We start from the raw sequence: 53,936 nt of genomic DNA on the forward strand, positions 1-53,936 counted from the left end.
CCGGTGCTGGGCAAGATTCTGGCGGCCGGACCCGAGCGGATCCTCGGCAGGCTGCGCGCCCCGAAGAGCCCGCGCCACGGGCTGCCCGGCGGCTGGACCGCCCCGCGCTGAGCCCCCTGCCCCACCCGCAAGACAGCAAGACAGGACCACGAATGACCAAGACCATGCGCGCCGTCGAGATCTCGCAGCCCGGCGGCCCCGAGGTGCTGCGCCTGACCGAGCGCCCCGTTCCCGAGCCTCGCCACGGCCAGGTGGTGATCCGCGTGGCCTATGCCGGGGTGAACCGCCCCGACGCGCTGCAGCGCGCCGGCAGCTACGCCCCGCCGCCCGGCGCCTCGGACCTGCCCGGGCTCGAATGCTCGGGCGAGGTGGTCGCGACCGGACCGGGCGTCGACTGGCCCGCCGTCGGCGATCAGGTCTGCGCCCTGCTGCCCGGCGGCGGCTATGCCGAGTATGTCGCCACCCCCGCCGCCCATTGCCTGCCCGTGCCCGCGGGCATGGGTCTGCGCGAGGCCGCCTGCCTGCCCGAGACCTTCTACACCGTCTGGAGCAACGTCTTCCAGCGCGGCGGGCTGCAGGCGGGCGAGCGCTTCCTCGTGCACGGCGGCTCGTCGGGCATCGGCACCACCGCGATCCAGCTCGCCGCCGCCTTCGGCGCGCGGGTCTTCGCCACGGCCGGCTCGGCAGACAAGTGCGCCGCCTGCGAGCGCCTCGGCACCGAGCGCGCGATCAACTACCGGGACGAGGATTTCGTCGAGGCGATGCAGGCGGTCGGCGGCGCCAACCTGATCCTCGACATGGTCGGCGGCGACTACATCCCGCGCAACGTGCGCGCGCTGGCGGACGAGGGGCGGCTGGTGCAGATCGCCTTCCTGCAGGGCCCCAAGGCCGAGCTCAACTTCGCGCAGGTGATGATGCGCAGGCTGACCATCACCGGCTCCACCCTGCGCCCGCAGAGCGATCTGGCCAAGGCGCGCATCGCCGAGGCGCTGCGCAGCCATGTCTGGCCGCTGCTCGCCGCGGGCCGCGTCGCGCCGGTGATGGATTCCGATTTCGCCCTCGACGAGGCCGCGCAGGCGCACGCGCGCATGGAGGGCTCGACCCATATCGGCAAGATCGTCCTCAGGGTCGCCTGACCCGGATTTCAGGCTCGGCAGCCCGGCTGCCGAGCCTTTCGCTCACGCCACCGCGCGGCGGTAGAAGTGCCAGCTCGCGTGGCCGAGCAGCGGCAACACCACCATCAGCCCCAGGAGCAGCGGCAGCGATCCCAGCACCAGCAGCACGGCGATCACCGCGCCCCAGGCCAGCACCACCCGCGGGTTCTTCTTCAGCACCTGCACCGAGGTCATCACCGCCATCGGGGCGCCCACGTGCCGGTGCAGCAGCAGCGGGAACGAGACCACCGAGACCGCCAGCGCCACCAGCGCGAAGACGAAGCCCACGCCGCAGCCCAGCACGATCATCCACCAGCCGCCCGCGGTGTGGAACACCTGGTCGAGGAAGGCGCCAAGGCTCTCGTGCCGCGCCGGTCCCATGGTCACGAGGTGGATGAAATGCGCCGTCAGCATCCAGGCGCAGAAGAGCGCGATGAGGTAGAAGCCCATCACCAGCATCGCCCCGAAGGCCGGCGAGCTCAGCACCGAGAAGGCGTCGCGCCACGTCGCCTCGAGCCCCAGCTCGCGCTTGCGGCTCATCTCGTAGAGCCCGACCGCGGCCATCGGCCCGATGATGGCAAAGCCCGCCGCCATGGGAAAGAGCAGCGGAAGCAGCGCCTCGTGGAAGGCCATGCCCATCAGCAAGAGCCCCATCACGGGGTAGATGAGCACGATGAAGAGCACGTCGCTCCGGCAGGCCTTGAAGTCCTCCCAGCCGGCGCGCAGCGAGTCCGAGATGTCCGACATCGCCATGGTCCGCACCCGCCGCGGCGTGTGGGCGTGGTCCGTCCCCAGCTCGCGCGTCGCGGCCGAGACATGTGAGCCCGCGGCCGAAAGCTGCTGCGCGGCCCACGAGAGCGGGTTTCCGATCGTATGAGGTGTCTGTGCCATGAGCCTCCTCCCTTGGCGTCGCGCGCAGCGCCAATGCGGGTCTGGTCCTGGCACGCGCCGAAGACCAGACAGGCCGGCCGCGCGTATGTCCCCAGCCTAGCACGAAACATCCTCGCAGTGAATCACGTCGGTGCGACGCGCCGCCGCTGCCGACAAGCCCCTTGCCCCCGCCCCCGCCGCGTCGCAGGGTCTGCGCCAAACGCCAGACAGGAGGACACGACATGGCCGAGACAGCCCGCACCGTCATCATCGAGGAAACCGGGGGGCCCGAGGCGCTCAAGCTGGCCGACTGGCCGGTGGGCGAGCCCGGCCCGGGCCAGATCCGCATCCGTCACAAGGCCTGCGGCCTCAACTTCATCGACTGCTACCAGCGCTCGGGGCTCTACCCGCTGCAGCTGCCGCACGCGCTCGGCATGGAAGCCTCCGGGGTGATCGAGGCGGTGGGCGAAGGCGTCACCCATCTTGCTCCCGGCGACCGCGCCGCCTATGCCGCCATGCCCCCGGGCGCCTATACCGAGGCGCGGGTGATGCCCGCCGCGCAGGTCTGCAAGCTGCCCGATGCGATCTCCTTCGACGAGGGCGCGGCGATGATGCTCAAGGGCATGACCGTGCAGTACCTCTTCCACCGCACCACCCCGCTGAAGCGCGGCGACACCGTGCTCTTCCACGCCGCGGCGGGCGGCGTCGGCCTCATCGCCTGCCAATGGGCGAAGTCCGAGGGCATCCGCCTGATCGGCACCGCCGGCTCGGACGACAAGTGCAAGCTCGCGCTCGACCACGGCGCCGATGCCTGCATCAACTACAACACCGAGGACTTCACCAAGCGCACCCGCGAGCTGACCGATGGCAAGGGCGTGGACGTGGTGATGGATTCGATCGGCAAGTCCACCTTCATGGGCTCGCTCGACTGCCTCAAGCCGCTCGGCATGATGATCTCCTTCGGCAATGCCTCGGGCCCGGTCGAGGCGTTCAACCTCGGCATCCTCGCGCAGAAGGGCTCGCTGAAGGTCACCCGCCCGACGCTCTTTGCCCATATCGCCGACCCGGTCGCCTGCCAGGAGATGGCGGCGATGCTCTTCGACAAGGTCGCTTCGGGCGCGGTGAAGATCCGCATCGACCAGCGATTCCCGCTGGCCGAGGTCGCCGAGGCGCACCGCGCGCTGGAATCGCGCAAGACCACCGGCCAGACCATCCTGACGCTGGACTGAGCCAAGCGCGGACTGCGGACATGCAAAGCGGCGCGGGACATCCCCGCGCCGCTCTCGTTTCAAGCCGGGGCCGCAGCCCCGGAAGACCTGCCGATCAGGCGATCTCGACCAGCTCGATGGCAAAGGTCAGGTCCTTGCCCGCCAGCGGGTGGTTGGCGTCGAGCGTGACCTCGGTCTCGGTCACCTCGACCACGGTCACCTGCACCACCTGCCCGGTCGGGGTCTGCATCTGCAGCGGCGTGCCGAGGTCGAGCGGGATGTTGTCGGGGATCTCGGCGCGCGGCACGGCCTGCCGCGCCTCGGGGTGGACCGGGCCATAGGCCTCGTCCGCCGGAACCTCGACGGTCTTCTTCTCGCCGACCACCATGCCGGGGATCGCCTTGTCGAGGCCGGGGATGATCTGGCCCGAGCCGACCTGGAACTCCAGCGGGTCGCGGCCGGCGCTGGAATCGAAGGTGGTGCCGTCATTCAGCGTGCCCGTGTAGTGAATGCGCACGGTGTCGCCGGTCTTGACCTGCGTCATGGGAATCTCCGTTCTGTGGGAATTGGGGAAGTTGCGTGGATGGGACGAGGCCACCTGTCGCGGCGGGTGCTCGTTTGCGCTCTGCCCCCAACCTAAGCATCCCGGTCCCGGATTGCAAAGAGGATGTCCCGGCGCCCGGCGGAGCCGTGCCGCGCCGGCCCGTCCAAACCTTTGCAAATTCACCCTTCCGACGCGCCGCCGCCCGTGCCACCCTGCGCCCGATCGCGAGGAGGACGCACGACCCCATGACGCAGAGCAAGGCCGCAGCCCGCATCACCACCTGCGTCTTCGACGCCTATGGCACGCTCTTCGACGTCTCCGCCGCCGCCCGCCGCGCCGCCGAGGCGCCGGGACAGGAGGCGCTCGCCGGTGTCTGGCCCGCGCTCTCGGCCGACTGGCGGCGCAAGCAGCTCGAATACAGCTGGCTGCGCGCCGTCACCGGCGATCACACCGATTTCTGGCAGGTGACGCAGGACGGGCTCGACTGGGCGATGGAGCGCCACGGCTTTGAGGACCCCGAACTGCGCGAGACCCTGCTCGGCCTCTACTGGCGCCTCTCGGCCTACCCCGAGGTGCCGAAGCTGCTCGCCACGCTCAAGGCCCGCGGCCTTGCCTGCGCGATCCTGTCGAACGGCAGCCCCGACATGCTCGGCGCCGCGGTCTCCAGCGCCGGGCTCGAGCCCTGGCTCGACGCCCTGCTCTCGGTCGAGGAGGTCGGCGTCTTCAAGCCCGCCCGCGCGGTCTACGACCTCGTCGGCGCGCGCTTCGGCACCGACCCGGGCGAGGTGCTCTTCGTCTCCTCCAACGGCTGGGACGCGGGCAGCGCCGCGGCCTACGGCTTCACCACCGCATGGGTCAACCGCGCCGCCGAGCCGGTGGACCGCCTCCCCGGCCGCCCGCAGCACGTGCTGACCGACCTTTCCACCATCCCGGAGCTGCTCTGATGCCCGAGTTCACCACCTCCGACGGCGTGTCGATCCACTACACCGACGAGGGCCACGGCCTGCCGCTGCTCTGCCTCGCCGGCCTCACCCGCGACGGGCGCGACTTCGACTACCTCGCGCCGCATCTCGACCTCGGCAAGCTGCGGATGATCCGCATGGACTACCGCGGCCGCGGTCAGTCCGACTGGACCGATTTCGCCACCTACACCATCCCCATCGAGGGGCGCGACGCGGTCGAGCTGCTGGATCATCTCGGGCTGAAACAGGCCGCGGTGCTCGGCACCTCGCGCGGCGGGCTCATCGCCATGGTGCTGGCGGCGACGGTGAAGGACCGGCTGCTCGGCGTCGCGCTGAACGACATCGGCCCCGAGATCGGCGGCGAGGGGCTCGCCGTCATCAAGGACTACATCGGCCGCAACCCGGCGTGGAAGACCCATGCCGAGGCCGCCGAGAAGATGGCGCTCGGCATGACCGCCTTCGGCGAGGTGCCGCCCGGGCGCTGGATGGAGGAGGTGACGAAGTTCTACCGCGAGACGCCGGAGGGGCTGCGCATCCAGTACGACCCGCGGCTGCGCGACGCGGTGCTCGAGGGCGGCGCCCAGCCCGCGCCCGACCTCTGGCCGCTCTTCGACGCGCTGAAGGGCCTGCCGCTCTGCGCCCTGCGCGGCAGCGGCTCGACCCTGCTCACCGCCGCGACCTTCGCCGAGATGATGCGCCGCCGTCCCGACATGATCGCGGCCGAGATCCCCGGCCGCGGCCACGTGCCCTTCCTCGACGAGCCCGAGTCGCTGGACGCGCTGCGCCGCTGGCTGAAGATGCTGGGCTAGCGCTCAGTCGAGGTTGAACACCCGGCTCGGGTGCAGCTCACCCGCCTTGAAGATGCCCACCGCGACCGGCTTGCCCTCGAACGAGGCCCAGGCCTCGTCGCCGTACTCGGCGTCACCGGGGATCACCATGCCCGCGTTGCCGTTGCGCAGCCGGGCCGCGCCCTCGGGGGTGCAGCGCAGCTCGGGCAGGTCGGCAAGACCCACCTCGACCGGCAGCAGCTTGGCGTCGAGCTCGGGCGTCTTCGCCAGCGCGTCGATCTCCTCGAGGCTGATCCCGTCCGAGGCCTCGAAAGGCCCGGACCAGACCCGGCGCAGGCGCAGCACGTGGCCATGGCAGCCAAGCGCCTCGCCAAGGTCGCGCGCGATCGAGCGCACGTAGCCGCCCTTGCCGCAGACCATCTCGAGCTCGACGTGATCGGCGTCGAGCCGGTCGAGCATGATGAGCGATTCCACGAAGAGCGGGCGGGCCGAAAGCTCCATCTCCTCGCCGTCACGGGCGCGCTTGTAGGCGCGCTCGCCATCCACCTTCACCGCCGAGAACTGCGGCGGCACCTGCTGGATGTCGCCGACGAACTGGTGCAGCGCTTCCTTGATCTCCTCGTCCGAGGGGCGCATCGCGCTCTCGCGCAGGATCTCGCCCTCGGCATCGTCGGTGTTGGTCGCCTGCCCCAGCCGCACGACGAAGCGGTAGGCCTTCATCGCGTCGGTGATGTAGGGCACGGTCTTGGTCGCCTCGCCGAGCGCCACGGCCAGAACGCCGGTCGCCTCGGGATCGAGCGTGCCCGCGTGCCCGGCCTTCTTCGCCGCCAGCGCCCAGCGCACCTTGTTGACCACCGAGGTCGAGGTGATGCCCGCGGGCTTGTCCACGATCAGCCAGCCGGAAATGTCGCGACCCTTCTTGCGTGCCATGTGTGCCCCCGCGCCTCTTCGAGTTTCATCAAGGCGCGCCTGCTAGCAGGCGAAAGCCTCGGGAGTCAATCTGCGCCTGTGCCGCGCGATATGCATCATCCGTGCATGGGCGGTGCATCCGATGTGCCCCGCCCCGATCGCCTTTCCTCCGGCCGCCGTGCCCGCTAGGGTCCCCGCCAAGGTTCAAGGGAGACACCCGCCATGCAGATGGCCGATCTCGGCGACGTCCGACTTCACTACCGCATCGACGGCCCCGAAGAGGGTGCGCCGCTGGTGCTCGCCAATGCGCTCGGCACCGATTTCCGGCTCTGGGACAAGCTGATGCCGCACCTGCCCGCGAACCTGCGCGTGCTGCGCTACGACATGCGCGGCCACGGCCTTTCGGACTGTCCGGAGCCGCCCTTTTCCATGGGCGCGCTGGTGCGCGACGCCGAGCGGCTGATGGACAGGACCGGCTTTCGCGACGCCATTTTCGTCGGCCTCTCGCTCGGCGGCATGGTGGCGCAGGGGCTCTGCGCCAAGCGCCACGACCTCGTGCGCGCCGCCGTGCTGTCGAACACCGCCGCCAAGATCGGCACCCGGCAAATCTGGGACAAGCGCATCGCCGAGGTCGAAGCGGGCGGCGTCGAGGCCATCGCCGACGCGGTGCTCGAACGCTGGTTCACCCCGCGCTTCCGCACCACCAACGAGTTCCGCGGCTGGCGTAACATGCTGATCCGCACACCGAAATCCGGCTACATGGGCTGCGCCGCGGCGATTGCCGGCACCGATTTCATGACCCCCACCTCGGGCCTGCGCCTGCCGCTCCTCGGCATCGCCGCCTCCGAGGATGGCTCGACCCCCGCCGACCTCGTGCGCGAGACCACCGACCTCGTGCCCGGCTCGCAATTCGCGCTGATCCGCAGCGCGGGACATCTTCCCTTTATCGAGAAACCCGGAGAATACGCCCGCGTCCTCGTCGATTTCCTGAACTCCCAGGGGCATATCTGATGGCGAAATTCCTGCTGATCCACGGCGCCTCGCATGGCGCATGGTGCTGGCGCGACGTGGTTCCGGCGCTGGAAGAGCGCGGCCACGAGGCCATCGCCCTCGACCTGCCCGGCCACGGCGCCGACCCCACCCCGCGCGACACCGTCACGCTGCGCCACTACGTCGACGCGATCCTCGCGGCACTCGACGAGCCCGCCATCGTGGTCGCCCATTCCATGTCGGGCGTGCCCGCGACGCAGGCCGCCGACCTGCACCCGGAGAAATTCTCCCGGCTCGTCTACCTCTGCGCCTTCCTGCCCGGCGACGGCGACAGCGTCACCAGCCTCAGCCGCGACTGGCCCGACCAGCCGCTGAACGAGGCGATCCGCCGCGACGAGGGCGGCGCGACCTTCCATTTCGATCCTTCCCTGATCCGGGAAAAATTCTACCACGACTGCCCCTCCGCGCTGGTCGACCGCGCCGCGCGCCACCTGACGCCGCAGCCGATCGCCACCCAGAAGGAGCGCGTCTCGCTCACCGGCCGGGTCGAGCAGCTGCCGCGCAGCTACATCCTCTGCTCGCAGGACATGGCGGTGCCGCCCGACCACCAGCGTGCCATGGCGTCGGTCTTGCCAAGCGACGAGGTCTACGACATGAGCAGCGCGCATTCCCCCTTCCTGTCGGATCCCGACGGGCTCGCCGCCCTGTTGGACCGCATCGCCCGGAGCTGACCCATGTCCGCCACGCCCTTCGACAGCGCCCACCTGCACCGCGTCTTCCCCGCCGGGGACCTGGCCAGGCTGTTCTCGGACAGCGCCGAGGTCCGGGCGATCATGATCGTGGCGGGCACGCTGGCCAAGGTGCAGGGCGAGGTGGGGCTGATCCCCGAGACCGCCGCCAAGGCGATCCACCGCGCCTCTCTCGAGCTGCAGATCGACCCCGGCGCGCTGGCGAAGGGCACCGCCGAGGCAGGCAGCGTGGTGCCGCCGCTGCTCGCCGCCTTCGAGACGCTGATGCAGGCGCCGGACTACGCGCGCTACCTCGGAGAGGGCGCGCTCCCGGGCGACCTGCAGGACTGCGCTCTGGCGCTGCGCCTGCGGCAGGTGCTGGCGCAGTTCGAGGCGGGGCTGTCCGGTCTCGCGGCCGAGGGGGAACTGGCGAGCCTCGCGGCGGAGCTTCCGGCGCTGCGCGCGGCGCTGCTCTGCGTGAGCTACGATGGCGCCGGGGCCGAGACGCTGCGCCCGGCGCTTGCGGCGGCGCTGAACCTCGGCGCGGAGGGCTGGGGTGCGGATAGGTCCCCGATCGACGCGCTGGCGGGCTGGGCGGCGCGTCTTGTCACTGCGCTCTCCGAGCGCGCAGAGGCCAACGCCCCGCTTGCCGCGCTGGCCATCCATGCCCGGGCGCTGAGCGCCACCCTGCGCAGCGTGCCCGGCAGCCAGCACGCCCGGCGCGATCTCGAGAGCCTGACCCTGCCGCAGCTGCTGCTTGCCACCGGCGCGGCGCTCTCCCTCGCGACAGCGCGCTGATTAGGGCGGCACCACGCAATTCCAGCGACAGGCCGCCCCGCGCGGAACTCTTGCCCCGCGGCCCGAGTTCGGGCTACGAGCAGTCAGCCATCCGGGCGGCACAAGATCGTCGATAGCCAGGCGCCTAACCCGCTGTGATCTCGAAAATCGCAGTTTGCGCCCTATATCTTGACCGACAGAATGCAGAGGCTTTGACTTGTGAAGGAAGAGACGCTCATCCCCCCGCCAGAGGAAATGGCCGAGAACGCCCGCAACGCCGCGGGCTTTCTCAAGACACTTGCCCACGAGGGCCGACTGATGATCCTGTGCCATCTCGGCTCGGGCGAACGCTCCGTGGGCGAGCTCGAGGGGCTGCTCGGGATGCGCCAGGCGGCGGTGAGCCAGATGCTTGCCCGCCTGCGCGAGGAGGGCCTGGTGAACACCCGCCGCGACGGCAAGACCATCTTCTACAGCCTTGCCACCGAGGACACGGCGCGGGTGATCGGCCTGCTCTACGAGATCTTCTGCGCCAAGGACCCCTGCTGACCGCAGGGGCGCCGCCCTAGCCTTATCCGTTCCAGTCCCACGGCCGCGTATAGGCGCCGAGGCACGTGGCGACGGCAGCCTCGTCATCTCCGCCGCGCTCGATGCGCGCGACCAACCCGCGCTTGCGGTCGTCGATCACCGAGGCCACGCGCGCGTGCAGCCCCTGCGCTTCGAGGGCGGCATCGTAAACCCGCGCGATGGCCAGCTTGCGCAGGTCGGGCTTGAACACCTTGCCGATCCCGGTCTTGGGCAGCTCGGGCAGAATTTCCAGGTATTTCGGCCAGGCGGCGCGCTCGTGGATGTGCACCTGTGCGTGCTTCAGAAGCTCGTCCTCGGTCACGGTCGCGCCAGAGACAAGCTCGACATAGGCGCAGGGCAACTCGCCCGCATGGGCGTCGGGCTGGCCGATCGCCGCGGCCACGGCGACCGCCGGATGGGTCATCAGAGCGTCCTCGATCTCGGCCGGGTCGATGTTGTGCCCGCCGCGGATGATCACGTCCTTGGCGCGGCCGGTGATCCAGAGATACCCATCCGCGTCGATCCGCCCCAGGTCGCCGGTCCGCAGGTACCGGCCCTCGTAATAGAGGCCCTGGTTGCGCGCCGCGTCCGTGTAGGTGCCGCCGGGGATCACCCCGGGGTTCGACACGCAGATCTCGCCGATCTCGTCGATCGCACAGTCATGCGGCCCCTGCGCGCCCTGCCCGACGATCTTCACGTCGCTGTAGGGCAGCGGGAAGCCGACCGAGCCGATCTTCTTCACCCCGTCGGGCGGGTTCACCGAGACGAGGCAGGTCGCCTCGGTCAGCCCGTAGCCCTCGCAGATCGACAGGCCCGCGACCTCCTCGAAGCGCCGGAACAGCTCGACCGGCATCGGCGCCGAGCCCGAGAAGGCGTAGCGCATGGTCGAGATGTCGGCGTCCACCTTGCGCTGCATCAGCGCCGAGACGGCGGTGGGCACGGTGATCATGAAGGTGACCTTCCAGCGCTCGCAGAGCTTCCAGAAATTGTCGAACACCCCCTCGCCGCGATAGCCCGCCGGGGTCGGCAGGATCACGTGCGCCCCCGAGGCGAGCGCCGACATGATCACCACCTCGGTGGCGAAGACGTGGAAGAGCGGCAGCGGGCACATGACGTTGTCGGTCTCGCGGAACAGCAGGCGCGAGCCGAGCCAGCCGTTGTAGAGCATCCCCGACACCCGGTGCTGCGCCACCTTGGGCATCCCGGTGGTGCCACCGGTGTGGAAATAGGCCGCCGTCCGGTCCCCGGTCGAGGGGGTGAAGGTCAGCTTCGTCGGCTGGCGCGTCATCTCGGCATTGAAGCACTTGATGTCGGCATGATGGGTGCGCGGCAGCTTGGGGCGCAGCAGCGGCACCAGCCAACGCTTCGGCGGCGTCAGGTAGCGGTTGAGATCGACCTCGAGCACCGTCACCACGTTCGGCGCATGACGGCAGGCCTCGGCCAGCTTCTGCGCGATGTCGGTCTTGGGGAAGGACTTCAGCGTGACCACCACCCGCGCACCGGTCTCGCGCAGCAGCGCGGCGATCTGCTCGGGCTCGAGCAGCGGGTTGATCGGCGCGACCGTGCCCGCGACGGCACCGCCAAGGAAGGTCACCAGCGCCTCGGTGCAGTTGGGCAGCACCATGGCGACCACGTCGCCCTCGTTCACGCCGAGGGTGCGGAAGAGGTTCGCGGCCTGGTTGGTGCGCGCCAGCAGCTGCGACCAGCTCAGCGTCTCGGCCGGGTCCTTCGGGCCCGACAGCAGCTGGAAACTCATCGCGGCATGGTCGGGGAAGCGTTGGGCCGTCTGCGACAGGCAGGCGTGCAGGCTCTCGGGCAATGCCCGCTCGACCCATGGTTTCTCGGACTCGATCGCGTCACGATCGGCCTGCGTCACGAATTGCATCGCTGCTGTGCTCCTCCCGAGCGGTCCCGGCGCGATGCGCGCCGAAACACCTTTTCCAAGTGTGGGAGGCAGCACCGCCTCCCGCAAGGGCTGTGCCTTTAGCACGCCGTTCCGCTACGGCAAAGCCCGCATGCGCGGTGATGACGTCAGGGCGATGACGCCGGGGCGGTCACTCGGCGGCAAGCCCGTCGGTGAACTGCAGCCGCGCCAGCCGGGCGTAGAGCCCGCCCTCGGCCACCAGAGCGTCATGCGCCCCCTGCGCGACGATGCGCCCGTGGTCCATGACGACGATGCGGTCGGCCTTCTTCACCGTGGCGAGCCGGTGCGCGACGATGATCGTCGTGCGCCCCTCCGCCAGCGTGTCGACGGCCTGCTGAACCGCGCGTTCGCTCTCGGCGTCGAGCGCCGAGGTCGCCTCGTCGAGCAGCAGCACCGGCGCATCGCGCAGGATGGCGCGGGCGATGGCCACGCGCTGCTTCTGCCCGCCCGAAAGCATCACGCCGCGCTCGCCGAGGTAGGTGTCATAACCCTCGGGCAGCGCGCTCAGGAAGTCATGCGCGGCGGCGGCCCGGGCGGCGGCCTCGACCTCGGCATCAGAGGCCCCGGGGCGGCCGAAGCGGATGTTGTCGCGCGCCGAGGCGGCAAAGATCACCGGGTCCTGCGGCACCAGTGCGATGTGCTGGCGGAAGCCGTTGCGGCTCATCCGGTCGACCGGGATGCCGTCGAGCAGCACGCGGCCGGCGTCGGGATCGTAGAAGCGCTGGATGAGCTGCACGATGGTGGTCTTGCCCGCGCCCGAGGGGCCGACCAGCGCCACGGTCTCGCCGGGGTTGATGTGCAGGTCGATCCCGTCCAGCGCCTTGACGCCGGGCCGGGCGGGATAGGTGAAGTCGACCTTGTCGAAGGTGATCTCGCCGCGCACGGTCGAGGGCACCGGCAGCGGCTGCTCGGGGTCGGTCACCGTGTCCTCGGCCTGCAGCAGTTCGACCAGCCGCTCGGTGGCCCCGGCGGCGCGCTGCAGCTCACCGAAGATCTCCGACAGCGCCGCCACGGCGCCGGCCACCATCACCGAGTAGATGACGAACTGCACCAGCGCCCCGGCGCTCATCTGCCCGGCGCGCACGTCCACCGCGCCCGCCCAGAGCACGCCGACGATGCCGGTGAAGACGAGGAAGATCACGATCGCCGTCATCAGCGCGCGGGTCTTCACCCGGCGGCGGGCGGCATCGAAGCTCTTTTCCGTGACCTCGGCAAAGGTCGCGCGGCTGATCTTCTCGTGGGTGTAACTCTGCACGGTCTGCACCGCCGAGAGCGCCTCGGCGGCATTGCCGGACGAGACCGCGATCCAGTCCTGGTTCTCGCGGCTCAGCTTGCGCAGGCGGCGGCCCAGCGTGAGGATCGGGATGATCACCACGGGCACGATCAGCAGCACCATCCCGGTCAGCTTGGCCGAGGTGAAGAGCATCAGGGTGAGCCCGCCGAGGAACAGCAGCAGGTTGCGCAGCGCGATCGACACCGACGAGCCGATCACCGACAGGATCAGCGTGGTGTCGGTGGTGATCCGGCTCAGCACCTCGCCGGTCATGGTCTTCTCGTAGAAGGCCGGGGACAGCCCGATCACCCGGTCGAACACCGCCTTGCGGATGTCGGCCACCACGCGCTCGCCGAGCCGGGTCACCAGCGCGTAGCGGGCGGCGGTGCCGAGCGCCAGCAGCGCGGCGATGCCGAGCGCCGCCATGAAGTAGCGGTCGAGCAGCGCGCCGTCCTCGACGCCGAAATTGTCCACCACGCGGCGCACCGCCAGCGGCAGGGTCAGCGAGACGGTGGCCGTGGCGATCAGCGCCAGCACCGCCGCGAGCATGAGGCCGCGATAGGGTCTCATGAAGGGCCAGAGGGCTCCGAGTGAGCCGAGTTTCCGGGATTTCTCGCGATCGTCCTGCACGATGGCAGCCGGGTTTCCGTGGGCCATGGCCGCTCCTTTGTCTGCAGCACGGTATTGGGGGCCCGCGCGCCCTGCGTCAAGGCGCGGGTTGTCACGGCCGCGCGCAACGGGCTCGCGTGACACGGAACGGCACCTGAGGCGCTGGATGCGATCGGATGGCGATGTCGGGGGAGCTTGGAGCGGGCGGCGGGAATCGAACCCGCGTCATTAGCTTGGAAGGCTAAGGTCTTACCACTACACAACGCCCGCGTAGTGGCCGGAGAGATATTGCAACCGATCGGCCCGGTCAACCGCCCCCGCGCCGCTTTTGCCGGATGCCGCAGCGTTTTTCCGGTGATCCGCGCCGCCGTTCCCGGCGTATCCCCCGGGCAAGCTACGGAAAGGCCCTCCCGATGCAGACCCTCCTCCTTTACGGCGTCACCGCCGCAGTGTTCCTCGGCCTCGACATGCTCGGCCTGCGCTTCCTCATCCGCCCGGTCTTCGAGCGGCACGTGGGGCACCTGCTGGCCGAGCCGCTGCGGCTCGGGCCGGCGGCGGGCTTCTACGCCGCCTATGTCGTGGGGGTGCTGGTCTTCGTCTCGCTGCCGGCGCTGCGCGAAGGATCGGCGGTGCAGGCACTTCTGATGGGCGCGCTGCTGGGGCTGATGTGCTACGGCACCTACGAGATGACCAACCTCGCGACGCTCGCCGACTGGAGCTGGGAGCAGGTGATCGCCGACTGCCTCTGGGGCGCGGCGCTGACCGGGGTCTCGGCCTGGGCCGGGGTGGCGGCGGTGACGGCGCTCTGGCCGAAGGGCGCGTGAGCCCCCTTCCCCGCGACAGGACCGGAGGAAGGGGAGCTCAGCCCCCAAGCCGCGCCGTGAGGCGCAGGGCAAGGGGATAGGGAAGCAGGCGCAAGAGCTTCAGCGCGTAGGTGAAGCGCCGGGGGAAATGGATCTCGAAGCCGCGCCGGCCCATGCCCCGCGCCACCGCCCGCGCCGCCTCGCCGGGCTCGATGATCGCGGGCATGTCGAAATCGTTCTTGTCGGTCAGGCGTGTCCGCACGAAGCCCGGGCACACGAGCCGCACGTCGACGCGCGGCTCCAGCTCGATGCGCAGCGACTCGGCAAGGTTGATGATCGCCGCCTTGCTCGCCGAATAGGCCTGTCCCTTCGGCAGCCCGAAATACCCCGCGACCGAGCCGAAGAGCACGAGCTGCCCGCCCTCGCGCAGCAGCCGGGGCGCGAGCTGCGCGACCAGCAGCGTGCCGGTCACGTTGACCTGCACCAGCGCGGCGGTCCGCTCGGGGTCCAGATCCACCACCCGCGCCGGATCGTAGAGCGCGGCGGTGCAGATGAGCGCATCGAGAGGCCCGCCCTCCGCCACGTGTTCGGCGGCCGCCGCCAGCGTCTCGCGCAGGGCAAGGTCGAGCGGCAGCACCTCGGCGCCGCCGCAGGCGCTGGCCAGTGCCGTCAGCGCCGCTCCGTCGCGGGCCGAGAGCACCAGCCGCGCGCCCTGAGCAGCCAGTTCCTGAGCCAGCGCGGCGCCGATGCCCGAACTCGCGCCGATGATCCAGATGCGTCTGCCCGCGAAATCCATGGTGGCCCCGGCTCAGATGCGGAACAGTGGCTGCAGCAGGCGCGGGATCATCGCCCGGAACCGCAGCGGCGCATCGGTGGCGGCAAGGCAGATGCAGGGGGCCTCGGTCCCGGCGACCGGCTGGTGGTCGATCTCGCCCCCGGCCACCTCGACATCGCCGACGCCGAAGCGCCCCTCGCAATCGGAAAAGCTGCCCTGAAGCACGAGGGTCATCTCGAGCCCGCCGTGACCATGCTCGGGCACCGAGCGCCCGCGCGGGATGTAGAGCAGGCGCAGCGAGCCCTCGGGGTCGGCGCTGAGGATCTGCTGGCGGATGCCGCCGCCCAGCATCTTCCAGCGCGGCGGCTGGCCGTCCAGCGCCGCCATCACCGGGGCGGGAAAGATCCCCGACCCGCGCAGCGGCGGCGGCGGCGGCGGGGCGGCGTCGAGCGTGGCAAGGAGGCGGTCGCGTGCACCGGCGGAGACGGCGGCGGGCGAGAGACCGGAAAGCAGCGCGCCGCCCAGTGCGGCCTCGGCCTCGACCGCGGCGCGGCAGGCGTCGCAGAGCGACACATGCGCGGCGATCACCACGGCGAAGGGCTGCGGCAGCGTTCCGGCGGCATAGGCGCGGAGCATGTCCTCGGGGATATGATGGATGATCTCGGTCATTGCGGTCTCAGGCCGGTCAGGTCGCGCCGCAGGCGGTCGAGCCCGAGGCGGATGCGGGATTTGATCGTGCCCAGCGGCAGGCCGGTGATCCGGCTGATCTCGCTGTGCGGCAGCTCGTCCATGTAGGCGTGGCGCAGCGCCTCGACCTGCTCGGGGCTGAGCCGCTCGAGCGCCGCGCGCAGCTGCGCCGCCTCCTGCTCCATGGCGAGGATCTGCGGCGCGTCCGGCTCGGCGCTTTCCGGCTCCTGCACAAGCTCGGGCTCGGGCAGCGGCCTACGCCGGTAGAGGTCGATCTGGCGGTTGCGGGCGATGCGGTAGATCCAGGCCGAGGCCTCGGCCCGGTGCGGGTCGAACTGCGCGGCCTTGTTCCAGACCGTCAGCATGACGTCCTGCACCACGTCCTCGGCGCTGCCGTCGCGCAGCCCGCCGCGCATCAGCATCGCCTTGAGCCGAGGCGCGAAGAAGTCGAACAGCCGACCGAAGGCCTCGCGGTCCCGGCGGTCGCGCACGGCCAGCAGCCAGCGGGTCTGTTCGGTCGTCTCGGCAGGCGTCACGCGGATCTCCTCGCTCCAGACGGCCTGCACCACGGGCGCGAGGGTCGTGGTGAGGCGGCCATCAGGAGACATGTAGGGACTACGGCGGCAAAGGCGAAAAGGATCACGGCGCGCGAAAATTTTTCGGCGCGGCCCTTTCGTGGCGCCGCCCGGTGATCCATTCGCGGGTCGCCTGCGTACCCCTTTCATACCCGGTTCTGTGACGCGGAGGTTTGCGTGGCCCTAGACCTGTCTTTCGGAGTTCCCCAGCGCGTCGCGGTGATCGGCGGCGGCATCTCGGGGCTCGCCACCGCGTGGCTCCTGTCGCAGCGCTGCCGCGTCACGCTCTACGAGGCCGCGCCCCGGCTCGGCGGCCATGCCCGCACGGTGCTGGCCGGGCGCTACGGCGACCAGCCGGTGGACACCGGATTCATCGTCTTCAACTACGCCAATTATCCGCACCTGACCGCGCTCTTCCGCGACCTCGACGTGCCGGTGCAGCGCAGCGACATGAGCTTCGGCGTGTCGCTCGACGGCGGGCGGCTGGAATACGCGCTGCGCTCGGGCAACGCGCTCTTCGGCCAGCGCAGCAACCTCGCGCGGCCCGGCTTTTACGCGATGATCCGCGACATCATGCGGTTCAACGCCGGGGCCGAGGCGCTGGCCGAGGCGCGGCCGAACGCCTCGATCGCCGAGCTGATCGACGTCATGGGGCTGGGGCCGGCGTTCCGCGAGCGCTACCTCTACCCGATCTGCGGCGCGATCTGGTCGACGCCCTCGGCGCGGATCGGCACCTTCCCGGCGCAGGCGCTGCTGCGCTTCCTGCGCAACCACGCGCTGCTCTCGGCCGGGGGCCAGCACCAGTGGTGGACGGTCTCGGGCGGCAGCCAGAGCTACGTGAGCCGCCTTGCCGCGGCGCTCGCGGCGCGCCACGTCGCCCTGCGCCCCGGCACCCCGGTGCAGCAGGTGCTGCGCGACGACAAGCACGTGACGATCCAGACGGAGGGCGAGGCGCCCGAGGTCTTCGACCAGGTGGTCTTCGCCTGCCATGCCGATGTCGCCCTGTCGCTGCTGGCCGCGCCGAGCCCGGCCGAGCGCCGCGCACTCGGCGCAGTCAATTTCCAGGACAACCACGCGGTGCTGCACCGCGACGCCCGGCTGATGCCGCAGCGCCGCCGCTGCTGGAGCTCGTGGGTGTTCCGCAGCGAGCCGGGAGCGCCCGCCGAGACGCCGGTCGGGGTGACCTACTGGATGAACCGCCTGCAGGGCATTCCCGACAGCGACCCGCTCTTCGTCACGCTCAACCCGCAGCGCCAGATCCCGGACGAACTGGTCTACGACCGGACCACCTTCCGCCACCCGGTGTTCGATCTTGCCGCGCTCGAGGCGCAGGGGCGCATCGCCGCGCTGCAGGGGCAGAACCGCAGCTGGTACGCCGGGGCCTGGCTGCGCAACGGCTTCCACGAGGACGGCTTTGCCAGCGCCCTGCGCGTCGCCCGCCAGATGCTGCCCGCCGCGGTCGCCGCATGAGCGCAAGCCTTGCCGATACGCTCGAGGGCGGCGAGATGCTGCACCTGCCCGCGCGCGTCACCCATGCGCGGCGCGGCGGCCTGCGCCATGCCTTCGCCTATCACGTGGACTACCTGCTGCTCGATCCCGGGCGGGTCCGGCCCCGCGCCTTCTTCTCGCGCAACCGGTTCAACCTCTTCGCACTGCACGACAAGGACCACGGCGGCCCGCGCGGGCAAGGCCGCGGCGCGGACTGGGCACGCGAGGTCTTCGCCGGTGCCGGGCTGCACGAGGTCACCGTGGCGCTGATGACCCAGCCGCGCATTCTCGGCTACTGGTTCACGCCGGTCTCGTTCTGGCTGGCGCTCCGCGGCGACGCGCTGCTGGCGGTGATCGCCGAGGTGAACAACACCTTCGGCCAGCGCCACAGCTACCTCTGCCACCTTCCCGGCTTCACCCCGATCGCGCCCGGGGATGACCTGACCGCTGCCAAGGTCTTCCACGTCTCGCCCTTCCAGGACGTGCGCGGCACGTATCACTTCCGCTTCGCGGTCAGCGGCGACACCGCGGCGATCGTGATCCGGCAGGTGGACGGCAGCGAGGGCCTGCTGGCCACCCTGCACGGGACCTTCTTCCCCGCCACGCCCCGCCACCTGCTCGGCGCGGCGCTCAAACGCCCCGGTGGCGCGATGCGCGTGATTGTGCTCATCTACTGGAATGCGCTCCGTCTGAAACTCAAGGGGGCCGGCTACCGTCCGCTTCCCCCTCCGCCCGATCACGAGGTGAGCCGATGAAACTGCCCGTCACCAACTTGATGAAACGCCGCTTCCTGACGACGCTCGAGCGCATCGAGCATGGCCGGCTGACGCTGATCACCCCCGAGGGCACCCGGCACCGCTTCGGCAACACCGGCCCCGAGGCGGAGCTGCACATCCTCGACTGGGCGATGCTTCCGGCATTGGCCGCGCGCGGCGAGGTTGCGCTTGGCGAGACCTACGTGGCCGGCCTCTGGCACAGCAGTTCGCCCGAGCGGCTGCTGCGGCTCGCGCTCGACAACCTCGAAACCTTCGACCGTTACGCCACCCCCGGCCCCTTCGCCCGGCTGCGCTTCCGGCTGATCGACCGGGTGATGCGCGCCAACAGCCTGAAGGGCTCGTCCCGCAACATCCGCGCGCATTACGACGTGGGCAACGAGTTCTACCAGCTCTGGCTCGACCCGGGCATGACCTATTCCTCGGCGCTCTTCGCGGAGGGCGAGAGCGACGAGGCCCTGCCGCGCGCGCAGGACCGCAAGTACGACCGCATCCTGTCGCGGCTGAGCGACGCGCCCTCCGTGCTCGAGATCGGCTGCGGCTGGGGCGGCTTTGCCGAGCGCGCGGCGGACCAGGGGCGGCGCGTCACCGGCATCACCCTCTCGCCCAGCCAGAAGGGCTACGCGGACGCCCGGCTCGACGGGCGCGCCGAGATCCGGCTGCAGGACTACCGCGCCGTGCAGGGCCGTTTCGCCAACATCGTGTCGATCGAGATGATCGAGGCGGTGGGCGAGCGCTACTGGCCGGTCTATTTCGCCGCGCTCAAGGACCGGCTGGCCGAGGGCGGCCGCGCGGTGCTGCAGGCGATCACCGTTCAGGATGCCGAGTTCTCGCTCTACCGCACGCGCACCGACTTCATCCGCCAGCACACTTTCCCGGGCGGGATGCTGCCCTGCGGCGCGGTGCTGGCGCGCGAGGCGCAGAAGGCCGGGCTGGTCCTGCGCGAGAGCTTTGCCTTCGGGCAGGACTACGCGCGCACCTGCCGGATCTGGTGCGACGGCATGCTGCGCCAGCGCCGGCAGATCGAGAGCCTCGGCTACGGCGAGAGCTTCCTGCGCAGCTGGCAGTTCTACCTCGACGCCTGCGCGGCGACCTTCGCCAGCGGGCGCACCGACGTGGTGCAGGTCGAGCTGCGCCACGCCGGCGAGGCCTGACGGTCGCCACGCCACGGTTTTTGCCCCCGATCGGCCCAATTCTGCCCCAGTCGGGCGCTAGCGCTATGCGCCGAGGGGGCAAAATGCCCCCGGTTTTCATGCTGCTCGAGGAGCCTGACATGTTGCGCAAGATTGGATTCGCCCTGCTTTGCCTGACCGGCACCGCCGCACCGCTCGCAGCCGCCGAGCAGGAAGTCATGCTGATGGGGCTCGGGTATTTCCCCGACGAGGTCTACGTGTCGATCGGCGACGTGGTGACCTTCGTGAACGCCTCGACCGTCCCGATGTCGGCGACCGCCACCGACGCCAGCTGGGACAGCGGCGTGCTGCAGCCCGGCGACCGCTTCGAGCTGCAGGTGACCGACGGCATGACCGGCAATTTCGGCGACACCTACAACGCCAACAGCTCGGCGGCCGGGCTCATCGACTACGTGAACCCCGCCCCGCTGGAGCTCGAGAACAACTTCTGACCCGGCTCAGATGGGCTCGATCAACGGCTCGATGAGTTCCGGCCCCTCGGCGCGGTTGGAGTTCACCCGCGGATCCACCCGGTGCAGCTTCAACGTTCCGTCCGGCGCGGCATGCATGAGCGTGGCCGCGCCGCGCCCTTCCTCGCCCAGCCACAGCCCCCAGTCCCTGCGGTCGAGGATCACCGGCATCCGGTGGTGCACCTTCGACATCTCGGCATTCGCCCCGGTGGTGACGATGGCGCAGGTGCGGAACGCCTGCCCGTCGCGCTCCCAGTCCTGCCAGACCCCCGCAAAGGCCAGCACCTCGCCCTCCACCGGCGCGATGTACCAGGGCAGGCGCTTGCCATCCTCGGTCTTGGTCCATTCGTAGAAGCCGCTCGCCGGGATGAGACACCGCCGCTCGCGGCAGGCGGCGCGGAAGGCCGGCTTCTCGGCGATGGTCTCGGCCCGGGCGTTGATCAGCAGCGGGCCGTCATTGGGCGCCTTGTACCAGTGCGGCAGGAACCCCCAGCGCATCGAGACCAGCAGCCGCGTGCCGTCCTCGGCGCGGATCACGTGCACATCGTTGGTCGGGCAGACGTTGTAATTGGGGACATGCGGCAAGTCATTGCCGGGCATGGCCTCGAAGACCTTGGCCATGGCATCGTCGGGAAGGGTGACCGCAAAACGTCCGCACATGTGCAGCAGAGTAGCGCGCGGCGCGGCGCGCGCCAGCCCTCAGATGTCGCGCCACTCTCCGGGCGGGATGCCGTCGAGCGTCCAGGTCCCGATCGCCCAGCGGACCAGCCGCAGGCAGGGCAGACCCACGTGCGCCGTCATCCGCCGCACCTGCCGGTTGCGCCCCTCGGTGATCTTCAGCTCGATCCAGGCGTCGGGCACGGACTTGCGGAAGCGCACCGGCGGGTTGCGCGGCCAGAGCTCGGGCTCGGGGATGAGCCGCGCCTCGGCCGGGCGGGTCATGCCGTCCTTCAGCTCGACACCCTTGCGCAGCTGCGCGAGCTGCGCCTCGGTCGGCGTGCCCTCGACCTGCACGAGGTAGGTCTTCGGCTGCTTGAACTTCGGGTTCGAGATGCGCGCCTGCAGCTTGCCGTCGTCGGTGAGGATCAGCAGCCCCTCGCTGTCGCGGTCGAGCCGCCCGGCAGGATAGACGCCGGGCACCTTCACGTAGCTCGACAGCGTCTCGCGCGCGCTTCCTTCGGTGCCCTTGTCGGTGAATTGCGAGAGCACGTTGAACGGCTTGTTGAGAAGGATCACGCGGGCCATCTCATGCCTCCCTGCGCGCAGCGAAGAAATCCTTGAGCAGCCCCTCGGACTCGGGCGCGGCGAGCCCGTCGTAGACCTCGGGCACGTGGTGGCACTGCGGATGCGCGTAGACCCGCGCGCCCTGCGCCACGCCGCCGGACTTGGGGTCCGACGCGCCGTAGTAGAGCCGCCGGATGCGGGCGAAGGAGATCGCCGCGGCGCACATCGGGCAGGGCTCGAGCGTCACGTAGAGGTCATGCTCCGGCAGCCGCTCGGAGCCGAGCGCGGCGCAGGCGGCGCGCAGGGCCAGCACCTCGGCATGGGCGGTGGGATCGTTCAACTCGCGCGTGCGGTTGCCGGCCGAGGCCAGCACCTCGCCCGAAGGCGAGACGATGACGGCACCCACCGGCACCTCGCCGCGGGCGGCGGCGGCGCGCGCCTCTGCCAGCGCCTGATCCATATGAGAGCGAAATTTCATCCCGCGGGCTTAGCGCGAAGCGCGGCGCTTGGCGAGTCGGCTTCCCCCGGACACGCCGATGCAGTATGGCAACAGTCATGAGCAAACCCCCGTCGCGCCCCGCCAAACCCTCCGGTCCCAAGTCCCGTGCCAGCACGGGTCCGAAGGCTGGCCCCAAGACAGGTCCGAAAGCCGGGTTCAAGGCCGGGCCGAAAGGCGATTTCGAGGGCGGCCCGCGCGGCGCGAAGCCCGCGGCCCGGACCGGCGGCAAGCCCGAGGGCAAACCCTACGGCAAGTCCGAAGGCAAACCGTACGGCAAGTCCGACGGCAAACCCTACGCCAAGTCCGAGGGCAAGCCCTACGCCAAGTCCGAAGGCAAACCCTACGGCAAGGCCGAGGGCAAGCCCTACGGCAAGTCCGAAGGCAAGCCCTACGGCAAGTCCGAAGGCAAGCCCTTCGCCAAGTCCGAGGGCAAGCCCTTCGCCAAGTCGGCCGGCAAGCCGAAAGGCCGCGGCATCGTGCAGGACGAGGCCGACTACGGCTCGGCCCCGCGCGGCGGCTTCAAGGCGGGTGGCAAGCCCGGGCCGAGGTCCGGCCCCCGCCCCGCTGCGAGGCCCGGACCGCGCCCCGCGCCCGAGCCGCGCCCCACGGGCACGCCGATCGCCACCGAGGATGGCCGCATCGCCAAGGTGCTGGCCCGCGCCGGTGTCGCCAGCCGCCGCGAGGCGGAGAAGATGATCGAGGAAGGCCGCATCGCGGTGAACGGCAAGGTGATCGAGAGCCCCGCGCTCAACGTCACCGCCAAGGACCGGATCACCGTCGACGGCGCGCCGCTGGCCGCGCCGCAGGCGCCGCGCATCTGGCTCTACCACAAGCCCGTCGGGCTCGTGACCACGACGAGCGACGAGAAGGGCCGCGAGACGATCTTCGACAGGCTGCCCGAGGACCTGCCGCGGGTGATGAGCATCGGCCGGCTCGACCTCAACTCCGAGGGGCTGCTCCTGCTGACCAACGACGGCGCGGTCAAGCGCAAGCTCGAGCTGCCCTCGACCGGCTGGCTGCGCAAGTACCGCGTGCGGGTGAACGGCGCGCCCACCGAGGACATGCTGAAGCCGCTGCGCGCGGGCATCGTCGTCGACGGGCAGGCGTTCCAGCCGATGGAGGTCACGCTCGACCGCCAGCAGGGCGCCAATGCCTGGCTGACCGTCGGCCTGCGCGAGGGCAAGAACCGCGAGATCCGCCGCGCCATGGCCGACATCGGCCTGACGGTGAACCGCCTGATCCGCGTCTCCTACGGCCCGTTCCAGCTGGGCGACCTGAAGGAGGGCGAGGTGCAGGAGCTGCGTCCCAAGGTGGTGCGCGATCAGCTCGGCCTCGAAGGGGCCAAGACCGAGAAGCCGGAGCCGACTCGCCAGCGGCGCAACGCGCCTCCGAAGAAGCGGCGCTGAGCGCGGCAATGGGGCGCCGGACGGGCGCCCCCGCCGCAATGGCGCCAATTTTGACCTAACGGTTCGTTAACGCTCAAGAAGTTTCCACGGATTGGGCCGGATGACGCCCTCATTTCGCCCGGATTCGGCGACATTGTCCGGGGCATGAGCACGCTTCTCGCCATCACCATCCTTCTTGCGACATCCGCCCTTGTCCTCGGGCAGATCCGGGTCGTCGCGACCGACACCTACCAGGCGCTGGCCGGAGCCGCCGCCCGTGCGCGTGCCTCGGGCACGCTCGGGGCAAGGCTGGCCCTTGTCGTGCTCTGGCTGATGATCTTCCTGCTGGGATACTTCTGACCCAAGCCCCGCCCGCCCCTCCCCGGTCGCACGGCCCGATGCATCTGGAACAGACGATGGGAAAGACACGACCTTCTCGCAGGCAGCCCGCCGCGTCCGGCCCGCTCGACAGCGGGATCGGCATCCTGCTGCTCGCGGCCTTCCCGCTTCTGATGCTGCTGTTCCAGGGCTCGCCGACCACCGTCTTCACCGCGGTCCTCGTGCTGGGGCTCTTCGCCACCGCGCTGCGGCTGATCCACCGCGGCACGATGATCGCCGCCGCCTATGACGCCGCCGAGAGCGCCAGGGCGCCGCGCCTGCCCCGCAAGCTGATCGGCTCCGTCCTGCTGGGCGTGCTGGTGATGATTCTCGCCGGGCATCATTTCGTATCGCTGCCGGTGCCCTTCGCGCTCGGCCTCTGCGGCTTCGCGCTCTCGGTCGCGGCCTTCGGCAGAGATCCGCTCACCGACAAGCAGGGCGCCCCCGAGGAAGAGCTGCGCCACCTGCGCACGCAGGAAACGCTCGACCGGATCGACGCCGCGATCGCCACCGCCGTCGCGGATGTCGCGGCGCTTGGCGATGCCGAGCTCAGCCGCCGCGCCGAGGCGCTGCAGAGCGGTGTCATGGGCCTGCTGCACGCCATCTCGCAGGATCCGCTCGCCGCGCGCCGCCTGCGCAAGCCCGTCGCGAGATTCCTCGACCTTCTGGGCAAGGAAAACGCCCGGCTGATCGCGGCCTGGGGCGGTGCGGACCGCCTGAAGGCGCGCCGCCGCTACCTTGCCCGACTGACCGCGCTCGGCGAAGCCTTCGAGGACCGGCTGCGCAAGGCGGGCACCGAACAGGGCCGCGATGCCTATGATGTCGAGGCCGACCTGCTCTGGAACCGGATGGTCGACAAGCAGGTCGCCTGAGCCTTCCCTCCCGGAACTCTCCCCTAGCAAGTGCCCCGCGAAGCGCTTAGGTTCTTGTTGAACCGAGAGAGCTTGCGGGGGGCACAATGACCGACAAGGGCTTGCGCAAGGTGGCCTATGTGCTGCTGATCGTGCTTCTCTTCGGAGTCACTTCCGGCTGGTTGGGAGGGCTCTAAACTTGGCACAGCGCTATGGCGGCAAGTACAGCCCTGACGGGTCTTCCAAGGATGCCGGCACGCAGGACGAGCGCCCGCTCTACCATGGCGCGCGCGTCGATCCGGTGGGCGCCCGCTCGAACGTGCTCTTCGCCCCGCCCATCGTCCTAGCCGCGACCTCGCTGACCGCGGGGGCCGCGGGACTTGCCACCGGCCTCGTCGGCGCGGGTGTGCTGCTGCTCGGAGCGTGGCTCCTGCGCGACGGGCTGCGGGCGCAGGCGGCCTACGACGAGCGCAGGGTCGCTCGCCGCCCCGCCATCCCGCGCAAGTTCTTCGCCGCGGTCTGCGCCGGCGTCGGCATCGGGCTCGCCGCCTTCAAGACCGATCCCGGCCTGGTCGCGCCGGTGCTCTACGGCCTGTCGGCCTTTGCGCTGCATATCGGCGCCTTCGGCCTCGATCCGATGAAGCACAAGGGCATGGAGGGGATCGACACCTTCCAGCAGGACCGCGTCGCCAAGGTGGTGGACGAGGCCGAGACCTACCTTACCGCCATGGAGGACGCGGTGCGCCGCGCCGGCGACCGGCAGGTCGAGGCGCGCGTGCAGCGCTTCCATGCCAAGGCCAAGGACCTCATCCGCACCGTCGAGGAGGACCCGCGCGACCTGACCGCGGCGCGCAAGTACCTCGGCGTCTACCTGATGGGCGCGCGCGATGCGGCGGTGAAGTTCGCCGACATCTACAGCCGCACCCAGGACCGCGGCGCGAAATCCGACTTCATGATGCTGCTGACCGACCTCGAGGAGAGTTTCGGCCAGAAGAACCAGAAGCTTCTGCTCGACAACAATGCCGACCTCACGGTGGAAATCGACGTGCTGCGCGACAGGTTGCAGCGCGAAGGCGTGCGACTGACAGAGCCTGAATAGAGAGACAGTCACGGAGGAAGTCCGATGTCCGAGAATGTGAGAACCAAGGCCCAGCAGGAGCTGGCACTGGTGGAAGAGGTGAATGCTGTGATCCTGCCCGACCCCAAGCCCGCGGAAGACGTGGACAGCTTCGAGGCCGCCTCGCCCGAGGTGACCGAGGAAATCCGCACGCGCATGGACGAGATCGACATGGAAGACACCCAGTCGATCGTCTCCTTCGGCTCCGCCGCCCAGGCCGAGCTGCAGGAGATCAGCCAGGCGATGCTCGCCGACGTGCGCAACAAGGACGTCGGCCCGGCCGGGGATTCGCTGCGCGACATCGTCACCACCATCCGCGGGTTCTCGGTCTCGGAACTGGACGTTCGCCGCAAGCGCAGCTGGTGGGAGAAGCTGATCGGCAAGGCCGCCCCCATGGCCAAGTTCACCGCCCGCTACGAGGAAGTGCAGAGCCAGATCGACAGGATCACCGACAACCTGCAGAAGCACGAGCACACGCTGCTCAAGGACATCAAGTCGCTCGACAACCTCTACATCAAGACCCTGAACTTCTACGACGAGCTGGCGCTCTACATCGCAGCGGGCCAGAAGAAGATCGAGGAGCTGGACGCCACCGACATCCCCGCCCGCGAGGCGGCCGTCGCCGCGGCCACCGAGGACCAGAAGGTGATGAAGGCGCAGGAGCTGCGCGACCTGCGCGCCGCGCGCGACGACCTCGAGCGCCGGGTGCACGACCTCAGGCTGACGCGGCAGGTGACCATGCAGTCGCTGCCCTCGATCCGGCTCGTGCAGGAGAACGACAAGAGCCTCGTCACCAAGATCAACTCGACGCTGGTCAACACCGTGCCGCTCTGGGAGACCCAGCTGGCGCAGGCGGTGACCATCCAGCGCTCGTCCGAGGCGGCCGCCGCCGTGCGCGACGCCAACGACCTGACCAACGAGCTGCTCACCGCCAACGCCAAGAACCTGCGCGAGAGCAACGCCGCCATCCGCACCGAGATGGAGCGCGGCGTCTTCGACATCGAGTCGGTCAAGCAGGCCAATGCCGACCTCATCGCCACGATCCAGGACAGCCTGCGCATCGCCGACGAGGGCAAGGCGCGGCGCGCCAAGGCCGAGCAGGATCTCAAGCACATGGAAGCCGAGCTGCGCGACACGCTGGCCTCGGCCAAGTCGCGTGCCACCGGCACCGGCGACATCGCGGCGACATCGGTTCCGGCGAGGTCGTGACCATATGCGGAGCTGGGCTCGCTTTCTTGTTGGATTCCTGTTTTGCGCGGGTCTTGCGGCCTGCGACAGTTCTGCCCTGGCTCCGCGCAGCACCGGCGTGCTGCCTCAGTCCCGCCCCTCGGGGCTGAGACCCGAGCTCCCGGCGCATGTCGACGTGCCGCGCCAGTCGCTCGCGAGCTACGATCTCGAGGTCTATTACGCGCGCGTGCAGGCGGACCTGCTCTCGCAGGGGCTGCTGCGCACCGATGGCGGCGGGCCCGACACGCCGATCACCGACACCATGCTGGCGCGCAACTTCGAGCGCATCGCGCTGGCCGAGGAATACGCCCGCGGCGAGGGGCTCAAGCCCTCGCGCGGCGAGCTCGGCCGGGTGAAGAAATGGGTCAAGCCGGTGCGCGTCTCGCTCGAGTTCGGCGCGCATGTGCCGCCCGACCAGAGGGTGACCGACCGCAACATGCTCACCCAGTATGTCGACCGGCTCGCCCACATCACCGGCCATCCGCTGACGATGTCCGAAAGCAACCCGAACTTCCACGTGCTGTTCATGTCCGAGGACGACAAGGCCGACATCGCGCCGCGCATCCGGCAGATCGTGCCCGACGTGAACCCCACGGCGCTGGCGGTGTTCGACAACCTCCCGCGCGAGATCCACTGCCTCGTCATCGCCTTCTCGGACGAGCCGGGCGGCTATGCCTACGGGCAGGCCATCGCGGTGATCCGGTCCGAGCACCCGGACCTGCTGCGCCGCTCCTGCATCCACGAGGAGGTGGCGCAGGGCCTTGGCCTCGGCAACGACAGCCCCGAGGCGCGGCCCTCGATCTTCAACGACGATGACGAGTTTGCACTGCTCACCAGCATGGACGAGATGCTGCTGAAGATCCTCTACGACCCCCAGCTCAAACCCGGGATGGATGCCGCCACCGTGCGCCCCATCGTGCTGGATCTTGCCGCGCAGATGACCGGCGGCCTCGGACCGAGCTGAAGACACGCGACACACAGGAGATGATCATGGGTATTCTGGATTTCCTCTCGGGACAGTTCATCGACGTCATCCACTGGACGGATGACACCCGCGACACGATGGTCTGGCGCTTCGAGCGCGAGGGGCACGAGATCAAGTACGGCGCCAAGCTCACCGTGCGCGAGGGGCAGGCGGCGGTCTTCGTGCACGAGGGCCAGATCGCCGACGTGTTCACCCCCGGTCTCTACATGCTCGAGACCAACAACATGCCGATCATGACCACGCTGCAGCACTGGGATCACGGCTTCCGCTCGCCCTTCAAGTCCGAGGTCTATTTCGTCAACACGACGCGGTTCAACGGGCTGAAGTGGGGCACGAAGAACCCGATCATCTGCCGCGATCCCGAGTTCGGCCCGGTGCGGCTGCGCGCCTATGGCACCTACTCGGTGCGCGTCTCGGACCCGGCGAAGTTCCTCGTCGAGATCGTCGGCACGGACGGCGAGTTCACCTCGGGCGAGATCAGCTTCCAGATCCGCAACATCATCGTGCAGGAGTTCTCTCGGCTCATCGCCTCGTCGGGGATCCCGGTGCTGGACATGGCGGCGAACACGCAGGAACTGGGGCAGCTCCTGTCCAAGGGCATCTCCTCCACCATCGCCGAGTACGGGCTGACCCTGCCCGAGCTCTACATCGAGAACATCTCGCTGCCCGACGCGGTCGAGAAGGCGCTCGACAAGCGCACCTCGATGGGGGTGGTCGGCGATCTCGACGCCTACACCCGCTTCCAGGCCGCCGAGGCGCTGGGGGCCGAGGGGTCGGCCGCCGGCCAGGCGATGGGCACCGGCTTCGGTGCGGGCATGGGTATGGCCATGGGCGGCGCGATGACCGGCGCGCAGGCCGGTCCCTGGGGCGCGCGCCCGCAACCGAGTGCCGCCTCCGTCCCGCCGCCGCCGGTCGAGCATGTCTGGCACGTGGCGATCGACGGCCAGACGCAGGGCCCGTTCTCGAAGGCGCGCATGGGGCGCATGGTCACCGACGGCCAGCTCAGCCGCGACAGCTACGTCTGGACGCAGGGCCAGGACGGCTGGAAGCGCGCCGAGGAAGTGACCGAGCTGGCGCAGCTCTTCACCGTCCTGCCGCCGCCGCCTCCGGGCGTCTGACCGGCGCGAAGGAGGCTGGAAGCACCGCCTCCTTTTCCGCCCTGCTCAGCAGCTCCGGGGCAAGGCAGGCGTCGCCCGGAAAGCTCACCGCATCGTCGCGGGTGGCCGGGAAGGGCCGAGACGGCGTCACCTGCGAGGCGGTCAGCAGCCGCCCGTTCAGGCAAAGGTCCTGCGCCGCGTTGCCGATGTTGAAGCCAAAGCCCTCCTGCCCGCAATCCGTGCCGAACCCGTTCATGTTCCAGGCCTGCGGCATCGGGCTTTCGGGGCCGAAGACCTCGAAGGCACTCTCCTTCGGCCGGAAGGTCAGCGCCCAGCTGGTCTTGTCGGTCTTCATCCCCAGAGCCCAACGGCCGATCGGTTTGCCCTCATGGTAGCCCTCGACGACGAAGCACTCGACATCCTCTGCATAGACGTAGTCGCGCTCGGCCAGGGCCGCGTCGAACGCGATCGCGCCGCGCATCTCGTAACCGCCGTTGCCCTGCCAGTCGAAGCGCCAGCCGAGATCCGCCGCCCCCGCGCCACCCGCCCCGGCCAGCAGCACCAGCCCCGCGACCGCCGCCGCGCCTGTCTTCGATCCCGTCATGTGTTGCTCCGGCATCCCCCGATTGCCGCGCAGCCTAGCCGCACCGGCCCGAAATGCAAAAGCGCGGCTCCTGAACTTGTCGTGTGGGCGGCATTTATCCCGCGCAAAAGGCGGTTTCCTCTCCGCGCGGCTCCGCCTAGGGTGGCGCTGCCGGAAAAGGCGGATCTGGAGGACCTTCGGGCATGAACGAAACCCACCGTTTTCCCTGCGAGCAGTGCGGCGCCGACTACCGCTTCGATCCCGCCGCGAACGAGCTGGTCTGCGATCATTGCGGCCACACCCAGCCCATCGAATCCGCCGGCCCCTGGGAAACCGACATCCGCGAACTCGACTTCCGCGCGGCGATCGAGAACCTGCTGCCGCTGCAGGAAATGGAGGACCTGCGGGTCACCAAGTGCCCCAACTGCGGCGCCGAGGTGGAGTTCGACCCCGACACCCATGCCACCGAATGCCCGTTCTGCGCCACGCCCGTCGTCGCCGACACCGGCACCCACCGGCAGATCAAGCCCAAGGGCGTGCTGCCCTTCGCGCTCGACGAGAAATCCGCGCACAAGGCGATGAACGACTGGCTCGGCCGGCTCTGGTTCGCACCCAACGGGCTGCGGGAATATTCGCGCAAGGGCCGCAAGATGCAGGGCATCTACGTGCCCTACTGGACCTTCGACGCCAAGACCCGCTCGGACTACTCCGGCGCGCGCGGCACGATCTATTACGAGACCCACACCGTCATGCGCGACGGCAAGCGCCAGCAGGTGCAGGTGGCCAAGGTGCGCTGGACCCCGGTGCGCGGCCGCGTCGCGCGCTTCTTCGACGACGTGCTGGTGCTGGCCTCGAAATCCCTGCCGAAGCGCTTCACCGACGCGCTCGAACCCTGGGATCTCAGCCGGCTCGAGCCCTACCGGCCGGAGTTCCTCGCCGGGTTCCGGGCCGAGGGCTACCAGGTCGATCTCGACGCCGGTTTCGTCGAGGCGCGGCACATCATGGACCGGCAGATCACCCGCGACATCAAGTTCGACATCGGCGGCGACCAGCAGCGCATCAGCTCGGTGAACACCGAGGTCTCGGCGGTGACCTTCAAGCACGTGCTGCTGCCGGTCTGGCTCGCGGCCTACAAGTTCCGCGGCCAGACCTACCGTTTCGTGGTCAACGGCACGACCGGGCGGGTGCAGGGCGAGCGGCCCTGGTCGGCCTGGAAGATCGCCGTGGCAATCATCCTCGGCACCATCGCCGCGGCGCTGATCGGCTACATGCTGTCCCAGTCGCAGGGCGGCGGCTTCAGCATTCCCGTTGGCTATTGAGCCGCCCCGGCACGACGCGCTAGGTATAGCGCTAACGGAATTCCAGAGACGAGGGAGCGCAGGATGATCCTCTGCTGCGGTGAATCGCTGATCGACATGCTGCCCCGGACGAGCACCGGCGGCGAGCCCGCCTTTGCCCCGGTGGCCGGCGGCGCCGTGTTCAACACCGCCATCGCCCTCGGGCGGCTCGGCGCGCCCGCGGGCTATTTCGGCGGGCTCTCGACCGATCTCTTCGGCACGATCCTCGCCGATGCGCTGAGCGCGTCGAAGGTGGATTCCAGCGCCTGCCCCCGCTCGGACCGGCCGACCACGCTGGCCTTCGTGACGCTGGTGGACGGGCACGCGCGCTATGCCTTCTACGACGAGAACACCGCCGGGCGGATGCTGGCCGAGGCCGACCTGCCGACGCTCGGGAGCGAGACCACGGCGCTCTTCTTCGGCGGCATCAGCCTTGTCGTCGAGCCCTGCGGCGATACCTACGCCGCGCTCTGTGCGCAGGCGGGCGAGCGGGTGGTGATGATCGACCCCAACATCCGCCCCGGTTTCATCAAGGACGAGCCGCGCTACCGCGCCCGGCTTGCCGCGATGCTGGCGCGGGCCGACATCGTGAAGATCTCGGACGAGGACATGCACTGGCTCGGCACCACGCCCGAGGCACTGATCGCCGGCGGCACGGCGCTGGTGCTGGAAACGCGCGGCGCCGAAGGCGTGCTGGCGGTGACCGCGCATGGCCGGATCGAGGTGCCCGCGACGCGGGCCGAGGTGGTCGACACCGTGGGCGCGGGCGACACGTTCAACGCCGGGCTCCTCGCCGGGCTCGAGCGCGACGGTCTGCTGACCCGCGCCGCCCTGCGCGCCGCCGATCTCGAGGCGCTGCGCCCGGCGGTTGCGCTCGGGGCGAAGGCGGCGGCGGTGACCGTCAGCCGCGCCGGGGCGAACCCGCCCTGGATGCACGAGCTGGAGGCCGGCGCATGAGGGCGCTGATCCAGCGCGTCTCGGAAGCCAGCGTGAGGGTCGAGGGCGCCGTGGTCGGCGAGATCGGCCCGGGGCTGCTCATCCTCATCTGCGCCATGCAGGGCGACACCGAGGCGCAGGCCGACAGGCTCGCCGCCAAGATCGCCAAGCTGCGCATCTTCCGCGACGACGAGGGGCGGATGAACCGCTCGGTGCTCGACACCGGCGGCGCGGCGCTGGTGGTCAGCCAGTTCACCCTTGCCGCCGACACGCGCAGCGGCAACCGCCCCGGCTTCTCGACCGCCGCCGCCCCCGCCGAGGGCGAGCGGCTCTACGAGTATTTCGCCGGGCGCATCGCCGCGCAGGGCATTGCCACCGCCACCGGCCGCTTCGGCGCCGACATGAAGGTGGCGCTGCTCAACGACGGGCCGGTGACGATCTGGCTGGACAGCGAGGGCTGAGCCCCGCTCAAAGCTCCGAGCCCGGCACCAGCGTACCGCGCAGGTAGGCCATCCGCAGCTCGGCCCGCGCCAGCGCGAAACGCTGGGAAAGCTCGGTCTCCTGCGCGTCCAGCGCGTTCAGCACCGGCCCAAGCGCCTGCCCAGCCGGAAGCAAGCCCGAGCGGAAGAGTCGGGTGGCCTGCACCGCGCTTGCCGCCGCCGAGGCGCGGCGCCGCTCGGTTTCGGGATGCGCCGCCCGCAGCGCCTCGAGTTCCCGCGCGGTGTTGCCGATCTCGCGCTCCGCCGCGGCGACGGCGGCCTGCGTCCAGCGCGGCTCGCCCTCCGGCGGCGACCAGTCGCCCGGCTCGCTGCCCTCGCCGTCGAAGCCCGCGGCCTCCTCGAGCGCGGCGAGTTCCTCGGGCGAGCGGCGCAGGTCCAGCCCGTCGAGCAGCGCGTTTGCGGCGCGGCGGTCCCGAGCCAGCCGCGCGCGGTCCTCGACCCGTGCCTGCATCAGCGCAAGCGGCGACGGCGCAACCAGATCTCGCAGCCCGCCCAGGCCCTCGACCCCACCGAGCCGGCTGTCGCCCATGGCGGCAAGCTCGGCCCGCGCCGCACCCGCCGTCTCGAGCGCCGCGCGCCGCCCGTCGCGCACCCGCGAGACCTGCGCCCGCAACCGCTCGAGCTCTGCCGGAACCCCGGCCTGCGCGAGCGGCCAGTCAAGCGCCGCCAGATCGCGATAGCCCGCCTCGTAGACATCGGCGCGCGCGCGTGCCTCCTCGGCGTCGAGATGCCGGGAGATCGCCTCGAAGACCTGGGCATTCGCCTCTTCGGCAAGGGCGAGCGCGGCGCCGTCGATCCCCGCCAGCGCAAGATCGCGCTCGGCCTGCTTGCGCGGCGTGTCGAAGCGCTGGGGTTGCGCCTGCGCCTCGTCGGACATGCGCCGCAGCGCCGCCAGCGACAGGTCCGGGCCGAGGTCGGGCAGCCAGGAAAGCTCCTCCGCCTCGCCGCGCAGCCACGCGACCCGAAGCTCTGAGGCGGCGTGAAAGCCCTCGCCCTCCAGCACGGCCCGCGCGATCGCCGCGTAGGGCGTGCCGGGGCGGATGGCCCCCGGGCGCTGCGCCAGCGCCTCGAGCACCCCGCCCCCCGTCTCACTCCGCAAGGCCATGCCCCGCGGCACGGCGGGCGGCTCGGCGGGGGCCGCCGCGTAGCCCCGCATGCATCCGGGCAGCAAGGCGACAAGCGCGATGCAACAGCCCAACCGGAAAGATGATGTGGTCATCCCTCCCCTCCACTCGGTCACTCGTCACAAAGAACGTGGCAACGCGCCACGGCACAGATCGGCAAGGGCGGAGGATCGGATCGCCCGGGGCCACGTGCCCCCGGCGGGTGGCAAGCCTGCGCCGCCTGCCCGCCCCGAAGGGACGGACCGGATCGTCGTCAGCGTGCCGTGATCTACCGCTCTCCCTGGCGCGGGCCGCTCTTTCATGAACACGGCGGCCTCGTGCCTTGGAAAGAGGCTATCTTATTTTTGCCACAATTTCCAGCGCCAGAGGGTCGCACCCGGCGCCGTGGCAAATTCGGAACACCGGCGTTGCCGGAATGTCGCGCGGGTATGGCCCCTCAGGTCAGCCCAGCAGCGCCGAGATGAGCGGCAGCTCGTGCGGCGCGTCGCAGAGGGTCAGCAGCAGCGCCGCCAGTTCCGGCTCGTCCACGCGCCGCGCGGCATCCCTCGGCGAGAACCACTTGCGCTTGCGCTCCTTGCGCTCCTTCCAGTCGCGCTGGAGGCGCTCGACGATCATCGGGTAGACCCGCACCCGGCAGCGCAGCTCCGTGCCATCCGCGCGCCGCTTGCCGTAGTGGTAGGCGCCGATCTCGGCCTTGCCAACATGGCCGCAGGCCCCGGCTTCCTCGAGCGCCTCGATCTCGGCGGCGGCCCAGGGTTTCTTGCCGTCCATCTCCCAGCCCTTGGGCATCACCCAGCGCCCGGTGTCGCGCGACGTCACCATGAGCACCCGGAGCTTTCCGGTCTTGTCCCACTGCAGCGGGAGGGCGGCGATCTGCTCACCGAGGGAAGTCATACGTCAGGATACCTGCTGGGAAACCCGTGCCTGCTACGCAGGGAATGTAACCTGCGTGTGACATCGGGCCACCGTCCCGCCGGAAAACCGGGGCGCCCCGGTTCCGGCGGACAGGCGTCCTCAGGGCTCCCTCTCGGCCTCGGCGACCATGCGCGCGTCCTCGCGCAGCTCCAGCCACATCGCGTTCATCACGGCAAAGAGCGCCGCCAGCGGCAGGCCGAGGATCCAGGCGAAATACCACATGTGTTCTTTCCTTCTCAGTAGGCGCTGTGCGAGCTGGAAACGTCTTCCTCGGTGACCTTGCCCCAGAGCACCTTGTAGACCCAGGCCGTGTAGGCGAGGATGATCGGCAGGAAGATCACCGTCGCCACCAGCATGACGAAGAGCGTCAGGTGCGAGGACGAGCTGTCCCAGACGGTGAGCGAGCTGCGCGGATCGACGGTGGACGGCAGGATGAAGGGGAACATGGTCAGCCCGACGCTCGAGATGACCCCGAGGATCGCCAGCTTGGACCACAGGAAGGTCGAGACCTCGAACCCCTCGCGCAGCCCCCGCACGGCCATGAAGATGCCCGCGAAGCCAAGCACCGGCGCGATCGCGATCCACGGGCGCTCGGCATAGGCCGCCAGCCACGAGCCGCCGCGCGCGACCTCCTTGAAGAGCGGGTTCGAGGGGCCGTCCTTCACGATCTCGGAGGTGATGTGGAAGCCGTCGATGCCGAAGGCCAGCCAGAGCCCGGCCAGCGCGTAACCGCCCGCCGCGATGATCCCGGCGACCGTGCCGATGCGCTGCGCGCGAAAGGCGACCATGCCCTTGGTCTTCAGCGACAGCCAGGCCGCGCCGTGCATGATCAGCATCGACAGCGACACCACCCCGCAGAGCAGCGCGAAGGGGCGCAGCAGCCCGAGGAACTTGCCCAGGAAGCTGCCGTCGTACATCGGCATGAGATCCTCGGTCAGGTGGAAGGGCACACCCAGAAGCACGTTGCCCACCGCCACGCCGAAGAGCAGCGCCGGGGCCGCGCCGCCGACGAAGAGTGCCCAGTCCCAGCCGTTCCGCCATTTCGCGCTCTCGCGCTTGGAGCGGTACTTGAAGCCCACCGGGCGCAGGATCAGCGCCGCGAGGATGGCGAACATCGCAAGGTAGAAGCCCGAGAAGCTGACCGCGTAGAGCGGGGGCCAGGCGGCGAAGATCGCGCCGCCGCCAAGGATGAACCAGACCTGGTTGCCCTCCCACACCGGGCCGATGGTGTTGATCACCACGCGCCTCTCGACGTCGGTCTGGCCGACGAAGGGCAGCAGCGCGCCGACCCCCATGTCGAACCCGTCGGTGAGCGCGAAGCCGATCAGCAGCACGCCGAGCAGCGCCCACCAGACCAGGCGGAGAAGTTCGAAACTGATAAGATCATGCAGGATCATGGCGCTTACTCCGCGGGCACATCGGCAAAGGGACCCTTGCCGTCATGGGTGCGCAGCCGATGCTCGTGCCGCGCCATCCATTTCTCGGTTTCCTCGACATCCTCCTGCGGGCCCTTGCGGATGTATTTCAGCATGAGGCCCATCTCGACGATGAAGAGCACGGTGTAGAAGATCGCGAAGCCCGCGATGGTGAAGAGCAGGTCGGCCACGCTCAGGTGCGAGGCCGAGAGCGCGGTGGGCAGGATGCCGTCCACCGTCCAGGGCTGGCGGCCGTACTCGGCGACGATCCAGCCCATCTCGGCGGCGATCCAGGGCAGCGGGATCCAGAGCACCGCGAGCCGAAGCGCCCAGCGGGGATAGCCATTTCGGCGGAAATTGCTGAGCACGAAGAAGAGCCCGGTCAGCGCGATGAACGAGAAGCCGAGCCCGACCATGATGCGGAACGACCAAAAGAGCGGCGCGACGCCCGGCACGGTGTCGTCGGCGGCCATCCTGATCTGCTCTTCCGTGGCCTCGCGCGGGTCGTCCACGTAGCGCTTCAGCAGCAGCGCGTAGCCAAGGTCACCCGAGTGGCGCTCGAAACTCTGGCGCACCTCCTCGGGCGTGTCTCCGCGCTGCGCGCGGATGGTCATCAGCTCGTCATAGGCGAGGATGCCCGAGCGGATGCGCGCTTCGGATTCCGCGACCAGCTCGTTGATGCCGGGGATCTCGCGGGTCAGCGAGCGGGTGCCGATGAGCCCCATGACCCAGGGGATATGCACCGCGTAATGGGTCTCGCGCGCCTCCTGGTCGGGGAAGCCGATGAGGGTGAAATGCGCCGGGGCCGGCTCGGTCTCCCACATCGCCTCGATCGCGGCGAGCTTCATCTTCTGAGTGTGGCTGGCCGAGTAGCCGGACTCGTCGCCCAGCACCACGACCGAGAGCGAGGCGGCAAGGCCGAAGGAGGCCGCGACCGAGATCGAGCGCCGCGCAAGTTCCACGTGGCGGCCCTTCAGCATGTACCAGCACGACACGCCCAGCACGAAGATCGAGGCGGTGATGTAGCCCGCCGAGACGGTGTGCACGAACTTCGCCTGCGCCACCTCGTTGAACACCACGTCGAAGAAGTTGGTCATCTCCATGCGCATGGTCTCGGGGTTGAACTCGGCCCCCACCGGATTGACCATCCAGCCGTTGGCGATGAGGATCCACAACGCCGAGAAGTTCGAGCCGATCGCCACCAGCCAGGCGACGATGCAATGCGCCACGCGCGAGAGCCTGTCCCAGCCGAAGAAGAACAGCCCGACGAAGGTCGCCTCGAGGAAGAAGGCCATCAGCCCCTCGATTGCCAGCGGCGCGCCGAAGATGTCGCCGACGTAGTGGCTGTAATAGCTCCAGTTCATGCCGAACTGGAATTCCATGGTGATCCCCGTGGCCACCCCGAGAACGAAGTTGATCCCGAACAGCGTGCCCCAGAATTTCGTCATCTGTCGCCAGATCGGCCGCCCGGTCATCACGTAGACCGTCTCCATGATCGCCACGAGGATCGACAGACCCAGCGTCAGCGGCACGAAGAGGAAGTGGTAAAGCGCCGTCATCGCAAATTGCAGACGCGACAGCTCGACAACATCGAGCTCCATGTCAGTACTCCTCTGTCCATGTGTCCGGATGGCGGGCGGTCACGCGCGTGGCCCCGGCCCCCGGTCACAAGCTTCAAGTCGAGGTGGGCGGATACTCTTTACCGTGCGACACCTTTCAGATGCCCTGCTACACCCGGGCATTGTGCCACCGGTTTGATCTGCATCAAGATGATCATGTTTTGGGGATATAGGTTTTCAGGTCGATCACGCGCCCGGCGGCCTCCAGCTCCGCCGCCCGGTGAGAGGCGGTGACGATCGCGGCCTCCGGCAGAAATTCCCTCACGCCTGCAAGCACTTGCCTTGCCATGTCGGGATCCAGACCCTCGGTCGGCTCGTCGAGCAGCAGCAGCTTCGGGCGGCGCAGCAGCGCCCGGGCGAGAACCAGTCGCCGCGCCTCTCCGCCCGAGAGCCCTGCCCCGCCCTCACCCAAAGGTGAACCGGTGCCACCCCGCGCCGCGACGGTCTGCGCCAGCTGCACGGCCTCGAGCGCGGCCATGGCCTCGGCCTCGGTCAGCGCCGGACGGGCCAGCGCGAGGTTCTCGAGCACCGTGCCCGAGACCAGCGCCGAGCGCTGCGGCACGAGGGTCAGCGCCTCGCGCAGTTCGGGCTCGGGCCATGCGCCGAGCGGGCGCCCGAGCAGCAGCACCTCGCCCGCCGTCACCGGCTCGAGCCCCGCGATCACGTCGAGCAGGGTGGACTTGCCGAGCCCCGAGGCGCCGCGCAGCGCCAGCGTCTCGCCGGGTCGCAGGGTGAAGGACACATCGTGCAGCAGCAGGCGCGTCCAGCCGGGCCGGGCCAGCGACAGGTGGCGCAGCTCCAGCACCGGCGCATCCGCGGGAGCGGCCCCAGCGACCCGCGCGGGGCGCGCCATCTCCGGCGGCTCGGCCAGCACCCGCTCGGCGGCATCGCGCATCCGGCCGATCTCGGCCATGCCCCGGCGCAGCGGCAGCAGCGTCTCGCCAAGCGCCAGCGCGACGAAGACGCCGATGGCGGCGCGCGCGGGGTCGAGCTCCGTCGCCGCCACCAGCCAGCCCGCCAGCGCGAAGACCCCCGCCGCGACCAGCGTGACGATGGCCGAAAGGCCCTGACCCGCGCGCATGTCGATGCGGTCGAGATGGTCCATCGCCTCGCGCGCCTCGGCCTCGGCGCCGTCCAGCCCCGCGCGCCAGGGCGGCAGCGCGCCCTGCAGGATCGCCTCGCGGCGGCCGCGGAAGAGGCCGATGGCGCGGCGGCGCAGGTCCTGCGCGGCATTCTCGGCCCTGCCCGAAAGGCCGAGCGTGGCGCGCGCCACCCGCCAGAGCACGAGACCGCCGCCAAGCAGGTAGCCCGCCGCAACCGAGAGCGCGACCGCGTGCGAGGTCAGCGCCCAGAGGCCGAAGAAGACCGCTACATGGGTCAGAAGCGCCGCCGCGACGGGCAGCGCAAGCCGCAGCACCACCCCGTCGAGCGCGTCCACGTCGGCGGTGATCCGGGTCAGCGCCGAGGCACCGCGCAGGCGCCGCAGGTCAGCCACAGGGAAGCGTTCGAGCCGCGCGAGCAGGCTCACCCGCAGCGCCGCCAGCGCCCGCAGCGTCGCGTCATGGGTGAGCAGCCGCTCGCCGTAACGCGCCGCCGCCCGGCCAAGCGCCAGCCCGCGCACCCCGGCGCTGGGACGGAACACGTCGAAGGCGATGCCGACCCCCGCAACACCCGCCATGCCGGTCGCAGTGATGAACCAGCCCGAGAGCCCGAGCAGCCCCGCCCCCATCAGCAGCACCAGCACCGCCAGCAGCGCGCCGCGCCACATGGCGACGGGGTGCGCCCGCCACAGGAGGCGCAGGACCTGCCAGAGCCTCAGCATGGGTGCGGCTCCAGGTCGACGACGCGGTCCATGGCGGCAGCAAGCGCCGGGTCATGGGTCGCGACGATCACCGTCCGCCCCTCGGCCGCCATGTCGCGCAGCACCGCGATGACCGCGGCGCCGGTGGTGGCGTCGAGATCGGCGGTGGGCTCGTCGGCAAGGATCACCCCGGCGCCCCGGATCAGCGCGCGCGCGAGCAGCAGGCGGCGCGCCTCGCCCCCCGAGACGCCGGCGCCGCTTTCGCCCAGCACCGTGTCGAGCCCCTCGGGCAGCGTCTCGACGATGCGGCTGGCGCGGGCCCTGCGCAGCGCCTCTTCCGGCACCTCGCCCTCGGGCGAGCCGGTCAGAAACGCGCGGAGCGTCTCGTCCGGGATATGCACCCGCTGCGGCACGTAGGCGAGGCGGGCGCGCCAGGCGTCGGCGGTCGCGTCGCTCAGCAGATGCCCCGCAACCAGGACCTGCCCCTCCGCCGGGGCCAGCAGCCCGGAGATGACGTCGAGCGCCGTGGTCTTGCCCACCCCGCTCGGCCCGCGCAGTGCCAGCGACGTGCCCGGCGCAATCTCCATGTCCGGAAGCGCCACCAGTTGCTCCCCCTGCGCCACCCGAACGCCCCGGAGCGAGACCGAGGCCGGCCCATCAAGCGGCGCGGCGTCCGCCCCCTGCCCCAGAACCGGCGTCCCGGGCTCGTCGGCGACGGAGGCCAGCTCCCCGGCCACCGCCTCGGCCGCCGCCCGGTCGTGCCAGGCCGCGGCAAGGTCGCGCAGCGGCTGGAAGAAGTCGGGCGCGAGCAGCAGCAGGAAGAGCCCCTGGAACAGCGTGAGCGGCGCGCCCCAGGTGCCGAAGGTGATCTCTCCCAGCAGCGAGAAGCCGACGTAGACGGCCACCATGGCCACGCCGAGCGCCGAGAAGAGCTCGAGCACGGTCGAGGAGAGGAACGCCACGCGCAGCACCGCCATGGTGCGCGCACGCAGTCCCTCGGCACGGGCGGCGAACTCGGCGCGCGAGGCCCCGGCGGCCCCCAGCAGCAAAAGGTCCGGCAGGGCGGCGATGCGGTCGATCAGCAGCGTGTTCATCGCGCCCACCTCGACCATCTGCTTCCGGCTCGCCTCCTGCGCGGCCATGCCCACCAGCGCCATGAAGACCGGGATCAGCGGCCCGGCGACCAGCAGCACCAGGCCCGCCGCCCAGGACAGGGGCAGGATCGCCGCGAGATAGAGGAGCGGCAGCAGGCGCGCGCGCGCCATGGCGGGGCGATAGCGGGTGATCCAGGGGCCGAGGGCGGCCAGCTTCTCGGTCAGCAGCGCCGCCAGCGCCGCCGAGGAGCCCCCCCCAAGGCGCAGCGCCTCGCGATCGAGCAGCGCCTGCCGCTGGAGGTGCAGCGTCTCGTCCGCGGCGCGGAAGGCGAGGCGCGCGGCCCGCCCCTCGCCCCAGCCGCGAAGCAGGCCCAGGAGCGCGAAGGCCAGCGCCATCCAGAGCGTGCGCCACAGCGGCGCGCCCTCGGCCCACCCGGCGATCCCCCAGGCCAGCGCCGCGGCCTGCGGCAGCCAGAGCGCCGCCGCCAGCGCCGAGAGGCGCGAGGCGCGGCCCAGCCGCTGCCGCGCCGCGTCACCGAGCAGGCGCTCGGCACGGGTCCGCTCTGGCTCGGGGGCTTTCGGCATCACGACTCCGCGAGGAAATCTGCATCTCGGTCAACGAGATAGGGGATGGTTCCGGGATTCAACCACAAACGCCCCCGCGCGTCACTCTGCCGCCACGCCCCGCCTGATCCGCCGGCAGGCGCGTCGGGCACGCGCCGGAGCCGACCCGCCTGCCCACCCCGGGCGTTGCACCGGCGAAACGCCCGTGCCACGCTGCCCGGACCACCCGGACAGGAGATTTCCCCGATGCCCCAGCCCCCTACCCCCGAAGGAGCCCGGAGATGAGCGCGCTCGAGATGGTCCTGTCGGAGATCGATTCCGCCAATGCCCAGGATCCGACCGTCGAAGGCGGCCAGCCCGCCGCCCTGCTCTACGGCGAGCGCATGAGCGCGGAACTGGCGCGGCTCTTCCCGGATGCCTCGGAGGTGCTGCAGATCGCCGCGCGCGGCCAGCACGTCGAGCGCTGGCTGCTGCCGCGCGAATCCTACCCGATGGACCGCCCCGGCTATTTCGCCTGGCGCAAGGAACAGGGCCGCCGCCACGGCGCGCGGCTCGCGGGGATGATGTCGAAGGCGGGCTACGACGAGGACGCGCAGGAGCGCGTGGGCGTGCTGCTGCGCAAGGAAGGCATCAAGCGCGACGCCGAGGTGCAGGCGCTTGAGGACGTGATCTGCTTCACCTTCCTCAAGTGGTACTTCTCACCCTTCGCCGAGGGGCGCGACGCCGAGGGTCTGCAGCGCATCGTCGAGAAGACCGCGCTGAAGATGTCGCCCGACGGCCGCGCGCGGGTGTTGCAGGAGTTCGACCTGCCCGAACCGTTTGCGGGGGCGTTCCGCGACTGAGCCGGGCAAGGTCCTTCGTAGGAACTTGCAAGAGTTTTCGAAAACTCTTGCGGCGCTAGTTTGCGCCGCAGGACAAGGTACCGAGACCTGAAGACATGACCCGTTCCGCCCTCATCGTCGCCCATGGCAGCCCCTCCGATCCCGATCCGCAGGAGGCGGCGCTGCAGGACCTCGCCGCGCGCGTGGGCGCGCTGCTGCCCGGCTGGCGCATCGGCGGGGCGACCCTCGCCAAGGAGGGCGCCTTCGACGCCGCCGTGGCTGCGCTCGGCAGCCCTTGGGTCTACCCCTATTTCATGGCGCGCGGCTATTTCACCGGGACGGTGCTGGCCAAGCGCGCCGCGCAGCTGGGGCTGCGGGTGCTGGAGCCCTTCGGCACCGAGCCCGCGCTGGTGGCCAGCGCCGCCCATGCGCTGCGCCGGGAACTCGATGGCAGGGGATGGAAGGCGGCGGAGACGACGTTGCTGGTCGCGGCCCATGGCAGCGCCGTTTCGCGCACCAGCGCCGAGAGCGCCCGGGACTTCGCCGCCGCGCTGAAGGCCGAGATGGGATTCGCCGAGGCGCACGCGGGCTATGTCGAGGAAGCCCCGTTCCTGAACGAGTCGGCGCGGGGACTCGGACAGGCGGTCTGTCTCCCGCAATTCGCGCTCAACGCGGGGCACATGCTGGAGGATGTGCCGGAGGCCTTGAAGGATGCAGGCTTCGCGGGGCCGGTGCTGCCGGCCTTCATAGACTGGCCGGAAACCCCGGAGCTGATCGCGCAAAGCCTTGAAAATCAGGCAGCCGCGCCATGAGACGCGGGGGCGCCGGAACAAAAAAAGAAGGCCACCGCGCTGCGGTGGCCTTCTTTTTTGCCGTCCCCCGGTGGGGAGTGGCGGACCGAGGAGGATTCGAACCCCCGACCCCTTGATTCGTAGTCAAGTACTCTATCCAGCTGAGCTATCGGTCCGTGAGGGCGGGGTTTAGACTTAGTTCCGGATATGCGCAAGGGCCATTTCGAAGAAATTTCCCGACTGACCTGAGGTCACCCGAGATCGCCGGTCGGAAGGCGGATTTCGAAGCAGGTTCCGGTCGCGTCCGAGCGCAGCAGCTGCAGCTTTCCACCGTGATTGCGCACCAGCTCGGCGACGATGGCCAGCCCGAGCCCCGCCCCGCCCTTGCGCGCGCCGCCCTGGAAGGGCTGGAACAGGTGCTCGCGCGCCTTCGGCGGCAGGCCCGGGCCGGTGTCGGTCACGTCAATGATCCAGGCGTCCTCTTCGACGCGGGCCGAGACGGCGATCTCGCCCTCCTCGCCCGAGCCGGTGATCGCCTGGCGGGCGTTGCGCACGAGATTCGCGATGGCGCGGTAGATCTGCTCGGGGTCGCCGCGAATCTGCAGCGAGGCGGGAATGTCCTCCGACAGGCTCACCTCGTGCTCGCCGATCGCGAGGCGCTCGGCCTCGAGCACCTCGTTGACCAGCTCGGCAAGGTTGAACTGGGTCAGCATCGGCGCGGGCTCCTCGGCCTTGCCGAAGGCCAGCGTCGTCTCGCAGAGCGACACGGCGCGGGTGATCGAGCTGACCAGCTTGGGCGCCATGCGCTTCACCGCCGGGTCCTCGGACATCTCGATGCGGTCGGTGAAGAGCTGCGCCGAGCTGAGGATGTTGCGCAGGTCGTGGCTCACCCGCGCCACGGCGCCGCCGAGCTGGGCCAGCCGCTCCTTCTGCCGCAGCGACTGCGACAGCTGCGTCTCGAGCGATTTCAGCGCCTCCTCGGCCTCGCGAATCTCGCGCACGCTGGCGCCCGGGGTGATGATCCGCCGCGCGTCCTCGGGATCCTCGGCATAGCGCTGCATGTGGCCGACGACGCCCTTGATCGGCTTCACCAGCAGCACCCGCACCGCGAGGAAGAGCAGCAGCGCGGTGATCAGCGACAGCAGCGCCGAGACCAGCAGCACGCGCAGGCCGAAGTCGATCATCGCCGTGCGCAGCGGCAGGCTGTCCATGGTGACCTCGATCAGCTCGCCGCCGTCGTCCTTGGGATAGCCCAGCACCCGGATCAGCCGCGGCTGCGTGTCGAAGAGCCGCAGCATCGCGTCGCGCATCAGGATCAGCGGCCCGGCCTCGCGCAGGTCGTAGCTTTCGTCCACCGAGCCCGGCATGGGCGAGGACAGCGCCAGCTCGCGCCGCTCGTCGCGCTGCAGCACCACGTTGTAGACCCCGGCGTTCTCCAGCAGCTCGGCCTCGAGCTCGGGGGCCAGCACGTCGTCGGCCAGCAGCGCCAGCGAGGCGATCTGCGCGCGCTCGAGGTGGTCGTTGAGAAAATCCTGACGGAATCGGGCCACGGAGGGCACGAAGATCAGCACTTCGGCCAGCATCACGAAAACGGTCGTGAGAACCAGAAAGCGGCCTGAGAGCGAGTTGAACATCTAGAGCAGTCTTGAGCTTTCAGGGAAGCAGGCGTTGAACTGTTCGTGTAACAGCCTTGACCGTGCGGTTTTCAAACAATCTGGGTGTGAAATAGGATCCGGCAACCCGTTTGTTAAGCTCCCCCAGCGTCGGATAGGGCGCGATCATGCCCGCAACCTGCGCAATCTTGACCCCTGCCGAGATTGCCAGCGCCCAGGTCGCGATGAGATCCCCCGCCTGCGCGCCGACGATGGTGGCGCCCACGGGCCGCCCGCGGTGCACCATGACCTTGGCAAGACCCGCCGTCTCCCGCCCGGCAATCGCCCGGTCATTGTGCTGCAACGCCTCGCGCAGCACCTCCAGCCGGTCGCCGTAGCGCTGCCGCGCCTCGACCTCGGTCAGGCCGACATGGGCCAGTTCGGGGCGGGTGTAGGTGGCGCGGGGCACGTGCTCGGTCGAGGCCTTTGCCGGCAGGCCGAAAAGCGCCGAGCGCAGGACGATTCCCGCGTGGTAGCCCGCAAGATGGGTGAACTGCAGCCCGCCCGCGGCATCGCCGATGGCGTAGACCCGGCGATTCGTCGTGCGCAGCCCCGCATCGACGCGGATCCCGGTCTTCGTCGTCTCGATTCCCGCCTCGGCGAGCCCGAGCCCCTCGGTGTTCGGCCTGCGCCCCGCCGCGACCAGCAGGTGCGAGCCGGTGAGGCTGCCGCCGCCCGCGAGCCGCAGCTCGATCGCCCCGCCCTGCCGGGTGGCGCTGCTGACCGTCTCGCGCTCGAGAATCGTCACCCCCTCGCCGCGCAGGTGGTCGAGCACGATCGCCGCCATCTCCGCGTCCTCGCGCCCCAGTGCCCGTGCCCCCTCGACCACGGTGACCTGCGATCCGAGACGCCGGAAGGCCTGCGCCATCTCCATGCCGATGGGCCCGCCGCCGAGAATCAGCAGGTGCGAGGGCAACTCCTGCAGGTCCCACAGCGTCTCGTTGGTCAGGTAGGGCACATCCGCCAGCCCCGAGACCGGCGGAACGGCGGGCGCTGAGCCGGTCGCCAGCACGATCCGGCGGGCGGCGATCCGGTAGCGCCCGGCCTCGACCTCGCGTTCCGAGACAAATCGCGCGTGCTCGCGGATCACTTGCACGCCGAGCCCCTCGAAGCGCGCCTGCGAATCGACCGGGGCAATGCGGGCGATGGTCTCGTGCACATGGGCGCGCACGCGGGGCCAGTCGACTTTCGGCGGGGCGAGGTCGATGCCGAAGGCCGCGGAGGTCTCGGGCGCATGGGCCTGATCCGCGGCGGCGATCAGCGCCTTGGAGGGCACGCAGCCGTAGTTCAGGCAATCGCCGCCCATCTCGCCGCGCTCGACCAGCACCACGCGCGCGCCCATCTGCGCGGCCCCCGCCGCGACCGAAAGGCCGCCGGAGCCAGCGCCGATGATCAGCAGGTCGGTCTTGATCGTTTCCATGGCACTCATGCTCCCGGCCTCAGATTCCGCCTCAGATTCCCCTGCGCGCCCGCCAGGCGCGCAGCGCGATCGGCAGCGCCGCAAGCGCCGCCAGTCCCAACAGTGGCCCGATCACCTGCGGCGCCCAGAGCAGGCTCAGGTCCGGCTCGCCGCCCCGGTCGAAGACCGAGCCGACGCCCACGCCGATCGAGGTGAAGACCAGCGCCCCGGGGATGATTCCCAAGGCCGTGGTCCAGGCGAAGGTCGCGAACCGCACCCCGACCAGCGCCGGCAGCAGATTCGCCACGAAGAAAGGTACCGCAGGCACCAGCCGCAGCAGCAGGAGCACGCTCACCTCGTTCTGTCGCAGCCCGTCGCGAAGCTTCCCGAGCCGCCCCTCCGAGGCGTCGAGCCGCGCCGAGAGCACCTGCCCGAGCCCCGCCCGCGCCGCGAGGAAGATGGCGATCGCGCCCAGCGTGGCCGACAGGACGTTGAGCGCCGTCCCCGGCCCGAGGCCGAAGAGGAACCCTCCGGTCACCGAGGCGACGGCGGCCCCCGGCAGCGAGAAGGCGACGATGGCGACGTAGGCCGCGACGAATCCCCCGGCCAGCGCGAGGTAGTTGCTGTCGCGCAGGGCCAGCAGCGCGGCGCGATTCTCGCGCAACGTCTCGAAGCTGATGTACTCGCGCAGCGTCACAGCGCCGATCACCGCCACGAGCGCGATCAGGGCAAGGGGCAGGTGGCGCAGCAGGCGCGGGCGCGCGGGGGCCGGTTTCGGGTCAGGGTTCGTCATGCCCCTAGAATGGCGTGCAGAATCGTCCGCGCACAGCCTTATCACGCGGCCTTGATCGACGGTTATCCCGGGGCCATGCCGTTGCCTTCCCGAAACCCGCGTGGCAGGAGCCGACACGCCTGCGGCGGGAAATCTTGCCCCGCTGGCCGGATAGAGGTTTGACACCGGGGCCACTCCTGCCTATAGCACGGCACTCGAATGACCCGGCCCGGCGAATCCGCTTAGGGCCGTCTGTGATGTAAGCTCTTGCTGCCAATCTACTGGCACGTCGGGCGGACGCCGCAGGCAGCAATGAGACCATGTAGACAGACCGGCCTCCCCGGAGGCCAGATCAGACGGAGAAGAGCGCGATGAAACGCACCTTTCAGCCTTCGAACCTCGTTCGCAAGCGCCGCCACGGCTTCCGTGCCCGGATGGCCACCAAGGGCGGCCGCGCGGTTCTGAATGCGCGCCGCGCACGCGGTCGCAAGCGGCTCAGCGCCTGAGCCGCGCGCTCTGCCCATGGCGGAGCGTCAGCACAAGACACCGGCCAAGGCCGCTTCGGAACAGCCCGAGGCGGCCTTTGCGCTTGGCATGCGTGCGGATTCAGACCTTAGCAGCGCCGAAGGCGATGCCCTGATGGGGAAGGACACCCCGAAACTCGAGGTCCTGCGCAAGCGCAGCGATTTCCTCGCGGCGGCGCGTGCCCGGCGGCAGCCGGTGCCGTCCTTCCTGCTGCAGGCCCGCTTTCGCGATGACGGCTCGGATCTGATCCGCGTCGGCTTCACCTGTTCCAAGAAGGTCGGCAATGCCGTCGCCCGCAACCGCGCCAAGCGCCGGCTGCGCGAGATCGCGCGCCTCGGCCTGCCGGAACTGGGCAAGCCGGGCTGGGACTACGTGCTGATCGGCCGCGCCGAGGCCACCGCCGCGCGCGAGTTCACCGCGCTGCAGGGCGATCTCGCGCAGGCGATCCGGCAGATCCACGGCTCGGGCAAGCCCCGGACGCCGCGGCCGTGAGCCCGCTCGCCCATATCGCTGCCCTGCCCGTCCGCGCCTATCGCCTGATCTTCTCGCCCTGGGTGGGTCATGGCTGCCGCTTCCAGCCGACCTGCTCGGCCTACGCGCTCGAGGCGCTGGAAAAGCACGGTGCGTTCAAGGGCTCGTACCTGACGATCCGCCGCATCCTGCGCTGCCATCCGCTCGGCGGCTCCGGCATCGACAACGTCCCCGACTAGGGCCGCCCGGCCGGAGATCACGTTTTGTGATCTTCGTCCCCCGGCAGGAGGCGGGCATTGGCCGGGGCCTCCCCCTGCGGCAGCGCGTCGAACGTACCTTCGGCAAGCTGCCTGACCTCGTCGCGCTCGAGCTGCGTGACCATCTCGCGCATCCGCACGATCAGGTCGAGCCGCCCGATGTAGACCTCGTTCCAGAGCTTCTGCGTCTCGGCCTCCATCTTGCGGATCTCCGAGTAGGTGCGGCGGGTCTCGGCCTCGATCAGGGCGATCTCGCTCAAAAGCTTCTCCTGGTTGACCACCGGCGCGTCGATCACCGCCTTCACCCGCGTGATCGCCTTGCGGGTGATGGTGTCGAGTTCCTCGGACACCGTGTCGCCGCTCGGCAGCCGCACCTCGAGCAGAGCGCGCATCTGCGTCTGGATCGCCTCGATCATCGTGCGCCGGTCGCGCCGCGCGTTGGCCCCGCCCAGAACCGGCGCCTGTGACAGGGTGCCCCGCCGGAAGCTGACGAAAGTGTCGATCACCACATGCGCGATGGTCGCCGCCCGCGCCCCCTTCATGCCCATCGAGAGCATGGTGAACCCGTGCTCGGTATAGGCCCAGGGCCGGTAGCGGCGACTCCGGAGCTTGGCGGAGATCACATCCTGTGACCTCAGCGCCTCCCACTCCTCCGCGGAGAGCTCGAAGGCGTAGAGCTCGGAAAACCGGTCGGCATTCCGCTTGCGGTACTGGTTCACCTTGCCCGTGGTGGTGCCGAAGAACTCGGCCACGTCGAGATCGAGGATCACCCGCTGCCCGCGGATCAGGTAGATCGCCCCCGCGACCGTGTCCCCCAGCCCTCCGCCTTCCGCAACGCCAGTGTCGAGTTCGCCCACGCGGATTCCCCGTCTTCCCATGCCTGCAACGCAATCTTTGCCTTGAGCGTAACAAAGCCGCCGAGTAAACGCAGCCCATGTTTGATGACGCCGACGACATCCACCCGCTGTTCTACGGGGCTCCGAAGAGCACCGAGTTCAAGAAGCTGCGCAAGCGCATCGTGCAGAACACGCGCGAGGCGGTGGAGCAGTATGGCATGATCGAACGCCGCGAGGATGGCGCCCTGCCGAAATGGCTGGTGTGCCTCTCGGGCGGCAAGGACAGCTACACGCTGCTGGCGGTGCTCTACGAGCTGAAATGGCGCGGGCTGCTGCCGGTCGAGATCCTTGCCTGCAACCTCGACCAGGGCCAGCCCGGCTTCCCCGCGACGGTGCTGCCCGAGTTCCTCGAGAAGATGGGTGTGCCGCACCGGATCGAGTACCAGGACACCTATTCGATCGTCATGGACAAGGTCCCGCAGGGCCGCACCTACTGCGCGCTCTGCTCGCGCCTGCGCCGCGGCAACCTCTACCGCATCGCCCGCGAGGAGGGCTGCTCGGCGGTCGTGCTCGGCCATCACCGCGACGACATCCTCGAGACCTTCTTCATGAACCTCTTCCACGGCGGGCGCCTTGCGACCATGCCGCCGAAGCTGGTCAACGAGGAGGGCGATCTCTTCGTCTACCGCCCGCTCGCCCATGTGTCCGAGGCCGATTGCGAGAAGTTCGCGCGGTCGATGAACTACCCGATCATCCCCTGCGACCTCTGCGGCTCGCAGGACGGGCTGCAGCGCCAGCAGGTGAAGCAGATCCTCGACGGCTGGGAAAAGAACTCGCCCGGCCGCCGACAGGTGATGTTCAAGGCGCTGACCAACATCCGCCCCTCGCACATGATGGATCCCAAGCTCTTCGACTTCGCCGGGCTGATGCGCGACATCACCACGCGCGCGCCCGACGCGGATGACGGGATCCCCGACCTGCGTTAAGCGAAGCCTTACCCTCTTGCGCTAGGCCTGTCCGCATCGCTGTTGATGATGGGGGCGGACCATGCCGCCGGATCTCTCGCACGGACCCTTTTTGCGCCGGCCCCTCTCGCAGGGGCTTCTCGCCTGCCGAACGCTGCTGGCGCGGCTGCAGCTGCGCCGCTGGACGGTCGGGCCGCACATGCTCGCCTTCCTGCCCGCACTCACCCTCGGCGGGTTCTGGCTGGGGGGCGAGTCGATGCTTCTCGGCCTCGCGCTGGTGATCCCGCTGGCATACGGGCTGGTGCTCGGTGCCGAGCCACCGGTCGCCGGCCATGCGGAGCAGCGCGCCGGGCAGGATCTCGTGAGCATGGCGGTGGCGCAGGACCTCGCCGCGCAGGGTTTCGAGCGCGCCCGCGCCGCGCAGATGCACACCGCCTGCCTGCTGTTCGAGGCCGAGGGGCTCGAGACCATCTCGCGCCGCATGGGCGAGGGTGTCGCCGAAACCCTGCGCGTGCTCTTCCTTGCCCGCCTGCGCGAGCTGCTGCGCCCCGAGGACAGCGCGATGCGCATCGGCGATTCCCGGTTCATGGCGCTGATCGCGCCCGGCCTCCGCCTCGATCTCGAGGCGCTGCTCGCCCTCGCCGACCGGCTGCAGCGCGGGCTCGAGGAACCGGCCGCCACCGACACCGGCGTGCACTACCTCTCGGTCGCCGTGGGCTTCTGCGGCTCGGCACGGCTGCGTCCCGGGGCCGTGGGCGCCGACATGCTCGACTGCGCCCAGGCCGCGCTGCGCGAGGCGATGGACAATGCCCCCTCGGCGATCCGCGCCTGGAGCGAGGGGATGCGCGCCGAGCGGCGCGCCCGCACGGTCCTGCTGTCCGAGGTCGAGGCGGCGCTGGCCAAGGGGCAGATCCAGCCCTGGTACCAGCCGCAGCTCTGCACCTCGACCGGCGAGATCAGCGGTGTCGAGGCGCTGGTGCGCTGGATGCACCCGCAGCACGGAATCGTCCCCCCCTCGCGCTTCCTCGGCGCGCTGCACGATGCCGGGCGGATGGACCAGCTGACCGAGGCGGTGCTGCATCACGGGCTGTCCGCGCTGCGCGGCTGGGACGAGCAGGGTCTGCGCATTCCCCGCGTCAGCATCAATTTCTCGGAGGTCGAGTTGCGCAACCCGCGCTTGGTCGACCGGCTGAAATGGGACCTCGACCGCTATGGCATGGCCGCGAGCCGGCTCGGGATCGAGGTGCTCGAAACGGTGATCGCCGAAAGCCCCGACGGCATCATCGCGCGCAATGTCACCGCCCTCGCCCGGCTCGGCTGCCGGGTCGACCTCGACGATTTCGGCACCGGCCACGCCTCGATCGCCGCGCTGCGCCGCGTCACCGTGCACCGGCTGAAGATCGATCGCAGCTTCGTCACCCGCATCGACCGCAGCGAGGACCAGCGGCGCATGCTTGCCGCGGTGCTCGGGCTGGCCGACCGGCTGGGGCTGGAAACCGTGGCCGAGGGCGTCGAAAGCAGCGGCGAACACGCGCTGCTCGCCCAGCTCGGCTGCGACCACGCGCAGGGATTCGGCATCGCCCGCCCGATGCCCGCGCCGCAGCTGGCCGAATGGGCGCGCGAGCACGCGCAGCGCATCGCCGCCGCGCAGAAGCTGGGGCGCCGCCCGGCCTGAGACAAGCGCGCTCCCGGACCACCCCGCATCGATCCGCGCGCCCCGGCGCAATCGACGCGCGGCCCGCCACGGGCCCGAATTGCGAAAGGAAGTCGCGCCCGGGAAACGGCGATTGTCGCCTCCCCCGCTCGCGGCCGACACGGCCCGGCACGGCACAATCCACCCCGCCACCCCTCCCTTCCCCAGAGGCAACACCGCATTCCACGGCCCGAAACGGTCACAAACCCCCTTGCCACGCATGAATCGGCTTGACCTTTGGGGGTCCGCCCTGTTGAACCCGGCCTTGACTTTCCAAGGACAGGTGGCGGTCTCTCGCATGGACAATCAGAACAAGAATCTGCTCATCGCCACGGCGCTGAGCTTCGTCGTGATCCTCGTCTGGTTCCTGCTCTTCCCCCCGCCCGAAGCGACGGTGGACGAGACGGCACAGACCACCGAGCAGACGCTCGAGGCGACGCCCGGCACCGGCGTGACGGCACCGAATGCCACGGCTGACGCCGGCGCGGCGCCCGCGGCCACGGCCACGACGGCAGCCCCCGAGGCCGCGCTCGACACCGCGCGCGTCGACATCGACGCGCCGAACCTGATCGGCTCGATCGCCCTCACCGGCGGCCGCATCGACGACCTCAAGCTGCGCAACTACCACGAGACCAACGACGAGAGCTCGCCGGTGGTCCAGCTGCTCGCCCCGGTGGGTGGCGCCGATCCCTATTACGCCGTCTACGGCTGGGCTCCGGGCAATGGCCTGCAGGCCGCCGACGTGCCCGGCCCGAACACCGAGTGGACGGTCGAATCCGGCGAGAGCCTCGATGTCGACAGCCCGGTCACCCTGCGCTGGGACAGCCCCGCGGGCCTGATCTTCCGCCGCACCTTCGCGGTCGACGAGAAGTTCATGTTCCGCGTCACCCAGTCGGTCGAGAACACCTCGGCCAACGAGGTCTCGGCCGCGCCCTACGGCATCCTTGCCCGCCATGGCGAGCCGTCGGATCTGAAGAACTTCTTCGTGCTGCACGAGGGCTCCATCTCGATGACCGATGGCACCCTCGCCGAGAACAAGTACAAGAAGATCCGCGACTTCGACCCGACCGCCGAGCAGAGCACCCGCGCCGAGACCTACCAGGTCTCGCAGAACGGCTGGATCGGCTTCACCGAGCACTACTGGGAAACCGTGCTGATCCCCGACGCCGGCACCAGCTACCGCCAGGCGATCAAGTACAACGAGGCCCGCGACATCTACCAGGCAGAGATCGTGCTGCCGACGCAGACCATCGCCCCCGGCGCCACCGCCGAGGTCTCGACCCGCATGTTCTCGGGCGCCAAGGTCTGGGAAGTGATCAACGAGTACCAGGATCAGGGCGTCGACCGTTTCGTCGACAGCATCGACTGGGGCTGGTTCTTCTTCCTCACCAAGCCGATCTTCTGGCTGCTGCACCACATCCACCAGTGGATCGGCAACATGGGCCTGTCGATCATCGGCCTGACCATCCTGCTCAAGGCGCTCCTCTTCCCGCTCGCGTACAAGTCCTACGTGTCGATGGCGAAGATGAAGGAACTGCAGCCGCAGATGGAGGAGCTGAAGAAGAAGGCCGGCGACGACCGCCAGAAGCTCCAGCAGGAGATGATGGCCCTCTACAAGCGCGAAAAGGTCAACCCGGCCTCGGGCTGCCTGCCGATCCTGCTGCAGATCCCGATCTTCTTCTCGCTCTACAAGGTGATCTTCGTCTCGTTCGAACTGCGTCACGCGCCCTTCTTCGGCCCGTTCCAGGACCTTTCGGCCCCCGATCCCACCTCGCTCTACAACCTCTTCGGTCTGCTGCCCTGGGCAGCCCCCGAGGCGGGCACGACGCTGGCGATGATCTTCATCGGCATCCTGCCGATCCTGCTGGGCATCTCGATGTTCCTGCAGCAGAAGCTGAACCCGACGCCGACCGATCCCGCGCAGGCGATGATCTTTGCCTGGATGCCCTGGGTGTTCATGTTCATGCTCGGCGGCTTCGCCTCGGGCCTGGTGCTCTACTGGATCACCAACAACACGATCACCTTCACCCAGCAGTACCTGATCATGCGCAGCCACGGGGCCAAGCCTGACGTGTTCGGCAACATCCGGTCGACCTTCAAGCGCAAGCCCAAGGACGCGAAGTCGGGCGGAAAATGAGCGGACGGGTCACCCAGATCTGGCGCCACCCGATCAAGGCCCATGGCCGCGAGGCGCTGGACCGGGTGACCCTTCGCGCGCACCACTGCCTGCCCTTCGACCGCGCCTGGGCCGTGGCGCACGAGAATTCCGATGCGGATGGCTCCGAGTGGGTCAGCTGCGGAAACTTCAGCCGGGGCGTCAAGGCGCCCCAGCTCATGGCGATCAGCACAGAGCTGGACGAGGCGGCGGGCACCCTTACCCTGCACCACCCGGACCGCCCCGACCTGACGATCGACCCCGACCGTGACGGCACCGCCTTCCTCGACTGGGTGCGCCCGCTGATGCCCGCCGAGCGCGCGCAACCGGCGCGGCTCGTCCGGGCGCAGGCACGCGGCATGACCGACGCGCCCTTCCCCTCGATCACGATCTGCAACATGGCCTCGCACCGCGCGGTCGAGGCGCAGATCGGGAGCCCGCTGTCGATCCACCGCTGGCGCGGCAACATCTGGCTCGACGGGCTGGAGCCCTGGGCGGAATGGGACTGGGTCGGGCGCGAGATTCGCATCGGCGGCGCGACGCTCGTCGTGCGCGAGCGGACCGGCCGCTGCGCCGCCACCACCGTAAACCCCGAGACAGGCCAGCGCGATGCGGATACGCTGGGCGCGCTGCGTCACTGGGGGCATACGGATTTCTCGGTGCAGGCCGAAGTGACGACTGGCGGCGAGATCGCCCATGACGACGAGGTGACCCTGCTGTGACGACCCCCCTTCCCTTCCCCATCGCCGAAGACCCCGATGACGTGACCCGCGAGGCCGCGCGCAAGGCCTTTGCCGGCGACGTGCAGTTCCTCAAGGGCGTGGTGGCCATGGACGGCCTGCCGCCCGACGACCGTCCCGAGGTCTGCTTTGCCGGGCGTTCCAACGTCGGCAAGTCGAGCCTGA

General features: G+C 69.9%; 57 protein-coding genes and 2 tRNA genes (2 of these 59 only partly in view). 34 read left to right on the forward strand and 25 right to left on the reverse strand.

What is annotated here, in order from left to right:
• Positions 1-111 carry the end of a COQ9 family protein gene (locus PVT71_RS03770; RefSeq protein ID WP_353473160.1) on the forward strand. The gene continues 576 nt to the left of window position 1, outside the view, so only the last 111 of its 687 coding nucleotides appear in the window; its start codon lies beyond the left edge, outside the window; its stop codon occupies positions 109-111.
• A 41-nt stretch (positions 112-152) separates the two neighbouring features.
• Positions 153-1,136: an NAD(P)H-quinone oxidoreductase gene (locus PVT71_RS03775; protein WP_353473161.1), complete on the forward strand. Its 984-nt coding sequence runs from the start codon at positions 153-155 to the stop codon at positions 1,134-1,136.
• A 42-nt stretch (positions 1,137-1,178) separates the two neighbouring features.
• Here PVT71_RS03775 and PVT71_RS03780 read toward each other — a convergent pair whose 3' ends face one another.
• A complete protein-coding gene (locus tag PVT71_RS03780; RefSeq protein WP_353473162.1) occupies positions 1,179-2,045 on the reverse strand; it encodes a DUF2189 domain-containing protein in 867 nt (288 codons plus the stop codon).
• A 221-nt stretch (positions 2,046-2,266) separates the two neighbouring features.
• Here PVT71_RS03780 and PVT71_RS03785 point away from each other — a divergent pair, with 221 nt between their 5' ends.
• Entirely contained in the window at positions 2,267-3,253 is a 987-nt protein-coding gene (locus PVT71_RS03785; protein ID WP_353473163.1) for a quinone oxidoreductase, read from the forward strand.
• A gap of 94 nt (positions 3,254-3,347) precedes the next feature.
• On the opposite strand, the gene PVT71_RS03790 is transcribed toward PVT71_RS03785, so the two are convergent.
• Positions 3,348-3,776, reverse strand: coding sequence for a peptidylprolyl isomerase (locus tag PVT71_RS03790; RefSeq protein ID WP_353473164.1), 429 nt, complete (start codon positions 3,774-3,776; stop codon positions 3,348-3,350).
• Positions 3,777-4,021: 245 nt separating this feature from the next.
• Between PVT71_RS03790 and PVT71_RS03795 the strand changes: the two genes are divergently transcribed.
• The gene (locus PVT71_RS03795; protein ID WP_353473165.1) at positions 4,022-4,720 is read left to right on the forward strand and encodes a haloacid dehalogenase type II; all 699 of its coding nucleotides are present in this window, start codon (positions 4,022-4,024) and stop codon (positions 4,718-4,720) included.
• On the forward strand, positions 4,720-5,547 hold the full coding sequence (locus tag PVT71_RS03800) for an alpha/beta hydrolase (protein ID WP_353473166.1): 828 nt from the start codon (positions 4,720-4,722) through the stop codon (positions 5,545-5,547). Before PVT71_RS03795 ends, PVT71_RS03800 begins: the two co-directional genes overlap by 1 nt.
• 3 nt (positions 5,548-5,550) lie before the next feature.
• On the opposite strand, the gene truB is transcribed toward PVT71_RS03800, so the two are convergent.
• The gene (gene truB / locus PVT71_RS03805; RefSeq protein ID WP_353473168.1) at positions 5,551-6,456 is read right to left on the reverse strand and encodes a tRNA pseudouridine(55) synthase TruB; all 906 of its coding nucleotides are present in this window, start codon (positions 6,454-6,456) and stop codon (positions 5,551-5,553) included.
• A gap of 201 nt (positions 6,457-6,657) precedes the next feature.
• Here truB and pcaD point away from each other — a divergent pair, with 201 nt between their 5' ends.
• The 4 genes from pcaD to PVT71_RS03825 all read left to right on the forward strand — a co-directional run bounded on the left by pcaD (position 6,658) and on the right by PVT71_RS03825 (position 9,476).
• Complete coding sequence (gene pcaD / locus PVT71_RS03810; protein WP_353473170.1) at positions 6,658-7,446, forward strand: 3-oxoadipate enol-lactonase; 789 nt, start codon at positions 6,658-6,660, stop codon at positions 7,444-7,446.
• Positions 7,446-8,156 (forward strand): alpha/beta fold hydrolase, encoded by a 711-nt coding sequence (locus PVT71_RS03815; protein WP_353473171.1) that lies wholly within the window; start codon positions 7,446-7,448, stop codon positions 8,154-8,156. The genes pcaD and PVT71_RS03815 overlap by 1 nt, the downstream gene beginning before the upstream one ends.
• Before the next feature lie 3 nt (positions 8,157-8,159).
• Positions 8,160-8,951, forward strand: a complete 792-nt coding sequence (locus PVT71_RS03820) for a hypothetical protein (protein ID WP_353473172.1) — start codon at positions 8,160-8,162, stop codon at positions 8,949-8,951.
• Positions 8,952-9,185: 234 nt separating this feature from the next.
• A complete protein-coding gene (locus PVT71_RS03825; RefSeq protein ID WP_353473173.1) occupies positions 9,186-9,476 on the forward strand; it encodes a metalloregulator ArsR/SmtB family transcription factor in 291 nt (96 codons plus the stop codon).
• A 22-nt stretch (positions 9,477-9,498) separates the two neighbouring features.
• Here the strand turns inward: PVT71_RS03825 and PVT71_RS03830 are convergent, their stop codons facing one another.
• The 3 genes from PVT71_RS03830 to PVT71_RS03840 form a co-directional block, all read right to left on the reverse strand.
• Positions 9,499-11,379, reverse strand: a complete 1,881-nt coding sequence (locus PVT71_RS03830) for an acyl-CoA synthetase (RefSeq protein ID WP_353473174.1) — start codon at positions 11,377-11,379, stop codon at positions 9,499-9,501.
• 169 nt (positions 11,380-11,548) lie between these two features.
• Entirely contained in the window at positions 11,549-13,348 is a 1,800-nt protein-coding gene (locus tag PVT71_RS03835; RefSeq protein ID WP_353473175.1) for an ABC transporter transmembrane domain-containing protein, read from the reverse strand.
• A gap of 148 nt (positions 13,349-13,496) precedes the next feature.
• A tRNA-Gly gene (locus tag PVT71_RS03840) sits at positions 13,497-13,570 on the reverse strand.
• 143 nt (positions 13,571-13,713) lie between these two features.
• Between PVT71_RS03840 and PVT71_RS03845 the strand changes: the two genes are divergently transcribed.
• On the forward strand, positions 13,714-14,124 hold the full coding sequence (locus PVT71_RS03845; protein WP_353473176.1) for a DUF2177 family protein: 411 nt from the start codon (positions 13,714-13,716) through the stop codon (positions 14,122-14,124).
• A gap of 37 nt (positions 14,125-14,161) precedes the next feature.
• Here PVT71_RS03845 and PVT71_RS03850 read toward each other — a convergent pair whose 3' ends face one another.
• The 3 genes from PVT71_RS03850 to PVT71_RS03860 are packed head-to-tail and all read right to left on the reverse strand — an operon-like array spanning position 14,162 to position 16,173.
• Positions 14,162-14,899, reverse strand: a complete 738-nt coding sequence (locus PVT71_RS03850; protein ID WP_353473177.1) for an SDR family NAD(P)-dependent oxidoreductase — start codon at positions 14,897-14,899, stop codon at positions 14,162-14,164.
• A gap of 12 nt (positions 14,900-14,911) precedes the next feature.
• On the reverse strand, positions 14,912-15,547 hold the full coding sequence (locus PVT71_RS03855; RefSeq protein WP_353473178.1) for a ChrR family anti-sigma-E factor: 636 nt from the start codon (positions 15,545-15,547) through the stop codon (positions 14,912-14,914).
• Complete coding sequence (locus tag PVT71_RS03860; RefSeq protein WP_353473179.1) at positions 15,544-16,173, reverse strand: sigma-70 family RNA polymerase sigma factor; 630 nt, start codon at positions 16,171-16,173, stop codon at positions 15,544-15,546. The genes PVT71_RS03855 and PVT71_RS03860 overlap by 4 nt, the downstream gene beginning before the upstream one ends.
• 144 nt (positions 16,174-16,317) lie before the next feature.
• On the opposite strand from PVT71_RS03860, the gene PVT71_RS03865 reads away from it, so the two are divergent.
• From PVT71_RS03865 to PVT71_RS03880, 4 genes are all read left to right on the forward strand, one after another.
• Positions 16,318-17,610, forward strand: coding sequence for an FAD-dependent oxidoreductase (locus PVT71_RS03865; RefSeq protein ID WP_353473181.1), 1,293 nt, complete (start codon positions 16,318-16,320; stop codon positions 17,608-17,610).
• A complete protein-coding gene (locus PVT71_RS03870; RefSeq protein ID WP_353473182.1) occupies positions 17,607-18,383 on the forward strand; it encodes a DUF1365 domain-containing protein in 777 nt (258 codons plus the stop codon). Before PVT71_RS03865 ends, PVT71_RS03870 begins: the two co-directional genes overlap by 4 nt.
• A complete protein-coding gene (locus PVT71_RS03875) occupies positions 18,380-19,555 on the forward strand; it encodes a cyclopropane-fatty-acyl-phospholipid synthase family protein (protein ID WP_353473183.1) in 1,176 nt (391 codons plus the stop codon). Before PVT71_RS03870 ends, PVT71_RS03875 begins: the two co-directional genes overlap by 4 nt.
• A gap of 119 nt (positions 19,556-19,674) precedes the next feature.
• Positions 19,675-20,025, forward strand: coding sequence for a hypothetical protein (locus PVT71_RS03880; protein WP_353473184.1), 351 nt, complete (start codon positions 19,675-19,677; stop codon positions 20,023-20,025).
• A 6-nt stretch (positions 20,026-20,031) separates the two neighbouring features.
• Here PVT71_RS03880 and PVT71_RS03885 read toward each other — a convergent pair whose 3' ends face one another.
• From PVT71_RS03885 to PVT71_RS03895, 3 genes are read right to left on the reverse strand one after another with little or no spacing between them, the layout of a single operon-like run.
• The gene (locus PVT71_RS03885) at positions 20,032-20,703 is read right to left on the reverse strand and encodes an SOS response-associated peptidase (RefSeq protein WP_353473185.1); all 672 of its coding nucleotides are present in this window, start codon (positions 20,701-20,703) and stop codon (positions 20,032-20,034) included.
• A gap of 39 nt (positions 20,704-20,742) precedes the next feature.
• Positions 20,743-21,288 (reverse strand): pseudouridine synthase, encoded by a 546-nt coding sequence (locus PVT71_RS03890; protein WP_353473186.1) that lies wholly within the window; start codon positions 21,286-21,288, stop codon positions 20,743-20,745.
• Position 21,289: 1 nt separating this feature from the next.
• Complete coding sequence (locus PVT71_RS03895) at positions 21,290-21,745, reverse strand: nucleoside deaminase (RefSeq protein WP_353473187.1); 456 nt, start codon at positions 21,743-21,745, stop codon at positions 21,290-21,292.
• Positions 21,746-22,383: 638 nt separating this feature from the next.
• Here PVT71_RS03895 and PVT71_RS03900 point away from each other — a divergent pair.
• The 7 genes from PVT71_RS03900 to PVT71_RS03930 all read left to right on the forward strand — a co-directional run bounded on the left by PVT71_RS03900 (position 22,384) and on the right by PVT71_RS03930 (position 28,827).
• Positions 22,384-23,172: a pseudouridine synthase gene (locus tag PVT71_RS03900; protein WP_353473830.1), complete on the forward strand. Its 789-nt coding sequence runs from the start codon at positions 22,384-22,386 to the stop codon at positions 23,170-23,172.
• A 144-nt stretch (positions 23,173-23,316) separates the two neighbouring features.
• Positions 23,317-23,511, forward strand: a complete 195-nt coding sequence (locus PVT71_RS03905; RefSeq protein ID WP_353473188.1) for a hypothetical protein — start codon at positions 23,317-23,319, stop codon at positions 23,509-23,511.
• 56 nt (positions 23,512-23,567) lie between these two features.
• Complete coding sequence (locus PVT71_RS03910; RefSeq protein WP_353473189.1) at positions 23,568-24,401, forward strand: hypothetical protein; 834 nt, start codon at positions 23,568-23,570, stop codon at positions 24,399-24,401.
• 178 nt (positions 24,402-24,579) lie between these two features.
• On the forward strand, positions 24,580-25,479 hold the full coding sequence (locus tag PVT71_RS03915; protein WP_353473190.1) for a 5-bromo-4-chloroindolyl phosphate hydrolysis family protein: 900 nt from the start codon (positions 24,580-24,582) through the stop codon (positions 25,477-25,479).
• A 24-nt stretch (positions 25,480-25,503) separates the two neighbouring features.
• Complete coding sequence (locus tag PVT71_RS03920) at positions 25,504-26,706, forward strand: toxic anion resistance protein (RefSeq protein WP_353473191.1); 1,203 nt, start codon at positions 25,504-25,506, stop codon at positions 26,704-26,706.
• A gap of 97 nt (positions 26,707-26,803) precedes the next feature.
• Positions 26,804-27,688 carry a DUF2927 domain-containing protein gene (locus tag PVT71_RS03925; protein ID WP_353473192.1) on the forward strand — a complete coding sequence of 295 codons (885 nt, stop codon included), beginning with the start codon at positions 26,804-26,806 and terminating at the stop codon, positions 27,686-27,688.
• A gap of 26 nt (positions 27,689-27,714) precedes the next feature.
• Positions 27,715-28,827 carry an SPFH domain-containing protein gene (locus PVT71_RS03930; RefSeq protein ID WP_353473193.1) on the forward strand — a complete coding sequence of 371 codons (1,113 nt, stop codon included), beginning with the start codon at positions 27,715-27,717 and terminating at the stop codon, positions 28,825-28,827.
• Here the strand turns inward: PVT71_RS03930 and PVT71_RS03935 are convergent.
• Positions 28,793-29,410, reverse strand: a complete 618-nt coding sequence (locus PVT71_RS03935) for a hypothetical protein (protein ID WP_353473194.1) — start codon at positions 29,408-29,410, stop codon at positions 28,793-28,795. The two genes, PVT71_RS03930 and PVT71_RS03935, sit on opposite strands and share 35 nt — an antisense overlap.
• 182 nt (positions 29,411-29,592) lie before the next feature.
• Here PVT71_RS03935 and PVT71_RS03940 point away from each other — a divergent pair, with 182 nt between their 5' ends.
• From PVT71_RS03940 to dtd, 3 genes are all read left to right on the forward strand, one after another.
• A complete protein-coding gene (locus tag PVT71_RS03940) occupies positions 29,593-30,708 on the forward strand; it encodes a TFIIB-type zinc finger domain-containing protein (protein ID WP_353473195.1) in 1,116 nt (371 codons plus the stop codon).
• A gap of 63 nt (positions 30,709-30,771) precedes the next feature.
• The gene (locus PVT71_RS03945; RefSeq protein WP_353473196.1) at positions 30,772-31,683 is read left to right on the forward strand and encodes a carbohydrate kinase; all 912 of its coding nucleotides are present in this window, start codon (positions 30,772-30,774) and stop codon (positions 31,681-31,683) included.
• Positions 31,680-32,123: a D-aminoacyl-tRNA deacylase gene (gene dtd / locus PVT71_RS03950; protein ID WP_353473197.1), complete on the forward strand. Its 444-nt coding sequence runs from the start codon at positions 31,680-31,682 to the stop codon at positions 32,121-32,123. Before PVT71_RS03945 ends, dtd begins: the two co-directional genes overlap by 4 nt.
• Before the next feature lie 7 nt (positions 32,124-32,130).
• Here the strand turns inward: dtd and PVT71_RS03955 are convergent, their stop codons facing one another.
• The 7 genes from PVT71_RS03955 to cydD form a co-directional block, all read right to left on the reverse strand.
• Positions 32,131-33,318, reverse strand: coding sequence for a hypothetical protein (locus PVT71_RS03955; RefSeq protein WP_353473198.1), 1,188 nt, complete (start codon positions 33,316-33,318; stop codon positions 32,131-32,133).
• A gap of 409 nt (positions 33,319-33,727) precedes the next feature.
• On the reverse strand, positions 33,728-34,180 hold the full coding sequence (locus PVT71_RS03960; RefSeq protein WP_353473199.1) for an NUDIX hydrolase: 453 nt from the start codon (positions 34,178-34,180) through the stop codon (positions 33,728-33,730).
• A 120-nt stretch (positions 34,181-34,300) separates the two neighbouring features.
• Positions 34,301-34,423 carry a cytochrome bd-I oxidase subunit CydX gene (cydX, locus tag PVT71_RS03965; RefSeq protein WP_353473200.1) on the reverse strand — a complete coding sequence of 41 codons (123 nt, stop codon included), beginning with the start codon at positions 34,421-34,423 and terminating at the stop codon, positions 34,301-34,303.
• Positions 34,424-34,437: 14 nt separating this feature from the next.
• Complete coding sequence (cydB, locus tag PVT71_RS03970) at positions 34,438-35,598, reverse strand: cytochrome d ubiquinol oxidase subunit II (protein WP_353473201.1); 1,161 nt, start codon at positions 35,596-35,598, stop codon at positions 34,438-34,440.
• Between the two features lie 5 nt (positions 35,599-35,603).
• On the reverse strand, positions 35,604-37,217 hold the full coding sequence (locus PVT71_RS03975; protein WP_353473202.1) for a cytochrome ubiquinol oxidase subunit I: 1,614 nt from the start codon (positions 37,215-37,217) through the stop codon (positions 35,604-35,606).
• Positions 37,218-37,389: 172 nt separating this feature from the next.
• Positions 37,390-39,057 carry an ATP-binding cassette domain-containing protein gene (locus PVT71_RS03980; protein WP_353473203.1) on the reverse strand — a complete coding sequence of 556 codons (1,668 nt, stop codon included), beginning with the start codon at positions 39,055-39,057 and terminating at the stop codon, positions 37,390-37,392.
• Positions 39,051-40,715 carry a thiol reductant ABC exporter subunit CydD gene (cydD, locus tag PVT71_RS03985; protein ID WP_353473204.1) on the reverse strand — a complete coding sequence of 555 codons (1,665 nt, stop codon included), beginning with the start codon at positions 40,713-40,715 and terminating at the stop codon, positions 39,051-39,053. Before cydD ends, PVT71_RS03980 begins: the two co-directional genes overlap by 7 nt.
• 260 nt (positions 40,716-40,975) lie before the next feature.
• Between cydD and PVT71_RS03990 the strand changes: the two genes are divergently transcribed.
• Positions 40,976-41,536, forward strand: coding sequence for a DUF4202 domain-containing protein (locus PVT71_RS03990; RefSeq protein WP_353473205.1), 561 nt, complete (start codon positions 40,976-40,978; stop codon positions 41,534-41,536).
• A gap of 95 nt (positions 41,537-41,631) precedes the next feature.
• Complete coding sequence (locus PVT71_RS03995) at positions 41,632-42,327, forward strand: CbiX/SirB N-terminal domain-containing protein (protein ID WP_353473206.1); 696 nt, start codon at positions 41,632-41,634, stop codon at positions 42,325-42,327.
• Between the two features lie 78 nt (positions 42,328-42,405).
• Here PVT71_RS03995 and PVT71_RS04000 read toward each other — a convergent pair.
• The 4 genes from PVT71_RS04000 to PVT71_RS04015 form a co-directional block, all read right to left on the reverse strand.
• Positions 42,406-42,482 (reverse strand) — tRNA-Arg (locus tag PVT71_RS04000).
• 75 nt (positions 42,483-42,557) lie between these two features.
• Positions 42,558-43,940: a HAMP domain-containing sensor histidine kinase gene (locus PVT71_RS04005; protein WP_353473207.1), complete on the reverse strand. Its 1,383-nt coding sequence runs from the start codon at positions 43,938-43,940 to the stop codon at positions 42,558-42,560.
• Positions 43,941-43,959: 19 nt separating this feature from the next.
• The gene (locus PVT71_RS04010; RefSeq protein WP_353473208.1) at positions 43,960-45,378 is read right to left on the reverse strand and encodes an FAD-dependent oxidoreductase; all 1,419 of its coding nucleotides are present in this window, start codon (positions 45,376-45,378) and stop codon (positions 43,960-43,962) included.
• Positions 45,379-45,409: 31 nt separating this feature from the next.
• Positions 45,410-46,150 carry a VTT domain-containing protein gene (locus PVT71_RS04015; RefSeq protein ID WP_353473209.1) on the reverse strand — a complete coding sequence of 247 codons (741 nt, stop codon included), beginning with the start codon at positions 46,148-46,150 and terminating at the stop codon, positions 45,410-45,412.
• 350 nt (positions 46,151-46,500) lie between these two features.
• On the opposite strand from PVT71_RS04015, the gene rpmH reads away from it, so the two are divergent.
• The 3 genes from rpmH to yidD all read left to right on the forward strand — a co-directional run bounded on the left by rpmH (position 46,501) and on the right by yidD (position 47,364).
• Positions 46,501-46,635, forward strand: coding sequence for a 50S ribosomal protein L34 (gene rpmH / locus PVT71_RS04020; RefSeq protein WP_008884025.1), 135 nt, complete (start codon positions 46,501-46,503; stop codon positions 46,633-46,635).
• Positions 46,636-46,768: 133 nt separating this feature from the next.
• A complete protein-coding gene (gene rnpA / locus PVT71_RS04025) occupies positions 46,769-47,146 on the forward strand; it encodes a ribonuclease P protein component (protein ID WP_353473210.1) in 378 nt (125 codons plus the stop codon).
• On the forward strand, positions 47,143-47,364 hold the full coding sequence (gene yidD, locus PVT71_RS04030) for a membrane protein insertion efficiency factor YidD (protein ID WP_353473211.1): 222 nt from the start codon (positions 47,143-47,145) through the stop codon (positions 47,362-47,364). The genes rnpA and yidD overlap by 4 nt, the downstream gene beginning before the upstream one ends.
• Positions 47,365-47,381: 17 nt before the next feature.
• Here yidD and PVT71_RS04035 read toward each other — a convergent pair whose 3' ends face one another.
• The gene (locus tag PVT71_RS04035; protein WP_353473212.1) at positions 47,382-48,239 is read right to left on the reverse strand and encodes an ORF6N domain-containing protein; all 858 of its coding nucleotides are present in this window, start codon (positions 48,237-48,239) and stop codon (positions 47,382-47,384) included.
• A gap of 77 nt (positions 48,240-48,316) precedes the next feature.
• Here PVT71_RS04035 and ttcA point away from each other — a divergent pair, with 77 nt between their 5' ends.
• The 5 genes from ttcA to yihA all read left to right on the forward strand — a co-directional run.
• Positions 48,317-49,204, forward strand: a complete 888-nt coding sequence (gene ttcA / locus PVT71_RS04040; protein ID WP_353473213.1) for a tRNA 2-thiocytidine(32) synthetase TtcA — start codon at positions 48,317-48,319, stop codon at positions 49,202-49,204.
• A 91-nt stretch (positions 49,205-49,295) separates the two neighbouring features.
• Entirely contained in the window at positions 49,296-50,858 is a 1,563-nt protein-coding gene (locus tag PVT71_RS04045; RefSeq protein ID WP_353473214.1) for a GGDEF domain-containing phosphodiesterase, read from the forward strand.
• A 316-nt stretch (positions 50,859-51,174) separates the two neighbouring features.
• Positions 51,175-53,013 carry a membrane protein insertase YidC gene (yidC, locus tag PVT71_RS04050; RefSeq protein ID WP_353473215.1) on the forward strand — a complete coding sequence of 613 codons (1,839 nt, stop codon included), beginning with the start codon at positions 51,175-51,177 and terminating at the stop codon, positions 53,011-53,013.
• Complete coding sequence (locus tag PVT71_RS04055; protein WP_353473216.1) at positions 53,010-53,753, forward strand: MOSC N-terminal beta barrel domain-containing protein; 744 nt, start codon at positions 53,010-53,012, stop codon at positions 53,751-53,753. The genes yidC and PVT71_RS04055 overlap by 4 nt, the downstream gene beginning before the upstream one ends.
• Positions 53,750-53,936 carry the 5' portion of a ribosome biogenesis GTP-binding protein YihA/YsxC gene (gene yihA, locus PVT71_RS04060; RefSeq protein WP_353473217.1) on the forward strand. It continues 470 nt past the right edge of the window, so 187 of the gene's 657 nt are visible here — the first part of the coding sequence; it begins with the start codon at positions 53,750-53,752; its stop codon lies off the right edge, out of view. The genes PVT71_RS04055 and yihA overlap by 4 nt, the downstream gene beginning before the upstream one ends.

The sequence above is a fragment of the Salipiger sp. H15 genome (assembly GCF_040409955.1).
Taxonomy (GTDB): domain Bacteria; phylum Pseudomonadota; class Alphaproteobacteria; order Rhodobacterales; family Rhodobacteraceae; genus Salipiger.

What these genes read in the sequence shown, in the direction of transcription:
- PVT71_RS03775 (WP_353473161.1), top strand. Translation starts at nt 153, where the DNA reads ATGACCAAGACCATGCGCGCCGTCGAGATCTCGCAGCCCGGCGGCCCC.
- PVT71_RS03780 (WP_353473162.1), bottom strand. Translation starts at nt 2,045, where the DNA reads ATGGCACAGACACCTCATACGATCGGAAACCCGCTCTCGTGGGCCGCG.
- PVT71_RS03785 (WP_353473163.1), top strand. Translation starts at nt 2,267, where the DNA reads ATGGCCGAGACAGCCCGCACCGTCATCATCGAGGAAACCGGGGGGCCC.
- PVT71_RS03790 (WP_353473164.1), bottom strand. Translation starts at nt 3,776, where the DNA reads ATGACGCAGGTCAAGACCGGCGACACCGTGCGCATTCACTACACGGGC.
- PVT71_RS03795 (WP_353473165.1), top strand. Translation starts at nt 4,022, where the DNA reads ATGACGCAGAGCAAGGCCGCAGCCCGCATCACCACCTGCGTCTTCGAC.
- PVT71_RS03800 (WP_353473166.1), top strand. Translation starts at nt 4,720, where the DNA reads ATGCCCGAGTTCACCACCTCCGACGGCGTGTCGATCCACTACACCGAC.
- truB (WP_353473168.1), bottom strand. Translation starts at nt 6,456, where the DNA reads ATGGCACGCAAGAAGGGTCGCGACATTTCCGGCTGGCTGATCGTGGAC.
- pcaD (WP_353473170.1), top strand. Translation starts at nt 6,658, where the DNA reads ATGCAGATGGCCGATCTCGGCGACGTCCGACTTCACTACCGCATCGAC.
- PVT71_RS03815 (WP_353473171.1), top strand. Translation starts at nt 7,446, where the DNA reads ATGGCGAAATTCCTGCTGATCCACGGCGCCTCGCATGGCGCATGGTGC.
- PVT71_RS03820 (WP_353473172.1), top strand. Translation starts at nt 8,160, where the DNA reads ATGTCCGCCACGCCCTTCGACAGCGCCCACCTGCACCGCGTCTTCCCC.
- PVT71_RS03825 (WP_353473173.1), top strand. Translation starts at nt 9,186, where the DNA reads ATGGCCGAGAACGCCCGCAACGCCGCGGGCTTTCTCAAGACACTTGCC.
- PVT71_RS03830 (WP_353473174.1), bottom strand. Translation starts at nt 11,379, where the DNA reads ATGCAATTCGTGACGCAGGCCGATCGTGACGCGATCGAGTCCGAGAAA.
- PVT71_RS03835 (WP_353473175.1), bottom strand. Translation starts at nt 13,348, where the DNA reads ATGGCCCACGGAAACCCGGCTGCCATCGTGCAGGACGATCGCGAGAAA.
- PVT71_RS03845 (WP_353473176.1), top strand. Translation starts at nt 13,714, where the DNA reads ATGCAGACCCTCCTCCTTTACGGCGTCACCGCCGCAGTGTTCCTCGGC.
- PVT71_RS03850 (WP_353473177.1), bottom strand. Translation starts at nt 14,899, where the DNA reads ATGGATTTCGCGGGCAGACGCATCTGGATCATCGGCGCGAGTTCGGGC.
- PVT71_RS03855 (WP_353473178.1), bottom strand. Translation starts at nt 15,547, where the DNA reads ATGACCGAGATCATCCATCATATCCCCGAGGACATGCTCCGCGCCTAT.
- PVT71_RS03860 (WP_353473179.1), bottom strand. Translation starts at nt 16,173, where the DNA reads ATGTCTCCTGATGGCCGCCTCACCACGACCCTCGCGCCCGTGGTGCAG.
- PVT71_RS03870 (WP_353473182.1), top strand. Translation starts at nt 17,607, where the DNA reads ATGAGCGCAAGCCTTGCCGATACGCTCGAGGGCGGCGAGATGCTGCAC.
- PVT71_RS03875 (WP_353473183.1), top strand. Translation starts at nt 18,380, where the DNA reads ATGAAACTGCCCGTCACCAACTTGATGAAACGCCGCTTCCTGACGACG.
- PVT71_RS03880 (WP_353473184.1), top strand. Translation starts at nt 19,675, where the DNA reads ATGTTGCGCAAGATTGGATTCGCCCTGCTTTGCCTGACCGGCACCGCC.
- PVT71_RS03885 (WP_353473185.1), bottom strand. Translation starts at nt 20,703, where the DNA reads ATGTGCGGACGTTTTGCGGTCACCCTTCCCGACGATGCCATGGCCAAG.
- PVT71_RS03890 (WP_353473186.1), bottom strand. Translation starts at nt 21,288, where the DNA reads ATGGCCCGCGTGATCCTTCTCAACAAGCCGTTCAACGTGCTCTCGCAA.
- PVT71_RS03895 (WP_353473187.1), bottom strand. Translation starts at nt 21,745, where the DNA reads ATGAAATTTCGCTCTCATATGGATCAGGCGCTGGCAGAGGCGCGCGCC.
- PVT71_RS03905 (WP_353473188.1), top strand. Translation starts at nt 23,317, where the DNA reads ATGAGCACGCTTCTCGCCATCACCATCCTTCTTGCGACATCCGCCCTT.
- PVT71_RS03910 (WP_353473189.1), top strand. Translation starts at nt 23,568, where the DNA reads ATGGGAAAGACACGACCTTCTCGCAGGCAGCCCGCCGCGTCCGGCCCG.
- PVT71_RS03920 (WP_353473191.1), top strand. Translation starts at nt 25,504, where the DNA reads ATGTCCGAGAATGTGAGAACCAAGGCCCAGCAGGAGCTGGCACTGGTG.
- PVT71_RS03930 (WP_353473193.1), top strand. Translation starts at nt 27,715, where the DNA reads ATGGGTATTCTGGATTTCCTCTCGGGACAGTTCATCGACGTCATCCAC.
- PVT71_RS03935 (WP_353473194.1), bottom strand. Translation starts at nt 29,410, where the DNA reads ATGACGGGATCGAAGACAGGCGCGGCGGCGGTCGCGGGGCTGGTGCTG.
- PVT71_RS03940 (WP_353473195.1), top strand. Translation starts at nt 29,593, where the DNA reads ATGAACGAAACCCACCGTTTTCCCTGCGAGCAGTGCGGCGCCGACTAC.
- PVT71_RS03945 (WP_353473196.1), top strand. Translation starts at nt 30,772, where the DNA reads ATGATCCTCTGCTGCGGTGAATCGCTGATCGACATGCTGCCCCGGACG.
- dtd (WP_353473197.1), top strand. Translation starts at nt 31,680, where the DNA reads ATGAGGGCGCTGATCCAGCGCGTCTCGGAAGCCAGCGTGAGGGTCGAG.
- PVT71_RS03955 (WP_353473198.1), bottom strand. Translation starts at nt 33,318, where the DNA reads ATGCGGGGCTACGCGGCGGCCCCCGCCGAGCCGCCCGCCGTGCCGCGG.
- PVT71_RS03960 (WP_353473199.1), bottom strand. Translation starts at nt 34,180, where the DNA reads ATGACTTCCCTCGGTGAGCAGATCGCCGCCCTCCCGCTGCAGTGGGAC.
- cydX (WP_353473200.1), bottom strand. Translation starts at nt 34,423, where the DNA reads ATGTGGTATTTCGCCTGGATCCTCGGCCTGCCGCTGGCGGCGCTCTTT.
- cydB (WP_353473201.1), bottom strand. Translation starts at nt 35,598, where the DNA reads ATGATCCTGCATGATCTTATCAGTTTCGAACTTCTCCGCCTGGTCTGG.
- PVT71_RS03975 (WP_353473202.1), bottom strand. Translation starts at nt 37,217, where the DNA reads ATGGAGCTCGATGTTGTCGAGCTGTCGCGTCTGCAATTTGCGATGACG.
- PVT71_RS03980 (WP_353473203.1), bottom strand. Translation starts at nt 39,057, where the DNA reads ATGCTGAGGCTCTGGCAGGTCCTGCGCCTCCTGTGGCGGGCGCACCCC.
- cydD (WP_353473204.1), bottom strand. Translation starts at nt 40,715, where the DNA reads ATGCCGAAAGCCCCCGAGCCAGAGCGGACCCGTGCCGAGCGCCTGCTC.
- PVT71_RS03990 (WP_353473205.1), top strand. Translation starts at nt 40,976, where the DNA reads ATGAGCGCGCTCGAGATGGTCCTGTCGGAGATCGATTCCGCCAATGCC.
- PVT71_RS03995 (WP_353473206.1), top strand. Translation starts at nt 41,632, where the DNA reads ATGACCCGTTCCGCCCTCATCGTCGCCCATGGCAGCCCCTCCGATCCC.
- PVT71_RS04005 (WP_353473207.1), bottom strand. Translation starts at nt 43,940, where the DNA reads ATGTTCAACTCGCTCTCAGGCCGCTTTCTGGTTCTCACGACCGTTTTC.
- PVT71_RS04010 (WP_353473208.1), bottom strand. Translation starts at nt 45,378, where the DNA reads ATGGAAACGATCAAGACCGACCTGCTGATCATCGGCGCTGGCTCCGGC.
- PVT71_RS04015 (WP_353473209.1), bottom strand. Translation starts at nt 46,150, where the DNA reads ATGACGAACCCTGACCCGAAACCGGCCCCCGCGCGCCCGCGCCTGCTG.
- rpmH (WP_008884025.1), top strand. Translation starts at nt 46,501, where the DNA reads ATGAAACGCACCTTTCAGCCTTCGAACCTCGTTCGCAAGCGCCGCCAC.
- rnpA (WP_353473210.1), top strand. Translation starts at nt 46,769, where the DNA reads ATGGGGAAGGACACCCCGAAACTCGAGGTCCTGCGCAAGCGCAGCGAT.
- ttcA (WP_353473213.1), top strand. Translation starts at nt 48,317, where the DNA reads ATGTTTGATGACGCCGACGACATCCACCCGCTGTTCTACGGGGCTCCG.
- yidC (WP_353473215.1), top strand. Translation starts at nt 51,175, where the DNA reads ATGGACAATCAGAACAAGAATCTGCTCATCGCCACGGCGCTGAGCTTC.
- PVT71_RS04055 (WP_353473216.1), top strand. Translation starts at nt 53,010, where the DNA reads ATGAGCGGACGGGTCACCCAGATCTGGCGCCACCCGATCAAGGCCCAT.